The organism is Pseudomonas sp. P5_A2_2 (assembly GCF_054177685.1).
Genome location: NZ_JBGCUL010000006.1, coordinates 1 through 52,367 on the forward strand (window position 1 = coordinate 1; position 52,367 = coordinate 52,367).

Sequence of the window (52,367 nt, forward strand, 5' to 3'; positions counted from 1 at the left end):
ACCCACAACCCTGTGGGAGCGAGCTTGCTCGCGATGGCGTCCTAAATGACTCAACACCCAAGGCCTGGCCGCTCTGGCACGGGCCTTGCCTACCCATCATTCAGGATTTGCACCCAACCCGTCGCACCCGAAAGTCCAAAAGATCGAACAATAAAAAATAGAGAGGACTTATGACTACTTCTTCCACACAGCTCAAACCTACACTCGGCACCCTGCATCTATGGGGCATTGCCGTCGGCCTGGTGATTTCCGGCGAGTACTTCGGCTGGAGTTACGGCTGGGGCACCGCAGGCACACTGGGTTTTCTCGTCACCGCACTGATGGTGGCGACGATGTACACCTGCTTCATTTTCAGCTTCACCGAACTGACGACTGCGATTCCCCACGCTGGCGGGCCGTTTGCCTATAGCCGCCGGGCCTTTGGCGAAAAAGGCGGGTTGATCGCCGGCATCGCCACCCTGATCGAATTCGTCTTTGCACCACCGGCCATCGCCATGGCCATCGGCGCCTACCTCAACGTGCAATACCCGGAACTGGACCCGAAGATCGCCGCCGTTGGCGCCTATTTCGTGTTCATGGGCCTGAACATCCTCGGCGTCAGCATCGCCGCCACCTTCGAGTTGGTGGTCACTGTGCTGGCGGTCGCTGAACTGCTGGTGTTCATGGGCGTGGTCGCCCCGGGCTTCAGCTTCAGCAACTTTGTACTCAATGGCTGGTCGGGTGCCAATGAATTCACGATGGGCTCGATTCCCGGTATTTTCGCCGCCATTCCCTTCGCGATCTGGTTCTTTCTCGCGATCGAAGGTGCAGCCATGGCCGCCGAAGAAGCCAAGGACCCGAAACGCACCATCCCCAAAGCCTATGTCAGCGGCATTTTGACCCTGGTGTTCCTGGCCATCGGCGTGATGGTGATGGCCGGTGGTGTCGGCGACTGGCGTCAACTGTCGAACATCAACGATCCGTTGCCTCAGGCGATGAAAGCCGTGGTCGGCAACAATTCGTCCTGGATGCACATGCTGGTGTGGATCGGTTTGTTCGGCCTGGTGGCGAGCTTTCACGGGATCATTCTTGGCTATTCACGGCAGTTCTTCGCCCTGGCTCGCGCCGGTTACCTGCCCAAAGGCCTGGCCAAACTCTCGCGCTTCCAGACTCCGCACCGGGCAATTCTGGCCGGCGGTGTGATCGGCATCGCGGCGATCTACAGCGACGGTCTGGTCAACCTGCAAGGCATGACCCTGACGGCGGCAATGATCACCATGTCGGTATTCGGCGCCATCGTGATGTACATCATCAGTATGCTGAGCCTGTTCAAACTGCGTAAAACCGAACCGAACCTGGAACGCACCTTCCGCGCCCCGGGCTATCCGATCGTACCGGGGATCGCGCTGTTTCTGGCGGTGGTGTGCCTGGTGGCGATGGCCTGGTTCAACACCGTGATCGGCCTGGTTTTCCTCGGTTTCATGGTTGCCGGTTACCTGTACTTCCAGTTGACCGCCAAGCAACGTTCCGAGGCACCGGCAGACGCTATGCTCGAAGGTATCTAAATGCACCGGCACCGGGCCGCGAGCCTGGTGCCTGCATTATTGAAGTGCATGCAATTCCCTTGTGGGAGCGGGCTTGCTCGCGAAGGCGGTGTGTCAGTCAGCACATGTGGCGGATGCAAGACTGCTATCGCGAGCAAGCTCGCTCCCACAGAACAGCGCATCGAATTTTTGAATTGATCAGGAGGCCCCGCCCCATGGCCGTATATGCCCATACCGTCGGCGCCCAGACTTACCGCTTCGACAGCCTCAAGGATGTGATGGCCAAGGCCAGCCCGGCGCGCTCCGGGGATTTTCTGGCCGGCGTCGCGGCCCTCAATGACGGCGAGCGTGTCGCGGCACAGATGGCTTTGGCCGACACGCCGCTAAGCCACTTCCTGCAGGAAGCGCTGATCCCCTACGAATCCGATGAAGTCACCCGCCTGATCATCGACACCCATGACAAACAAGCCTTCGCGGTCGTCAGCCACCTCACCGTCGGCGGCTTTCGCGACTGGCTGCTCAGCGATGCCGCCGACGAACAGGTCCTGCGCGCCCTGGCCCCCGGCCTGACTCCGGAAATGGCCGCCGCCGTGTCGAAGATCATGCGTGTGCAGGATCTGGTACTGGTGGCGCAAAAAATCCGCGTGGTTACACAGTTTCGCGGCACCCTGGGCCTGCGCGGTCGACTGTCCACACGCCTGCAACCGAACCACCCCACCGACGAACCGGCCGGTATCGCCGCAAGCATTCTCGACGGTCTGCTGCACGGTAATGGCGACGCAATGATCGGCATCAACCCCGCCACCGACAGCATCGCTTCGATTTGCGCCATGCTGGAGATGCTCGACGCGATCATCCAGCGCTACGAAATCCCGACCCAGGCTTGTGTGCTGACCCATGTCACCACGTCGATCGAAGCGGTCAATCGCGGCGTCCCGCTGGATCTGGTGTTCCAGTCGATCGCCGGCACCGAAGCGGCCAACGCCAGTTTCGGCATTAACCTGAGTATATTGAGGGAGGGCCATGACGCCGGTTTGAGTCTGAATCGCGGTACGCTGGGCCAGAACCTGATGTACTTCGAAACCGGTCAGGGCAGCGCCCTGTCGGCCAACGCCCACCATGGCGTCGATCAACAAACCTGCGAAACCCGGGCCTACGCCGTCGCGCGTCATTTCAACCCGTTCCTGGTCAACACCGTCGTCGGTTTCATCGGCCCGGAATACCTGTACAACGGCAAACAGATCATCCRCGCCGGCCTGGAAGACCACTTCTGCGGCAAGCTTTTGGGCGTGCCCATGGGTTGCGACATCTGCTACACCAACCACGCCGAAGCCGACCAGGACGATATGGACACCCTGCTGACCCTGCTGGGCGTCGCCGRGATCAACTTCATCATGGGTATCCCCGGCTCCGACGACATCATGCTCAACTACCAGACCACCTCGTTCCACGATGCGCTCTACGCCCGGCAGACCCTGGGGTTGAAGCCCGCGCCGGAGTTCGAGCAGTGGCTGGCGAAAATGGGCATCTTCACCCAGGCGGACGGCCGGGTTCTGTTTGGCAACAGCCTGCCGCCGGCCTTTCGCCAGGCATTGGCGCAACTGGGATGAAAACTGACATGGATAAACTACCCTTCGATCCCCACAATCCATGGCTGGAACTGCGACGCCTGACACCGGCGCGAATTGCCCTGGGCCGAACCGGCACCAGCATTCCCACTCGCGCACAACTGGACTTCCAATACGCCCATGCTCAGGCGCGGGATGCGGTGCACTTGCCGTTCGATCATGCGGCACTCAGCTCACAACTGGCCGAACGCGGACACGAAAGCCTTGTACTGCACAGCGCAGCGATCGACCGCAACAGTTACCTGCAACGCCCGGACCTGGGACGAAAACTGAGTGACGCATCGGCAAAGACCTTGCGTGAATACGCTTCGGCGCATCCTGGCGGGGTCGATTTGGTGATAGTGATCGCTGACGGCCTGTCGGCACTGGCCGTTCATCGCCATACCCTGCCCTTTCTGGCGCGCCTCGAAGAACAGATTGCAGCGCAAGGCTGGACGGTAGCGCCGGTGATTTTGGTGGAACAGGGGCGCGTGGCGGTCGCTGACGAAATCGGTGAATTGCTCGGAGCGAAAATGACCGTGATCCTCATCGGCGAACGCCCTGGCCTGAGCTCCCCGGATAGCCTGGGTTTATATTTCACCTACAATCCCAAGATCGGCCTTACCGATGCCTACCGTAATTGCATCTCCAACGTGCGGCTTGAAGGCCTGAGTTACGGCATGGCGGCACACCGTTTGCTTTATTTGATGCGCGAAGCCTGCCGGCGGCAGTTGTCAGGGGTCAATCTGAAGGATGAAGCGCAGGTTCAGACACTGGAGTCGGACGCGCAAGCCGACATGAAAGGTAATTTCCTGCTTGGCCCGCCGAATGCCTGAACCGCTTGCGCGTTGCACATTCGTACCAGTTTCAGGCAGGATCGTGGCACGGCCGCCAAGGGTTTCCCATCGCCGTCAGAGACGTAAGACAGCCACTTGAAGACGAGACCTACCATGCGGATTATTCAAGCGACCCTCGAACACCTGGACCTGCTGACCCCGTTGTTCGTCAAATATCGCGAGTTTTATGGTTCCCTGCCGTATCCGGACTCGTCCCGGGCGTTCCTCGAAAAGCGCCTGCGCCGCAAGGAGTCGGTGATCTACCTGGCGCTGTCCGATGACGACAGCAACAGACTGATGGGTTTCTGCCAGCTATACCCGAGCTTCTCCTCGCTTTCGCTCAAACGCGWGTGGATCCTCAACGATATTTATGTCGCCGAGGATGCCCGCCGCCAGTTGGTGGCCGACAACCTGATCCGCACCGCAAAAAAAATGGCCAAGGAAACCAATGCCGTGCGCATGCGTGTTTCCACCAGCAGCAACAACGAAGTCGCGCAGAAAACCTATGAGTCCATCGGATTCAAGGAAGACACCGAATTCAAGAACTATGTGCTGCCGATCAGCGACGAACTCTGAATCACCTGCACCTGTGGGAGCGAGCCGGCTCGCTCCCACGGGTTCGGTATCAAGCCATCGGTCTTGTCATGACATTCCCCGCTACAATCTCGACGCGATTTTCACCTCTCGCCTCGTATAATCCCGAACTCCCCGGCTTGTAAGAAAAACTACCCTTATCCGTAGTCTTACGCGAAGTCATCCGCACAGGCCTGCTGAGTCGGGCCATTACCACAGGTGCTTTCCATGGATTTCAACCCGATCGACATCGTCCTGCATCTCGACGTCTACCTCGACATGCTTGTAACCAACTACGGGGCATGGATCTACGCCATCCTGTTTATGGTGATCTTCTGTGAAACCGGTCTGGTGGTCATGCCCTTCCTGCCGGGCGACTCCCTGCTGTTCATTGCCGGCGCCGTGGCGGCCGGTGGCGGCATGGACCCGGTACTGCTCGGCGGCCTGCTTATGCTCGCGGCGATTCTGGGTGACAGCACCAACTACATCATCGGACGAACGGCGGGTGAAAAACTGTTCAGCAATCCGAATTCGAAGATTTTCCGCCGCGATTACCTGCAACAAACCCACGATTTCTACGACAAACATGGCGGCAAAACCGTGACCCTGGCGCGTTTCCTGCCGATCATCCGCACCTTTGCACCGTTCGTCGCCGGTGTCGGGAAAATGCCTTATCCGCGTTTCTTCGCCTTCAGTGTCTTCGGCACTGTTTTGTGGGTCGGCGGGCTGGTGACCCTCGGTTACTTCTTCGGCAACGTGCCGTTCATCAAGAAGAACCTGTCGCTGCTGGTAGTCGGCATCATCCTGCTCTCGCTGGTGCCGATGATCATTGGCATGGTGCGTAACCGCCTTGCGGGTTCGAGCTCCAAAGCCGAATCGCGATGACACGATGTGGTCCCTGAGCGCCTGGCGTCGCCGGCGCACCCTGGCCAGGCACCCGATTGCCGATGACATGTGGCAACGGGTGCGCCATCACCTGAGTTTTCTCGATGGCATCAGTGCCGCCGAAGACCAATGGCTGCGCGAAGCCTGCGTGCTGTTCCTCGAAGACAAGCATCTGACCGCCCTGCCCGGTGTCGAACTGCATCAGGAGCAACGCTTGCTGCTCGCGGCCCAGGCGCAACTGCCGCTGCTGAACCTCGGCGACCTGAACTGGTATCAGGGCTTCCACGAAATCATTCTCTACCCCGACGACTTCCTCAGCCCCCAGCGCCATCGCGATGTCGGCGGCGTCGAGCACGAATGGGTGGGTGAGCACAGCGGTGAAGCGTGGCAGCAAGGCCCGATCATCCTTGCCTGGCCGGGCGTAATGGCCAGCGGAGGCTGGGAAGGCTACAACCTGGTCATCCACGAACTGGCGCACAAACTCGACATGCTCAATGGCGTCGCCAACGGCTTGCCGCCGTTGCACCCGGACATGCGGGTCAGCGACTGGGCCAGCGTCATGCAAAAGGCCTACGACGACCTCGACCGGCAACTGGAACGCAATCCCGATGCCAAAACTGCCATCGACCCGTATGCCGCCGAAAACCCTGCCGAGTTCTTCGCCGTCACCAGCGAATACTTCTTCAGCGCCCCGGATTTGCTGCACAAGGCTTATCCACAGGTGTACCAGCAGCTGAAGTTGTTCTATCGCCAGGACCCGCTGGCGAGGTTGAAGCAACTAAAGGCGCATGACCCTGTCTATCAGGCACACCAGTGAGCGCCATACGACTTCTGGTGCGTGGCGTCGATCCAGGAATATGCCTATAATCGCCGCCACTTTTTGGTCAATCCGGCCAAGTATTTCTGGTCAACTAACGGGGGCAACGCCCAATGAGCTACAGCAAGATTCCGGCTGGCAAAGACCTGCCGAACGACATCTACGTCGCGATCGAGATTCCGGCCAACCACGCGCCGATCAAATACGAAATCGACAAAGACAGCGATTGCCTGTTCGTTGACCGTTTCATGGCCACCCCAATGTTCTACCCGGCCAACTACGGTTACATCCCGAACACCCTGGCTGACGACGGTGATCCCCTCGACGTGCTGGTCGTAACCCCTTACCCGGTTGCTCCAGGTTCGGTGATCCGCGCGCGTCCGGTCGGCATCCTGAACATGACCGACGATGGCGGCGGCGATGCCAAGGTCATCGCAGTCCCACACGACAAGCTGTCCCAGCTGTACGTCGACGTGAAGGAATACACCGACCTGCCAGCGCTGCTGATCCAGCAGATCGAGCACTTCTTCGCGAACTACAAAGATCTCGAAAAAGGCAAATGGGTGAAGATCGAAGGCTGGGCCGGCGCAGACGCCGCCCGCGACGCGATCACCAAGTCGGTTGCTGCCTATAAAGGCTAAGTCCGGCTGCAGGCTTTCAGCTGCAAGCGCCCACAAAAAACCCCGGGAGATCCGGGTTTTTTTGTGGGCGCTTGATAAGCACGCCAAACACATCGTTTAAACAGACCGTCCAATGGTTTTTGCTTGTTTAACTCCCCCCAAGAATGTCTTACATCCGGTCGTAAATTACCCGCGAAATTTGAACGAGGTGTTTATTCAAACCCTGGTTAGCCGTCAGTAGACTCGCGTTCATGAAAAAGAACACTAGCGGCCCACGCTTTAAAGCGCTCCTTGCAGCAGCGAACATCACGACCACAGGATTTGCCGAATTCCTGGATACGGCTCCGCAAAATGTACATAACTGGTACACCCGCGGTGTGCCCGCCCATTGCATGGAAGAAGTCGCCAGAAAACTCTCCGTCAGCAGCGACTGGCTGAAAACCGGCGAAGGCTCGAAAGATGCCCAGCACCTGCGCCTGCTCGACGAATCCGGCAACACCTTCGATGCCCAAACCATCCGCGGTGTCTACACGGTCATCGAGCCTGTCGACGTCGAACTGCCATTCCTCAAGGAAGCTGTCACCGCCCCGGGTTCCAACAAAACCCACGTCATAGAAGACCCCGAGAAATCCATCCGCCTGCCCCGCAGCCACCTCGATTCCCTGGAAATCAACCACGCCGACGCTATCTGCGCCCTTATGAGCGGCAATAGCATGGGGGAAAAAATCGAAGACGGTTCGACCCTGGCGATTGACCGTGGCCTGACCCAGATTGTCGATGGCGAGATCTACGCCATCGAACATGACGGCATGCTGCGCATCAAGTACCTGYACCGTCTACCGGGCAATTCCCTGCGACTGCGCAGCCACAACCGCGCCGAATACCCGGACGAAATCTTCAGGGCCGCACAAATCGAAGAGCAGAACATCAGGGTGCTGGGTTGGGTGTTCTGGTGGTCGACCCTGAACAAACGACGGCCGGCGGTGCCATTTCTTTAAGGCATCCCAGAACAGCCATCGGCCACCCACCCGGGTGGCCGATGGCTCTGCCCGGCACTTCCCGCTGGGAATTTCCCTCAAACCTGCGTATGCTGCGCCCCACATTTACGCATCGACCCGCCCCGCGGCCCAGATGCACTGACCTGACAGATGACTTTCTCACCAGGTCCCACAGCCGGACGCAAGATCCGGGTGTACGTTTTGAAGGCTGGCGCGGTTTACCAAAAATGATCCAAGCCAGTCCCCGAGAAGCCGGCCACAAGCCGGCTTTTTAATGCCTGAAAGAAAATGATCAACGACAAAAATCACTCAACGCCTTCAATATTCAGCGCATAAAACTCCTGCAGTTTGGCTTGCAACAATTTCTTGTCTGGCAATTGGGTGTGGTACTCCGCGATCAAGGCAGGCGACAGTGAGCGGTTCAGGGCGTACTCGACGATTTCGTCCTCTTTGCTCGCGCACAGCAATACGCCGAGCGCCGGGTTTTCGTGTGGCTTGCGGACATTGCGGTCCAACGCTTCAAGATAAAAATCCATCTTCCCCAGGTATTCCGGTTCAAAGCGCCCGACCTTGAGTTCGATCGCCACCAGGCAGTTCAGCCCACGGTGGAAAAACAACAGATCCAGCGCAAAGTCACGCCCACCTACCTGCAACGGATATTGCGAACCCACAAAGCAGAAGTCCCTGCCCAGTTCGATCAGAAAATCCCTGAGCTTATGCAGCAGGCCTCCGTGCAAATCTGTCTCTGCATGACCACGCTCCAGAGCCAGAAACTCGACCACGTAGGCATCCTTGAACACCTCCAGGGCTTGGGGATGAATTTGTCTCAGCGGTGCTGAGACTTTTGCCGGGCTGACCACTGAACGTTCAAACAGAGCGGCCTTGAACTGCCGCTCCAGTTCGCGGCTCGACCACTTCTCCTGGATTGTCATGCGCAGGTAAAACTCACGCTCCTCCGGGTGTTTGCTCTGGTTGAGGATGATCAGATTCTGGGTCCAGGGTAATTGTGTCAGCAGTGCTGACACTTTTTCATCACCCCTGTACGCCTCATAGAACTGGCGCATTCGAAATAGATTTCGTCGCGTAAACCCACGCAGTCCAGGCTGTGTACGCTCAAGGTGCATAGCCAACTGGGCAACGACTCCATCACCCCACTCCGCCGCTTCAATTTTGCAACTGATGTAGGCCCCAACCTGCCAGTGCAGCTCAATCAGCTCTGTGTTGACCGCCTGCATAGCGCGTTGTCGCGCGGTCACAATCAGTTGGGTAATTTCGCTGAAAGCTGAATCGAGGGAGGTATTGCCAGGAAGGTCATTCACGTCAGGGCATTTCCATGTCAGTTGGAGGGCCCTTTCAATTACTCCTGATGCCGATGCAGGAACATTCACAATGTATTTCTGCATGAAACAACGCTAATAGGCCTCCACCTCGCCGTGTGCAAAGCCTGCGCAAGTTACACCTCAACCTCACGGATAGCTGAACCCCTTCACCAACGTCAACTCCCCCACCGCACGCATCGGCACCAGGAACGTCTCCATCTTCTCGCTCGGCGTTCCTTCCTCGGTAATCACCGTCACCTGCGCCGTGGTCAGCGCTTGCACCGCGTCTTCCTGCCCCTCTTCATCACTGCTGTACCCGCCGCCGAAGTAGTTCACGTAGACCAGATATTGGCCCTTGATCGGTGCGGGCATGGCGAAGATTTCCGGGCCGTAGCCAGTGGTGACGTCGACGTCGAGCGCAGCGCCGTTGGGGGCGACGCGGTCGCCGTACCAGATGTGCGCGCCGTCGGGGGTGATCAGGTGCAGGTCGAGGTCGGTGTTGTCGCTGTCCCAGGACAGCAAAACGCGCAATTTGGCCGGGGTCGCACCGCCGCTGCTGTTGAGAAACTGCGTGCGGTGACGTTGTTGGCCATCAGGGCTGCGAACCTCGACGCTGTTGCTGCCGTTGGGGAACGAGAACGGGCGATCGAAGCGGCCGGCCGGGTCGATTTTCAGCGGCATGCTCACCCCGTTGACGATCAGCCGGCCGGGCTCTGTGGATTTTGGCGTGGCTTTGATCTGCCCACTGATGCGAGCGGTGTTGGCCTGCCCTGCCGGGGTGTTCACCGACGAGGCCGGATAGTTGACGGTCTGCCTGAAGTTTTCCCCTTCGCCCTCAGGCGCGCCGGCGCGCCAACCGCCTGCGGGGGTATCGAGTCTGACGCTGTCCGCCGCCATCACCGATGGCAACGCCACCAGCGAACAGATAAACAGCAAGACCTGTGGATAACGGAGTTTCATGRCCTATTCCAGCAAGAGGTGGCGGGCGAGCCCTTCGATGTAGGTTTCATCCTGGCCGTTGGGGTGTGCTTCGAAGGCCAGGTGCAGGTATTCGTGGGTCAGGTCGAGACGGTCTTGTAGTGTCTGCGCGCCACGCACGTAGATGCGCTGGCGTTCGCGGTCGACATAGGGGCGGCCGAAGGCCAGACGGCATACGGCGAAGGTGCTGACTTCGCTGTAGCCGGTTTCGCTTTCAAGCCTTGGGCGCCAGCCGCGCCGTTGTTTCTGCAGCCATGTTTGTGCGGCGGGCAACGCTTCGCAGGACGCGACCGGGTTGTCCCAGCGACTGAGACTGGCGCGTGGGTAGGCGTGCAGCAGGATGGCGTCGTAGCGCTGGCCGGCACGGGCCTGTTCGACGGCTTGCTGCCAGGACAGTTTGTCCGGGCCGGGCTGGTCGGAATGGTAGGTGACGGTGCTGCCGGCCAGCACCAGGTCGCTGGTCCAGGCGGCGATGTCGCGTGACCCGGGCGACGCCGGACGCGGTGCGACCCGCTGACGGCTGCTGCTGTCGTCGATGCTCAGGCAGTCACCGCTGCGCGTAGCGTTTTGCAGCAGGTAGGTGCGGATGGCCACGGCCAGGGCTTTGGCGGCTTCGACCGGTTCGGCACTGGCTTCGCGCTGGAGAACACGGGCGACGTACTCTTCGCGATCCAGACGAGCCACGAGTTTGTCGTTCAGCAGAAACAGTTCGCCGTCGCTGTGAATATCCAGCGCATTCCCATTGGCGAATTCGACGCGGTAGTCACCCTGCAATGCCCCGGAAGTCAAAGCGGTGCCGCCTGACAGCACACGCCGAAGTGGATAGCGAGAGAACAGGTCGACCTCTACGCATCTCCCTGCATCCGCAGGCCATGAAACGGGAATCACCGTCGACATTGCCTGCGCGTAATCACGCAGTACCCGCTGACTGGTGCCCCGCCCTCCGGCCCAGACCGGTGTGCCATCCGCCATCCAACCGGCGAATCCACCCTGACGCGATATTGCGTCCTGATCCGCCAACCAGCTCCAGGTCTTCACCCGCAGACGACTGCCGAGTTCACCGACGACTTGGCCATCGGCGGCATTGAGCACTACATCGAGMAACACACGCCGGGCTTGATCCTGCGCCGGCAGCACGGCCAACACCTTCAACAGTTCCGCCACCGAAACCCGGGTAGCCGGTTGCAACGAAGGCAAATCCAGCAACCATTGCGGCGCCTGCCGCGCCTGCCAATAGGCTCGCCAGTCGGCATCGCCGATGCCCAACCGAGCGGGTTCGAAATACAGACCGCATGACTTCACCAACGCCTGATCTCGCTCGATCCTGCCGCCCGTCGTGCAGCAATAAACTTCTTCCTTCGACTGGCCGCGACATTCATACGCCGGCTCACGCGCGCCGGTGTCCACTAGCCAGGCGTAGACGAATAACTTCCACACACTGCCCAGCGGCGTCTGCAAGGTCTGCGGCAAGGGTTCGCGGGCGATCACCTGAGTTCGGTTCAGCGACAACAAATCGCCCTTGAAGGCCAGGCGCAGCGGTTCGTCCTGCGCCGTCGCCAGCGCAGGGATCAAACACAGCAAGCAACCTATCAGCAGCCTGTGCACGTCAGTGAACCGTGAGCTGGCCAAGAGCTGCTTTTTGCTCAAGCGCCTGATGCTGCGGCGCATAAACCTGGGTGAACCGCACCGGTGGCAAGTTGAACTGCCCCTTCTGCGAGAAACGCACCAAGTGCCGCAGGCGCAATTCGCCACTCAAGGCATCGACCGGAATGGCGTAGGCCATTTGTCCCGGTTCGAATCGCGCCTTTTCCAGTGACGTCGGCTCGGTGCCGGCCTTGCCCATGAGTTTGATGCCCCAGGTCGTGCGTTCGACATCAGCACCAGGCGGCAGCGGCACTTCCAGCATGCCGTAACGCAACGGTCTGGCGGCTTTGCTGGTGACGATCACTTCGTCGAGATAGAGGTTGTCGCTGGACAGCGGCGCGTTGCCGACCGCTTCAAGTTTGAAGGTGAAAGCCTCATCCCCCGGCACCAGTCGCGACAGGCGACGGGTGATGGTCACGGCCATCGGATCGACCACCGGCTGTTGGCTGCGGTAGCTCAATGCAGCGCGCAACGGACGCTCTTGCGCACCGGTCAGCGTCAATACCGCCGGCACGAGCGCAGCCCCCTGCCACGTCCAATACATCTCACCAGAAACTCCGTACTGCTTCTTCCAGCCTTCACCCGGCGCCAATGCAATGGTGGGAGATGCCTGCTCGATGCTGCGTTGCAGCCAGGTAAGTGCCAATGCACGTTCCAGGGTCGATTGCTGTGGCAATAGACGTTGCAACAACGCTTGAGCGTGAGCCTGATCGAAGGGTTGCAGCGACAGGTTCAGCGCTTCGGCAAACGGCTGGGAGCTGACCGCCAGACGCTGCTGCGCGTCGGCCAGTTGCCGATTGAACGCGTCCGGCAAAGCCACCTTCGCTTGCCTGGCCAGCGATGCCGTCAGCACCCGTGCGGCAGCCAGCCCCAACGCGGAATCCGGATCGCTCATGACGAGGCTGTCTTCGCCGTCTTCCATCAGATTCGCGGCAGTGCCCTCGCCCGCTTTCGCCAGGTCGTCCATCAAGCCACTGAGCAAGGTGTTGACCGGCAACTGCATCTGTCGGGCAAACGACAGGGTCAGCGCCCGCTGCAACAGCGGCGTGTTCTTCGCCTGCTTGGCGTAGACCTCCAGCACCCGCTGCCAATGCTCCGGCGGCAGGCTCAGTTCAAGCACCTGGCTGGCATGCCAGTCGGCGTAATAGGCGTAAGCGGTGAGGAACGCATCCGGCTCGCCGTCCATGCCCCACCAGGTGAAACACGCCGAAGGGCCGGCCATTTGCACCAGGCGCAAACGACTGTTTTGCATGATCAGGCGCAGGCGATCGCGGATCTGCGGATTCGCCGCCAGCGTCGGGTAGGCGATGCTCAACGGCAACAAGCGACTGGCGGTCTGCTCGACGCCACCGTAGGGGTAGCTCAGCAGGTCGTCGAGGGCAGAGCGGAACAACGCTTGCGGACTGTCATCCAGGCGCAGGCGAATATCACTGGCGTCTGCCGGCAACGTCAGCGGCGTATCACCCTCACCCACATCAAGGCTCTGGGTTTGAGTCACCTGCCAGCCTTCACCGGTCGCGCTCAGGCGCACCGCCAGGGCATCTGCGGTTTTGCCGTCCTGCACCAGCTCGGCGCTCCACTCGCCATTGGCCAGCTCAAAGGCCGGCAACGGGATGTAGTTGATGCCGCTGTTCAGGATTACAGGCAAGCGCTGTTCGTTGCCGACGTAACGGGTCACCAGTTCGGCCTTGACCGGTTTCTCGGCCTGACTGAAGGCGAACACGCCGAGGTCCGGTTTGTCGCCGGCGCGGAATCGAGTCGGGCCGCTCCACTTCAGGTACAGCGGTTTTTCCGAGCGCACGAATTGCTTCTTCTGCCCGACCTGCCCGCCATCGGCGATGGCCCTGGCGGTGATGCGCCAGCGGGTCAGGGAGTCGGGCATCTTGAAGGTGAAGCGGGTTTTGCCATTGGCATCGGTCAGCAACTCAGGTTGCCACGCCGCCGTGTCGACATCCTCGCGACGCGGTCGCTCCAGCACTTTCACGCCGCGCTCACTGCGATTGGCTTTGCCCGGTGCACCGGGGCTGCCCGGCAAGGCGACGTCATAACTGATGAACGACAAACTGGCGCTGGTGCGCACGTTGTTGCGCCGTGGGTGATAGAAGAACTGGTCGATGCTCGGCGCGACTTCCGGTTGCAGGGCGTAGACCATTTCATCGACCACGCTGACCGTCAGGTGCGCGGAAATCGCTTTGCCGGCGAACCGGGTGGTCAGGTCTACCGAGACGGTTTCACCTGGCTGATAGGTTTCCTTATCCGTGGCGATGGTCACGTCGATCTGTGGTGTCACCACCTTTATGCCGGCGTTCTGGAAACTGTACTGGCCGCCCTTGGTGTACAGCACCGAGAAGGTCAGGTTCGGCGCGAAACCRTCCTTCACCGGGATGCGTGCGCGATATTGGGTATCGCTGAGTTTTTCCAGTTTCAGCCAGTCACCGCCCCTGGACAGCAGCGCGGTCGCTTCGACCTTGTCCCGTTCCAGCGACAGCAGGGCATCGCTGACCGGTTCCGGGAAAGTGATCAACGCCAGCGCTTCATCGCCGGCGATGAACTCGGGCTTGTCGAGGATGATTTCCACGGTGCCGGGTACGGCTTTGACACCTTCGCCGGTAACCGAATGGCCGGTGGCGCCGACCACCCGACCATGATCATCCTTGAGCGTCAGGTTGTAGGTGCCCGGCCGGTCGAAGGCCAGGGTGAAACCTTTGTCGGTTGCCGCGAGTTTGCCTTCGCCGGTGCTCTGGTCCTCCAAACGCACCCAGCCATAGCTGCCCGGTGTAACGGCATCGGCCTGCTCGCCTTCGCGGGCGTAGCTGAAGGCAACCTTGTCACCCACTGCGCTGAAGCGTTGAGGCGCGCTCAAGCGGAAATTCGCCGCGCCACGGTCGATCAGGATTTCCTTGGTGGCCTTGACCCGATACGCCGCACCGTCGCTGGCAAATACAGTCAGCATGTAGCGACTCGGTTTGTCCGCTGCCGGCAAATCGAGGGACGCATTGCCCCTGGCGTCGGTGGTCAATTCGGTGCTGGTCAGCTCCACCGGAAATTGCCCGAGGTATTGCAGTTCGTTGTCGACCATCGACAGCTGTTGGGCGCGCAGGCTCAGGCTCAATTTCGCATTGGCCACCGGCTTGCCGTCCGGGTACAGCAGCACCAGGTTGCCCTTGACCGGCTCGCCAGTACGGTAATCCTGCTTGGCCAGATTGAGCGAAATCTCGAAATGCGGCTTGATGTATTCAGCGACGCGAAAGGCGCTGCTGTAGGCCTGATCCTTGTAGTTGAAACGCAGTTCATAACCACCGGCCACGGCATTGTCCGGTAACTGGAAACGGCCCTGGGTGCCGGCCCTGGAATCGAGCGTCAAGTCGAGGGATTGCAGCGCTGTGCCGGTCGCATCGAGCACGGTCACGTTGACGTCGGCCGCGGTGGGCTGCACCGAATCCCGGGCATTCTTGAACTCCCGTCCGACGATTTTCAGCGACACCCAGTCCCCCGGCCGATACAGCGGCCGGTCGGTGAAGGCATAGAGTTTGGTGTCGTAGATTTCGCTGTCGTAGTAGAAGTTTTCCGAGACGAACACCCCGCCCTCTTCGTCTTCACCGATCACGAACGAGCGCTCGGGGCTGACGTGTTTCAGGCGCAGCAAGCCATCAGTATCCGTAGCGCCGCTGCTCATAACGCCGAGGCCATCGGTCCACAGCACATTGACCTTCGGCACCGAACTCCCTTCGTGTTTGCGTGCGGCCCACACCAGCAGTTCGTCACCGGCAATCTTGCTCACCGCTACTGTGTTGGAGACGAACACCATGGTGGTCGCGCGGTACTTGCCGATCAGCGCTTCCACCAGATAAAGACCCGGTTTGAGATTGCCCAACGGGATGTACACGTTGCCCGGCGCGACACTGACGAACTCGCTGGAAGAACCGGCCAGGTTCACCCCTGCAGGTGGCTGAATCGGCTTGGCCTGCCACAACGGATAACGGAACTGGCTGACCACCGGCAACCCCGGTATCAGCGCGAATTGCGGCTGCGCATCGTAGGGCGTTGGCGCAGCCATCGCGTTGCCCATCTTCAGTTCCGGCACTTGCTCGGTGACTTGTTTACGCGACTCGTAGGAAAACGCCCGCTGCATCACCCGACGGGATTTGCGATACCAGTTGTCCCACAGGTAAGCGAGGGTGTTGGACAGGCCTTCACCCTTGAACTGGCCATCGCTGACCACCCGATGCAGGTTCTTCTGGCGCTTGAGGAAATCCAGCGGTTTGTCGATGCGATACACCCGAATGTCGGCGCCGCCGTAGGGCTCCATGCGAAACCGACGATAGTCGCGACCCGGTGCTTCGAGGCGCACCATCGCCTGTTCATCGCTGGCAAAGCTGCTGTCGGCCAGCAGGAAAAAACTCTCGCCGGCCACCGGCGCATAGCCGCTGGCCGGGACCGAATCGTCGGCGTTTACCGCCGTGAAAGGCAGCACCAATACCCACATCAGAGACAGAAAACGCAGCATGCGGGCACCGGTCATTGGGAAAGAAAATTCAGTCGATAGACGCCGATGAAGTTGGGGTTGGCTGCGTCGGGTATCCATCGGGTGTCCTTCCATGTCATGAGTTGCTGCAGGCTTGCCGAACGCATGCCGTTGTCGGTGGGTGTGCTGGTGCCGGTGTGATAGGCGATGTAACGGCCCATCCAGATCATCAGGTGCTGGTCGTCGCCCTGATCGAAAAACATCAGGTCGCCAGGTCGCGCCTGAGCCACATCGCGACTGACCAGACGGCTGTTGAACTGGATCAATTTGATTGCATTGACGTATGGCCCGACCTTGCCGCCGCCCTGCTGCCATTGCTGGGCAAGACCGCGCTGGGCATCGCTCAGTTGCAGCTCCGGCGGCAGGTAGCGATTGGACAGTCCATTGCTGCGCAGCCATTTGTCGTCATGGACTTTCAACGCTTCATTGGCAGCGAAGCGCACCAGCCCGGCGCAGTCCTGTTGATACCAGCGCGGGCTCGGGCCCTGGCTCAATTGCTCCTGGGCGATACGCACGAACCAGGCGCGGAACACCTGGGATTGCTGTGGGTCGAGTGACAGTGCCTCGACAGCGCGGGCACTCGCGCTCAGCAACAGCGCAAGCAGGCCGAGACTCCGCATCAATGCCGTCACAGGGCTTTCCACTCCAGCGGCAGCCACTGCCAGTGGCCGTCTGGCTCGCTGCCTTCGGGCAAGGTCAGGGCGTACTTGCCGTAGCCGCCGAGCTTGCGCAGTTTCGGGATCAGGTAGGTTTGCGCGGCGTTGTAGAACACCGGTTCCATGTCCTGGGGCAGGCTGTCGAGGGTTTCCTGCTGCATCAGTTGCGCCATGGAATCCGGGCCGAAATAGACCGGCATCAACAGGTCTTTCGGCACCACGTCGGCCATCGGCGGGAAGCGTTTGTCGAGGGTGCCGAGGGCCTTGTCCACCAGCTTGTCATCGAGGGAGAACAGCAGCGTTGAACCGTGCCGCGCCAGGCTGACTTTCATGAATGCCTTGCCGGTGATGGCGTCGGGGTCTTCAGCGTCCTTGGCCGCATAGGGGCCGAAACTGGAGCTGACCTGGCGTTGCCATTGATGGCTCTGGCCTTCTTGTTTTTCCACCACCGGGAAGGCGCCTGCTTCGACATTGGGCTCAAAGGCACCGACCATCGAGCCAAACAGGCTGCCCAGATCTCCATCCAGTTTGCCGCTGTCGTCATCAATGAGGCTGGCCACCAGCAAGGGCGTGTACAACCGCGAATCGGCATACCAGCACAGGCCCGCCGCGCCGGTCATGTGTTTGGTCAATGCCTGGGCCACCGTATCCTGCGCACCGAGTTTCACCAGCAGCGGTTTCTGTTGTTCGGCAGCCAGCGGCAACGCCACGCAAGCGCTGGCGCCCATGGGCATGGCTTGCCAGATCGGTTTGAAATCGAAGTCCGGCTGATTCTCCAGTTCGTCCATGGCCAGAAAGCTGTGCCAGCCCTTGTCGTCCATGTCGAAACGCAGGCCGGCGAAGTTCGGGATGAAACGCTGGTAACCCATGGCCAGCACGCTGGCATTCACCGACAGGCGTTGTTTCACCTGCGGCGTACGAGGTGGCAGGCCGAAGGCTTCGGGGAACAGTTTGTCGCCATTGAGCAACGCGGCAATGGCCGTGGTCGACACGCTGCCCGGTTCTTCCGTTGCACCGCTTTGCGGATCGTAGAGTTTCGCCGGGTTGGACAGCACCACCAGTTTGTCGCCATGGGACGCAAACAGCAGCGCCTTGCTCGCGTTGTAGTTGAGTTGATAGAGCGCCACGTCGTCGGTGCCGACCTTCACGTCAGCGACCTTGCTCAGCTGCGAGTCGTCCAGCGCCACTTTGGCCAACGGCTCCAGCACCTTGGCCAACCCGCCGCGATCCATCACCAGCAGGAAATCCTTCAGCCGCCCATCCGCCCCGCGCCACAACGCTACGTCGGCAGGCTGATCGAACAGCTGCTCGATCAAGGTGTCCTGCAGTTTCAGGTCGTGCTCGTAGATGATCCGCCGCAGACTGCCGATCAAGCCCAGGCGATCGGCGTGGCTTTCGTAATAGAAGACGAAATCTTCGGTCAGGGTTTCCTTGAGAAACGGTACCGCCAGCAAGTCCTTGGGCAACTGGCTCAGGGAATGGGTTTCCAGCAGGCCATCCGGGCGACTCATGCCCAGTTTGTCACTGGCCAACGCAGGCGCCGGGGCCTTGGGCTTGTGCATGAACCACCACAACCCACCGGCCACGACAACGACCAGGCATAACCCGATCAGCAGCGTCGGCCAATGCAGGGAAGGTTTGGCCGCGGGTGCGCCAGCGGCCGGAGTAACAGTGCTATCACTCATGTTCACAAAACCCGATGTTCATCCGTGGAGCGGGGATGCTTAGTAGTTGAAAGTCTTGACCAGCAGCAGGTCGCCGATTGCGCGTAGGGGCACGACGAACGTCTCGCGTTTTTCATCGACGGTGTTTTCGTTGAGCACCAGGTTGATCTGCGAGGTAATCACCTCGTTCTGGTTGCCGGACTCATCGAAGTTATAGCCGTCGCTGCCGAAGTTGCCCCAATAGTTCACGTAAACCAGATAGGTGCCATGCAGCGGTGCGGTCATGGTGAACATTTCCGGGCCCGGGCCATCGACGCCATCAGGGTCGAGGCCGCCGCCGTTGCTCATCGCCGGGCGCGCCCAGAAGGCATGCTGGCCGTCGGGGGTAATGATGTGCAGGTCGAGTTCGGCCTTCGGATCGTCCCAACCCAGCACCACGCGAATCCGCGCCGGGGTGCGCAGGTTGTTGGCTTCATAGAATTGAACACGCTTGAGGGACTGGCTTTCGGCGCTGCGCACTTCGACGCTGTTGGAGCCGGCGCCAAACGCATAGGGTCGGGCGAAACGCCCTTGCTCGTCGGTGTAGAGGTTCAGCGGATTGCCGTTGACCGCCAACGTGTGCGGCCCGCGCTGGGYGCCGATGGCCTTGAGCCGGCCTTCGATCATCGTGCGATTGCGCTGCACACCCCGGTCGATGGGTGGCGTGGGATAGGCGACTTGCGGGTTTTCGCTACGGTCCAGCAGACCGTTGTAACGCCAGCCACCCACCGGTTCCGATAACTCGGCATTCGGCGCAGCCAGAATCACGGGCGCGATAGTCAACCCGATCAGCAGCAAAAGAAATGAGCGCATGCGACGCCTCCTGCCATGCATGACGAAACCTTGCGCCCGATCCTCGGCGCGTTACAGATGTGGATACTGTGTTTCGTCTGAAAGACCCGTGACTATTGGGCCGTAGATGGCGCAAAGGTTAGCCAGTTGGTTGTTTTTTAACAATCGGATGGCTCCGAAATTGCGGCGGGAGTCACGGTAATGGGTGGACGGTGAGCCGAATACGCGTCATATTCGGCTCATTATGTGAGCCGAATAGCCCATCTAATCGGCTCACCCCTACTTAGAGCATCAAGTTCATGACACCTCAATGGATATGGCAGCAACCTGATTGGCCGGGTTTCACCTGGAGCGCCGAACGCTTGGCGCCCTTGTTACGCGAGTGCGTTCAAGCACAAGGTCGGCTAATGGGCATGGCCAGTTCCGTGGGCAGTTCGCTGAGCGCACAAAGTGAACTGGATGCATTGCTGCAGAACATCGTCACCTCGTCGGCGATAGAAGGCGAACAGCTGAATGTCGGTTCAGTTCGTTCTTCATTGGCGCGGCGATTGGGGTTGGAGCTCAATGATGGCGACAACGTCAGCAAGCGCAGTGAAGGACTCGCGCAATTAATGCTCGATGCGACGCAGCGTTTTGCCGAGCCGCTGACACTTGAACGATTGCTGGATTGGCATGAGTGGCTGTTTCCAGAACAGGAAATCGGCTTGGCCGCGCAAAGCATTCGTGTAGGTGCTTTGCGCGGCGATGATCCAATGCAAGTGGTTTCCGGTCGTCTCGACAGACCGACCGTGCACTTCGAAGCACCGCCTCGCCTGGGCCTTGAGCGCCAACTCGATGCTTTCCTCGAATGGTTTGAAACCAGCCGAAATCAGTCCGAGCTCGACCCTTTGCTGCGAGCTGGCATCGCACACTTCTGGTTTGTCACACTCCACCCGTTTGACGACGGCAACGGTCGCCTGACCAGGACGATCACCGACCTTGCATTGGCTCAAGGCGAGGCTCAGGCGATCCGTTTTTATGCCATGTCGGCGAGTATTCTCGAGGATCGATCTGGCTATTACCGGGTGCTGGAAACCTGCCAGAAATCCAACACGGACGTTACTGTTTGGCTCGAATGGTTCCTGCAAACTCTATTGCGCAGCCTGCAACAGGCCATGGCACGGATCGAATCCGTGCTGGGCAAAGCGCGCTTCTGGCAGGCGCACCGGGAGTCCGAGCTGTCGACCGAGCAGACCAAAGTACTGAATCGTTTGCTGGACGCAGGGGAGCGTGGATTCGAAGGCGGGATCAGTGCGGCGCAGTATCAAGCCGTTGCGAAAGTCTCCAAAGCGACCGCGACCCGGCATCTGGCCGAACTGCTGGAAAAGGAATGCCTGCAACGCCTGCCGGGTGGCGGGCGCAGTACTCGCTACCAGATCAAATATCCCGACCAAGCGCATCCTGAGCGCTGAAACCCTTGCACCAACCACCCCGCTCATTTGCCCATAACCCCCCTATCTGCTAGTGTCGCGCCGGTTTAACGTCAACCGGAAATCGCCGCCATGGCCCGCAAAAAAGCTGCACTGGATTTCGAACAGTCCCTCGCCGACCTGCAAACGCTGGTGGAGCATCTGGAGAATGGCGAATTGTCGCTGGAGGAGTCGCTGGCCGCTTTCGAGCAAGGCATCGGTCTGACCCGCGATTGCCAGGCGGCGCTGGCCCAGGCCGAGCAAAAGGTTCAGGTGCTGCTCGAGCGTGATGGCGAGTTGGCCGAGGAACCCTTCGACGCGGATCAGCCAGAATGATTGCAGCGTACTCGGCCACCAGCCAGGCCCGCGTCAATGCGGCTCTGGAAACCCTGTTCATCGCGCCGAGCCCTGAGCTGACGCGGCTGTATGAGGCCATGCGCTACAGCGTGATGAACGGCGGCAAACGCGTGCGTCCCCTGCTGGCCTACGCCGCGTGTGAAGCGTTGGGCGGCAAGCCCGAGCAAGCCAACGGTGCGGCCTGCGCCGTGGAACTGATCCACGCCTATTCGCTAGTGCATGACGATTTGCCGGCGATGGACGATGACGATCTGCGTCGCGGCCAGCCCACTACCCACAAGAAATTCGATGAAGCCTGTGCGATCCTCGCCGGCGACGGCTTGCAGAGCCTGGCCTTCAGCGCCCTGCTCGATCCACGCCTGAGCACGTCGGATGCCGAAATCCGCCTGCAAATGGTCAGCGCCCTGGCACTGGCCGCAGGCCCGGCGGGCATGGTCGGTGGTCAGGCCATCGACCTCGGCTCGGTCGGTCTGAAGCTTGACCAGAAAGCCCTGGAGTACATGCACCGGCACAAGACCGGCGCGCTGATCGAAGTCAGCGTCAAGCTCGGTGCACTGGCCAGCGGCCGTGCCGAGAAAGACGAACTCAAGTCCCTGCAGACTTATGCACAGGCCATCGGCCTGGCATTCCAGGTGCAGGACGACATTCTCGACGTCGAAAGCGATACCGAAACCCTCGGCAAACGCCAGGGCGCCGACATTGCCCGGGACAAACCGACCTATCCGGCCCTGCTCGGCCTCGACGCCGCCAAGGCTTATGCCCTGGAGCTGCGCGACCAGGCTCTGCACGCACTGCGACCGTTTGACGCGGCGGCCGAGCCGTTGCGCGATCTGGCCCGGTATATCGTCGATCGCCGCAGCTGACGGCGAATCCGCCAAAAAAAACCAACGCGTGGGCAGGGACCGATGCATCAGGTAAACTGCCGCATCTTTTATACCTATAACGATTCGCCTGATGCCCACGACGTTTCATGAGATTCCCCGCAAACGCCCAACCACGCCCCTGCTCGACCGCGCGAATACGCCGGACGGCCTGCGCCGGTTAGGCGAAGCCGAGCTGGAAACCCTGGCCGATGAGTTGCGCCTGGAATTGCTCTACACGGTCGGCCAGACCGGTGGGCATTTCGGTGCCGGGCTGGGCGTGATCGAGCTGACCATCGCGCTGCATTACGTCTTCGACACTCCGGACGACCGTCTGGTGTGGGACGTGGGTCATCAGGCTTATCCGCACAAGATCCTCACCGGTCGTCGCGAGCGCATGGGCACCCTGCGCCAGAAGGACGGCGTCGCTGCGTTCCCACGCCGCTCCGAAAGCGAGTACGACACCTTTGGCGTCGGCCACTCCAGCACCTCGATCAGTGCCGCGCTGGGCATGGCGATTGCCGCCCGCCTGCAAAACAGCGAGCGCAAGGCCATCGCGGTGATCGGCGACGGCGCGTTGACCGCGGGCATGGCGTTCGAGGCGCTGAACCATGCGCCGGAAGTGGACGCCAACATGCTGGTGATCCTCAACGACAACGACATGTCGATCTCGCGCAACGTCGGTGGTTTGTCGAACTATCTGGCGAAGATCCTTTCCAGCCGCACCTACGCCAGCATGCGCGAGGGCAGTAAAAAGGTCCTGTCGCGCCTGCCCGGTGCCTGGGAAATCGCCCGCCGTACCGAAGAATATGCCAAAGGCATGCTGGTTCCCGGCACGCTGTTCGAAGAGCTGGGCTGGAACTACATCGGCCCGATCGATGGCCACGACCTGCCGACCCTGATCGCTACCTTGCGCAACATGCGCGACCTGAAAGGTCCGCAGTTCCTGCACGTCGTCACCAAGAAAGGCAAAGGCTTCGCCCCGGCGGAAGTCGACCCGATCGGTTACCACGCCATTACCAAACTCGAACCGCTGGACGCCCCGGCCGTTGCGCCGAAAAAGGCCAGTGGACCGAAATATTCCGGTGTGTTCGGCGAATGGCTGTGTGACATGGCGGCTGCCGATCCGCGCCTGGTCGGGATTACCCCGGCGATGAAGGAAGGCTCGGATCTGGTCGCTTTCAGCGAACGATTCCCGCTGCGCTACTTCGACGTGGCCATTGCCGAGCAGCACGCCGTCACCTTCGCGGCCGGCATGGCCTGCGAAGGCGCCAAACCTGTGGTAGCCATTTATTCGACCTTCCTGCAGCGCGGCTACGACCAGTTGGTGCATGACGTCGCCGTGCAGAACCTCGACGTACTGTTCGCCATCGACCGCGCAGGACTGGTGGGCGAAGACGGTCCGACCCACGCCGGCAGTTTCGACCTTTCGTACCTGCGCTGCATCCCCGGCATGCTGGTGATGACTCCGAGCGATGAAAACGAGCTGCGCAAAATGCTCACCACCGGTCACCTGTATGAAGGCCCGGCGGCCGTGCGTTATCCACGCGGTAATGGTCCGAACGCGACCATCGAGAAAGACCTGGAGCCGATCGAGATCGGCAAGGGAGTGATTCGCCGCCATGGCAGCAAAGTCGCCCTGCTGGTGTTCGGCGTGCAACTGGCCGAAGCCCTGAAAGTCGCCGAGACGCTGGACGCGACCGTGGTCGACATGCGTTTCGTCAAGCCCCTGGATGAAGCGCTGGTTCGCGAAATCGCCGGCAGCCATGAACTGCTGGTGACCGTCGAAGAAAACGCAATCATGGGCGGCGCCGGTGGCGCGGTCAGCGAATTCCTCGCCCGCGAAAACATCCTCAAGTCGATGCTGCACCTGGGCTTGCCCGACATCTACGTCGAACACGCCAAGCCTGCGCAAATGCTGGCCGAGTGTGGTTTGGATGAAGCGGGAATCGAAGCGTCCATTCGCGAGCGCCTGCAACTGCTCAACATCTAAACGCAAAACCCTGTGGGAGCGAGCTTGCTCGCGATAGCGGTCTGTCAGTCGACTCRGATGTTGACTGATACACCGCTATCGCGAGCAAGCTCGCTCCCACAGTGGTTTTCAGCGTCTATCAAAACTGTATTCGCCTCAAAGCACCAACGGACTGCCAATGAAACTCTCCCCCTTCGCCCTGACGCTGACCCTGCTGCCGGCCGGTCAACTGCTGGCCGACACCTTCGAACGCGATCAGGCCCTGAAGCTGCCCGATGTGTTGATCAGTGCCAACCGCCAGGTCGAAGCGCGCAATGACAGCAGTGCAGCCAACAGCGTCTTTACCCGCGAAGACATCGATCGCCTGCAACCCAATAGCGTCACCGACCTGCTGCGTCGCGTACCGGGCGTGCAAGTCGTGCAAACCGGCGGGCGCGGCAGCCTTCCGGGTGTCTACATTCGCGGCACCCAGTCGGCCCAGAGCCTGGTACTGGTGGACGGCCAGCGTATCGGCAGCTCGAGCTCCGGCGACAGCAACCTGCAACACATCAACATCGAACAAGTCGAGCGCGTGGAAGTGCTGCGCGGCTCCCGCTCGGTGATTTATGGCAGCGATGCGATTGGCGGGGTGATCCAGATCTTCACCCGTCGTAGTGGCGAACAGGGCCTGCAACCTCGACTGCATATGGGCTTTGGCAGCAACCAGACTTGGGAGCGCAGCCTCGGTTTGTCCGGTGGCGATGCACACACCCGCTTCAACCTCGGCGCCAGCCTCGACGAAACCGCCGGGATCAATCGCACCCACGAGTCGTATCCCAGCGACGGCGACCATGACGAATACCGCAACAAATCCGTCAGCCTGAGCCTCAGCCATGCGCTGACCGATGACATCGAAGTCGGTGCCAACCTGCTGGATAACCGCGGCAAAAGCGAGTTCGACAACCCGTTCGGGCGCTTCGACATGAATACGTTCAAGTCGGTCCAACAACAGCCCTACAACGAATTCGATGTGAGCAGTGTCAGCAGTTACATCGACGCGCGCATCAATGATCTGTGGAAAACCCGCATCGAGTTCGGCCATAGCGAAAACCGCGAGAAGACCCTGGACAAGCTCAGCGATGAGCGCAGCGTGTTCAACACCTACCGCGATTCGGTGAACTGGCAGAACGACCTGACGCTCAACGAGCGCAATAGCTTGCTGCTCGGAGGTGACTGGTATGAAGACCGCATCAACAGCAGCACCGCGTTCGATGAGGACAGTCGCTGGAACCGAGCGGCGTACATCCAGCACCGCTATCAGGCCGACAGTTTCTCCACGGAGCTGGGCCTGCGTCATGACGATAACCAGCAGTTTGGCAGCCAGAATACCTGGAGCGGCACCCTCACTCTGCCGCTGAACCCGGACAACGAAATGCTACTGACCTACAGCGAAGGCTTCCGCGCGCCGACGTTCAACGATCTGTACTACCCCGACTTCAGTAACCCGGACCTGAAGCCGGAGACGTCGAAAAGCTATGAGCTGCAATGGCGCAGTCAATTGACCGAGAGCAGTCGCCTGGAGGCGTCGCTGTATCGTACCGACCTCGAAGACGCAATCATCGCCGGCAGCAACTCGCCCCCCCAGAACGTCGCCTCGGCGCGAATCAACGGCTTCGAAGCCGCACTGAAGCAGGACCTGTTCGGCTGGCAGAGCAACCTCGGCGTGGCGATCATCGACCCGCGCGACCGTGACACGGGCCGCACCCTGGCCCGTCGTGCGCGGCGCACCTTGAGCTGGGATCTGGACCGTCAGTTCGATCGCCTTGGCCTCGGTGCCAGTTGGCAAGCGGTCAGCAGCAGCTATGACGACTTGAACAATCAACAGCCGCTGGGTGGTTATGCTCTGTTGGGATTGCGCAGCAGCTGGGAGCTCAATCGTGAAATCAGTCTGGAGCTGAAGGTCGACAACCTGCTGGACAAGGGTTACAGCCGGGCGCTGTACAGCTTCCAAGGTAGCCAGTACGGGTATCGCGAAGAGGGTCGGGCGTGGATGTTCGGGGTGACGTGGACGCCGGAGATCTGATCTGAAGTTTTCGGCACATGGAATGGCCTCATCGCGAGCAAGCTCGCTCCCACAGGTTTTGGATTGGATTACAGATTTGCAATCAAACCGAATCCCTGTGGGAGCGAGCTTGCTCGCGATGAAGGCACCTCGGTCTCAGCGATCCGGCGCGATCAAGCTACACAGCTTTGCAGTCGCCTCGATCATCTGCCCACTCGGCCGCTCCAGGCCCTTGTCTGTCACCAATCGCAACTGCCCCTGTGCCACGGCCGCCACCTGCGGCCAGGCTTTCCACGCATCGAGTTGCGCCTGATCGCTGGCCAGAATCACCTCGGGATTACGCTGCAATACGGCTTCCACACTGACCTGCGGTGCCGGCAGTTTCAGGTCACCAAATACGTTTTGCGCACCGCAGACCTGTAGCGCATCGCTGATGATCTGCTCGCCGCCAACCGTATACAGCGGCCGGTCCCAGACCTGATAGAACACTCGTAACGGCTTGTCCCGGCGATAGCGTTGGCGCAATTCATCCAGCCGCTGGCGTAAGTCGTTGGCCAATGAAGTTCCGCGTTCAGGCCGACCAAGCCGAGCGGCAATGGTCTCGATCTGTGCGGCGAGCTGGTTCAGGCTGTGGGGTTCGGCGACGTAGGTGGGAATATTCAGGCGCTTGAGCTGGTCACGCTGGGCCGGGCCGACGCTACCGGGCCATAGCAGCAACAGATCGGGATTCAGGCTGAGTAACCGCTCCATGTCCAGCTGGCCATAGCGGCCAACGGAGGGCAGGTTCTTGAGTTCGGCAGGTCGTTCACCAGCGTCAAGTACACCGACCAGGAGGTCGGCGGAGCCCAGTTCAACGACGATTTCAGAGAGCGACGGTGCAAGGCTGACAACCCGCTCGACCGCGATGGCCGAGCTGCTGGCGGCCAGCAGCAACACCGCCAGCCAGAGCGCGCGCATCAACCGAGTTGACGCGGAATACGGTAGAGGTAGAACAGCACGACGGTCGACAGCGCCAGCAGCATCAGCGGCACCGCTTCAAGACCGACGAACACCGCCAGGGCAGCGATCCAGGCCGGCAGGCCGGCGGCAAGGAATGCCGTGCGCCGCTTGGYCGCCAGACTGATCCAGGCAGCAGGCTCATCCGGGGTATCGAGGGCTTTCTGGGTGGCGATCAGCGCGTGTTTGTAGGCACCGAAAAACCTCAGGCTGACAAACATCGAGGCGACTCCAGCGATGAACAACGGCATCGCCAGTACAGGCAGGATGGCTTCGCTCTGGCCGAACACCGCGTTGATCACAAACAGCGGCAACAAGGCCAGTGCCAGGTACTGCCACCAGTTGACGGACAGTCGCCGCCGCACCTGACCGCGGGTCACGCCCGGTCTACCTCGCCCTGATGCTCATTGCCCATCATGTGATCGAGCTTGCTGGCCTTGGTCGCCAGGTAGAGTCGGTTATGCGGGTTGTGGCCGGTGTGCAGCGGCACGCGTTCGGCGACCACGATACCCATGTCGGTCAGGGCCTTGACCTTGCGTGGGTTGTTGGTCATCAGGCGCAATGACTTCACGCCCAGGTGCTCCAGCATCGGCAGGCACATGGCGTAGTCACGCTGGTCGGCGGCAAAGCCCAGGCGTTCGTTGGCTTCGACGGTGTCGGCACCACCGTCCTGCAGCTCATAGGCGCGGATCTTGTTCAGCAGGCCAATGCCCCGACCTTCCTGACGCAGGTAGAGCAAAACGCCGCGACCTTCGCGGGCAATGGCCTGCAAGGCGGCCTCCAGTTGCGAGCCGCAGTCGCAACGCTGGCTGAACAAGGCATCGCCCGTCAGGCATTCGGAGTGCAACCGGCCGAGTACCGGGGCACCGTCGGCGAATTCACCCAGGCTCAGCACAACGTGCTCGCGGCCGGTGGCTTCATCGAGAAAGCCGTGCATGGTGAATTGCGCAAAAGGCGTTGGCAGCTTGGAAGCGGCGACAAAAACGACAGGCACCGGTGTGCTCCTGATCTAAAGAGTCTGAAGATTCGCAGAGCCGGCATTGTAACAGCAGGTTCCGGGCGACGCTTAGGCTGAATTATCGGCGATAACTATCAAAAAGTTTGATATTCGCCCGCAAGACACTACCCCTGTGGGAGCGAGCTTGCTCGCGATAGCGGTGTATCAGCAGCGTATTCGTCAACTGAAAGTCCGCCATCGCGAGCAAGCTCGCTCCCACAGGGTGACGGCGGTGTCCCCCCCGGTCAGGCGAAAAACCACACCAGTCCCTGCATCGCCAACCAGGCGAACACCCCGGCCAGGACATCATCGAGCATGATGCCGACGCCGCCATGTACGTGCCGGTCAATCCAGCGAATCGGCCACGGTTTGAGGATGTCGAAGAAGCGGAATATCAAGAAACCCGCGAGCAACCATTGCCAACCTTCCGGCACCAGCCACAGGGTGATCCACATCCCGACCATTTCGTCCCAGACGATGCCTTCATGGTCGTGTACCCGTAAATCGTCGGCCACTTTGCCGCACAGCCAGAAGCCGAACAACATGGTGATGCCCAGCATCAGCCAGTAACCCCAGTCGGGAAGCATTTGCCACAACGGGATAAAAGGCAGCGCAACTAACGACCCCCAAGTGCCCGGCGCCTTTGGCAAGGTGCCCGAGCCGAAGCCGAACGCCAAAAAATGCCACGGATTACGCCAGACCGACGGCGGTACGTTTTCCGCCGGGACCTGCTTGGGATGATCTGTCACGGTGACTCCCGAAAATGTTGATAACCCCGGGTTTGCGGGGTGATGTCTTTGCCATCGGCGTCCAGCAGTGTCACGCCCTGCCCCGTTACCACCCGCCCAATCACATGGATCGGCCAACCGTCGGCCAGCAATAGCGGCAACTCGACGGACGGTAAGGTGAAGACCAGGACGTAATCGTCGCCGCCGCTCAGGGCCGCAGCTTGTGCGCCCGCTTGACCGAGAAAGTCGAGCAGCGCTTTGGAGAGCGGCAGGCGATCTCGCTCGACTTGAATACCGACCTTCGAAGCCAGCGCGATATGCCCGCAATCAGCGAGTAGACCGTCGGAGATATCCATTGCCGAAGTGGCCTTGCCCCGCAGCGCCTGACCCAAGCCGAGCTGCGGTTGCGGCGACCAGTAATGCGCCAGCAACGGCTCGGCGATGCTCGCTGGGGCCGTGCGCTGGCCGAGCACCAATGGCAAGGCACCCGCTGCATTGCCCAGGTCGCCGCCGACACACAACAGGTCGCCCGGTTGTGCGCCGCTGCGGGTCAACGCCAGGCCATCCGGTACGCGACCGAATACGGTCATGGTCATGCTTAACGGCCCACGGGTGGTATCGCCACCTACCAACGCCACACCGCAGCTTTGCGCCATGGTGTTCAAACCACGGGCATAGTCCTGCAACCATTCGGCAGTCACCGTCGGCAAGGTCAGGGCAAGGGTAAAGGCAACCGGGGTGGCGCCCATGGCAGCCAGGTCGCTGACGGCCACGGCCAACGAGCGCTGACCGAGCAGAAACGGATCGCAGGGATCGGCGAAGTGCACGCCGGCCACCAACGTATCGGTAGAGATCGCCATCTGTTCCCCCGGGGGAACAGTCAGCAAGGCGCAGTCATCGCCAATCCCGAGGGCAACGCCTTCGCCGCCCTGCGCACAAGGCGCGGCAGCGAAGAAATTGCGGATCAGCTCAAACTCGCCCATGGCTTCGTGTCGACATTCCAAGCGCCAATCAGCGCTTGAACGCCTTCACTTCAGCTTCACGCAGACGCGGGGCCAGCTTGTCGAGCACACCGTTGACGAACTTGTGGCCGTCGGTGGAACCGAAGACCTTGGCCAGTTCGATACCCTCGTTGATCACAACGCGGTACGGCACGTCGACGCGCTTGAGCAGTTCCCAGGTGGACAGGCGCAGAACCGCCAGTTCAACCGGGTCGAGCTCTTCGATGGTCAAGTCCAGGCATGGCGTGAGTGCGGTGTCGATTTCGGTCTTGAACTGCGGAACCCCGTGCAGGATTTCGCGGAAGTACGCGCCGTCGACATCGGTGAAATCGTTATCGACCCGGAACTGCGCTTCGATCTCGTTCAGCGACTGCTTGGCCATGTGCCATTGGTACAGCGCCTGAGTCGCGAGCTGACGGGCTTCGCGACGCTTGACGCTTTTCGATGGCTTGCCGGCATCCGCAGGCTTTGGGTCGCGTGGGTTGAATCGATCGCTTTCGTCGCTAATCACTTGGCCTCCAACTGCGCCAGCAGGCTGACCATTTCCAGAGCGGACAGGGCAGCTTCAGCACCTTTGTTACCGGCCTTGGTGCCGGAACGTTCAATGGCTTGCTCGATGGAATCAACGGTCAGCACGCCGAATGCGACCGGAACGCCGAACTCCATGGACACCTGGGCCAGGCCCTTGGTGCATTCGCCAGCCACGTATTCGAAGTGCGGAGTGCCGCCACGAATGACCGCGCCCAAGGCGATGATTGCCGCGAATTCGCCTTTTTGGGCGACTTTCTGCGCAACCAGCGGAATTTCGAAGGCGCCAGGCGCGCGGATGATGGTGATGTCGCTTTCGCTCACGCCGTGGCGAACCAGGGCATCAACTGCACCGCTGACCAGGCTTTCAACGACGAAGCTGTTGAAACGGCCCACTACCAGAGCGTAGCGGCCTTTAGGGGCGATGAAGGTACCTTCGATGGTCTTCAGGGTCATTCGATAGATCTCTTAAAGAGCCGGGACGCGTCTCGTACGCGTCCCTCGGTGATATTTGAACCGCGAATTCAGGGCCGGAAACAACCGGTCATTATTCGGAGGGCACGTATTCTACAACTTCCAGATCGAAACCGGATATCGCATTAAATTTCATGGGTGCCGACATCAGGCGCATTTTGCGCACACCGAGGTCACGCAGGATCTGCGAACCGGCACCGACAATGCTGTAGGTGGTCGGTTTTTTCACGGCCGCGTGGTCGGCGGTTTCGCGGATGTGCGCCAGCAACACGTCGCCATCGAGCGGGTGACCCAGCAACAACACCACGCCACTGCCCGCCTCGGCGACCGCAGCCATGGCGGCGCGCAGGCTCCAGCGGCCCGGTTGCTTGACCATCAGCAGGTCACGCAGCGGGTCCATGTTGTGCACGCGAACCAGGGTCGGTTCTTCGGCACACACGTTGCCCAGGGTCAGGGCCATGTGCACGTCGCCTTCCACCGAATCACGGTAGGTCACCAGGTTGAATTGGCCCAGTTCGCTGTCCAGTGGCTGCTCGGCAATCCGCTGAACGGTACGTTCGTGGATCATCCGGTAGTGAATCAGGTCGGCGATGGTGCCGATCTTGATGTCGTGTTCGGCGGCAAAAGCTTCCAGCTCGGCGCGACGGGACATGGTGCCGTCGTCGTTCATCACTTCACAGATCACACCGCTCGGCTCGAAACCGGCCATGCGCGCCAGGTCGCAGGCGGCTTCGGTGTGGCCGGCGCGGGCCAGGGTACCGCCGGCCTGGGCCATCAGCGGGAAGATGTGACCGGGGCTGACGATGTCTTCAGCCTTGGCATCACGGGCGGCGGCGGCCTGCACGGTGCGCGCACGGTCGGCGGCGGAAATGCCGGTGGTCACGCCGGTGGCCGCTTCGATCGATACGGTGAACTTGGTGCCGAAACCGGAACCGTTGCGCGGCGCCATCAACGGCAGCTTGAGCAGTTCGCAGCGCTCGCGGCTCATCGGCATGCAGATCAGGCCACGGGCGTGCTTGGCCATGAAGTTGATGTGCTCGGGCTTGCAGCACTCGGCGGCCATGATCAGGTCGCCTTCGTTCTCGCGGTCTTCGTCATCCATGAGGATGACCATCTTGCCTTGGCGGATGTCTTCAACCAGTTCTTCGATGCTATTGAGCGCCACAAGGCACCCCCTTGAGTCAGGATTTGAGGTAGCCGTTGGCGGCCAGAAAGCTTTCGGTAATGGTGCTGCCGGCGGTCGGCTCTGCAGCCTTGTCGCCCAAAAGCAGACGTTCCAGGTAACGGGCCAGCAAGTCCACTTCCAGGTTCACCCGGCGACCTGGCTGGTACGACGCCATGATGGTTTCGCTCAGGGTGTGCGGAATGATGGTCAGCAGGAACTCGGCGCCATCGACTGCGTTCACGGTCAGGCTGGTGCCGTCGACGGTGATCGAGCCTTTATGGGCGATGTACTTGGCCAGGTCCTTCGGCGCGCGGATGCGGAATTCCACGGCCCGCGCGTTCTCGGTACGGGCAACCACTTCGCCCACGCCGTCGACGTGACCGCTGACCAGATGCCCGCCGAGGCGAGTGGTCGGGGTCAGGGCTTTTTCCAGGTTGACCGGGCTGCCGCTTTTCAGGTCGTTCATGGCGGTGCAGTCGAGGGTTTCGCGACTGACGTCGGCGGCAAAGCCGTTGCCCGGCAACTCAACGGCGGTCAGGCACACGCCGTTGACCGCGATGCTGTCGCCCAGTTTGACGTCGCTCAGATCGAGCTTGCCGGTTTCGACGTGTACCCGTACATCACCGCCCTTTGGGGTCAATGCACGAATACTGCCGATGGATTCGATGATGCCGGTAAACATGAGGTTCTCCTCGAGAACAAAGCCCGCGCTTGCGCGATGGCCGGAAATTATACGCTTGCTGCTGGCAAAGGAATGGCAGTGACTCGCCAGTCATCGCCAACCGCACGAATTTCGGTGATTTTGAGTTCCGGCGCATCCTTCATTTGCGCGAGCGGCCAGTCCAGCAGCGGCCGCGCCGAGGAACCCAAAAACTTGCCGGCGATGAAAATCTGGAACTCGTCCACCAAACCGAGTTGGGCAAAGGCACCTGCCAGACGCGGGCCGGCCTCGACCAACACTTCGTTGACGCCACGGGCGGCGAGCTCGACCAGCAGCTGACGCAGGTCGACCTGACCATCGTAGCCGGGCACGATCAGGCATTCCGGACCGTTGGCATACTGCTCTTCCACCGCCACGCAGGTGGCGACCAGCGCCGGACCAGCCTTGAAGAACGGTGCATCCAGCGGCACCCGCAGGCGACCGTCGACCAGCACCCGCAGCGGTGGACGGCTCATGGCCAAGGCCGTTTGCTCGGCGTCCAAACCCAGCTCATCGGCGCGCACGGTCAAACGAGCGTTGTCCGCCAGCACCGTATCGGCACCGGTCAGCACCACGCTGGCCTGGGCACGCAGGCGTTGTACTGCCGAACGTGCGGCCGGACCGGTAATCCATTGGCTTTCGCCGCTTTCCATTGCCGTGCGACCGTCGAGGCTCATCGCCAATTTGACCCGCACGAACGGTAAGCCATGTTCCATGCGTTTCAGGAAACCTTGATTGAGTTTTCGCGCTTCACCCTCCAGCACACCACTTTCGGTGGCAATACCGGCCTGAGCCAGACGCTCCAGACCACGACCGGCGACTTCCGGGTTCGGGTCCTGCATCGCCGCGACCACCCGCGCCACACCGGCATTCACCAGCGCATCGGCACACGGCGGCGTACGGCCGTGATGGCTGCACGGTTCAAGCGTGACATAGGCAGTAGCGCCACGGGCCAACTCACCGGCCGCGCGCAGGGCGTGGACTTCGGCATGGGGTTCACCGGCGCGCTCGTGCCAGCCTTCGCCGACAATCTGCCCTCCTTGCACGATCACGCAGCCGACCCGTGGATTGGGGTGCGTCGTGTAATGGCCCTTGCGCGCCAGTTCCAGGGCACGGGCCATGTAGTGGGCATCGAGGATGGCAAGTTCTGCGGGCGTGTTCATTCTTTCACCGGTTCACGGGCCAGGCGATCGATCTCTTCGCGGAACTCGTTGAGGTCCTGGAAGCGGCGATATACCGAAGCGAAGCGGATGTAGGCGACTTCGTCGAGTTTCTGCAACTCGGCCATCACCAGTTCGCCGACCACGAGGGATTTGACCTCCCGTTCGCCGGTGGCACGCAGTTTGTGTTTGATGTGCACCAACGACGATTCGAGGCGCTCGACGCTCACCGGGCGCTTTTCCAGCGCACGCTGCATGCCGGCGCGGAGTTTTTCTTCATCGAACGGCTGGCGACTGCCGTCGGTTTTAATCAGGCGCGGCAACACCAGTTCAGCCGTCTCGAACGTCGTGAAACGCTCGCCGCAGGCCAGGCATTCACGCCGGCGGCGCACCTGTTCGCCCTCGGCGACCAGACGCGAGTCGATGACCTTGGTGTCGTTGGCACCGCAGAAGGGACAGTGCATGGTGGCAGGCAACAAAAAAAGGGAGGGCCATGGTAGCGCATCCCGGTGGCAAGACAAGCCATAGGGTTTGCGGTATACAGACGGGATGATCACTTGATCCATGGAATTCAGCTTTATGGAGCCACCAATGTCGTTACGTCCGCTCATTTTGCTCAGTGTTTTCAGCCTGCTGGTGGCTTGCGGCAGCGACGCACCCAAGCCCCAGCCGCCAACGCCTGGCCCGGCGCCGCAGCAAGCGCAGAAGAAAGCCCGGGAGGCCGCCGAACTTGGCCCGCTACCCGCGTATCAGCGTGAATTGAGCGGCACCTTGCAAGGTGTGCCGGCCGGCGCCGAAGTCGAGCTGGCGCTGTTGGTGATCGACGATAAAGACCGTCCGCAGCAATTGCTCGCCAGTTCCAGCCTGATCGGCAACAACCAGGTGTTGCCGTTTCACCTGCGCTTCAACCCGGATGCCTTTCCGGTCGGCGCCCGCGTTGAACTGCGAGGCCGCGCCAGCCAGTCCGGGCAGTTGATCCTGCACTTGCCGTCGCAGCTGATTACCCAGCCGACCACCCAGGCCTTGGGCCAACTGCAATTCGTCAAAGCCCCATGAGTGCACCGCTCGACCTGCAAATGGCCTTGGGGGATCTGCTCGGTGACGCGCGATTGGTGGACTGTGATTTACCCGGAACCGATTTGAAACTGTGGCTGATCGACGGCGACAACATGGACCGCGCTTTCAGCCCGGAAGAAACCCGGCGCATTCTGCATGAGCCGCCGTACTGGAGTTTCTGCTGGGCCAGCGGCCTCGCCGTAGCCCGTTATCTGGCCGCAAACCCGCATTGGGTCGAAGGCAAGCGGGTACTGGATTTCGGTGCCGGTTCCGGGGTGGCAGGGATTGCCGCGGCCAAGGCCGGAGCGCTCGAAGTATTGGCCTGCGACCTCGACCCGCTGGCGATTGCCGCGTGCCGGGCCAATGCCGAGCTCAATGACGTGCAGCTCAATTACTCCACGGATTTTTTCGCCGAGGCCGATCGCTTCGATCTGATCCTGGTGGCGGATGTGCTGTACGACCGGGCGAACCTGCCACTGCTCGACCAGTTCCTCAGTCGCGGCCGAGAAGCGCTGGTGGCGGATTCCCGAGTGCGGGACTTTCGCCATCCGTTGTACCGGCGCATAGAGATGCTGGAGGCGATGACCCTGCCGGACCTGGCCGAGCCCCGCGAGTTTCGGCATGTGAGCCTCTACCACGCGCAGCGTTAGCCAAGAGCTTCGCGAGCAGGCTCACTCCTACAGGGATTGGTGTGAACCACAAATCTTGTGGCCGACTTCAATCCCTGTGGGAGCGAGCTTGCTCGCGATGACGGTTTGTCAGGCAACAGAAGACTAGCGGCCAACAGCTTCCGGCCGCCCCCCACCAAGCCGTATAGTTGCCCCATTCACGCTTCCAAGAGATTGCCCATGAGTCAGGAAACGCCGTACATCTTCGACGCCACGACTGCCGATTTCGACCAGTCGGTGATCGAGAACTCTTTCCACAAGCCGGTGCTGGTGGATTTCTGGGCCGAATGGTGCGCGCCCTGCAAAGTGCTGATGCCGATGTTGCAGAGCATTACCGAGAGTTATCAGGGTGAATTGCTGCTGGCCAAGGTCAACTGTGACATCGAGCAAGACATCGTCGCCCGCTTCGGCATCCGCAGCCTGCCGACCGTGGTGCTGTTCAAGGACGGCCAGCCTGTCGACGGCTTTGCCGGTGCGCAGCCGGAATCCGCCATCCGCGCCCTGCTCGAACCCCATGTGCAAATGCCGCCACCGGCCGCCGCCGATCCGTTCGAACAGGCCCAGGCACTATTCGATGACAGCCGCTTTGCCGATGCCGAAGCCCAGCTCAAAGTACTGCTGGGTGAAGACAACACCAACGCCAAGGCACTGATCCTGTACGCCCGCTGCCTGACCGAGCGCGGTGAACTGGGCGAAGCGCAAACCGTGCTGGATGCGGTCAAGAGCGACGAGCACAAGGCTGCGCTGGCCGGCGCCAAGGCACAGATCAAGTTTCTCGGTTTGGCCAAGGACTTGCCGGATGCCGCCGACCTGAAGGCCCGACTGGCGAAAGACCCGCTGGACGATGAGGCGGTCTATCAACTGGCGATCCAGCAACTGGCCCGTCAGCAGTACGACGCCGCGCTGGACGCATTGCTCAAGTTGTTCATCCGCAACCGCAGCTACAGCGAAGGCTTGCCGCACAAGACCTTGCTGCAGGTGTTCGAGTTGCTGGGCAACGATCATCCGTTGGTGAGCACCTACCGCCGCAAGTTGTTCGCCGCGCTGTACTGATCACGACCTTGTAGGAGCGAGCTTGCTCGCTCCTACAACAACCAGCGGTAGAGCGGCGTATCTCCGCCGCTCTCCACCTTCACATCCGGACTGTGGCGCAGGCGCACCAGCAGGCGCTTGCCCGCCGCCGCACTGCCGGTCAACCCTTCCAACTGATCGAGCAAATCCGGTCCGCTGAGCTGCCCGGCCTTGCGCAGCAAATCCCTGGCGATCTGCCACAGCGCATCATCCTGATTCAGAGGTTTGGCCGCTGGCGCGCTGACGGTGGATTTTTCCACCTGCAACTGCGCTCCTAGTCGCGCCCAGTCCGCGTCGTCCATCTCCAGGGTCAAATCCACCGGCCAGTCGCCGATGCTTCCGCGAATTCGCAACATAGGTCTGCTCCCGCACTTTTCTTCCCGGCATGCTCCCATGGGACTTGTGCAACGCCAAGCAGGCAGTCAAACTCTCCGCACATACGTTATAAGATTACATAACATTTTCTTCATTTTACTTTTCGGAGACTCGCCATGCGTCGTCTGCTTCTCGCCCTGCCGTTTGCCATATTGCCGCTGGCTATCGCCCATGCTGCGGACGAACACGATCATGAGCATGGCAGCCTGGGTGCCCACGAACATGGCGTTGGACGCCTGAACGCCGGGCTGGACGGGCAGACCCTGGAGCTGGAGCTGGAAAGCCCGGCCATGAACCTGGTGGGTTTCGAGCACGTCGCCACCAGCGATGCAGACAAGGCCAAAGTCGCCGCCGCCCGCGCCCGGCTTGAACAGCCACTGGCCTTGTTCAACCTGCCAAAAGCCGCCGGTTGCGTGGTGGAAAACCAGGAACTGGAAAGCCCGCTGTTCGGCGACCAGCCCGATGCTGACAATGATCACGATGAAGACGCCAAGGACGAAGACGGCCACGAACATCACCATGATCACAGCGAAATCCACGCTCATTATCAGCTCACCTGCGCCACGCCGGCGGCCCTGAAGACGCTGGACCTGGCGAATATCTTCACCAGTTTCCCGGCCACCCGGACAATTCAGGTACAACTGATCGGCCCGAGCGGGCAGCAGGGGGTTGATGTGACGGCCAAGGCTGCCAGCCTTAAATTCTGAATTCACTGAAGACCCCCTGTAGGAGCGAGCCTGCTCGCGATGGTGTGCCAGTCGACATCAACATGGCTGACACTCCTTCGCGAGCAGGCTCGCTCCTACAGGAGTTCACCACCAACCAGACCGGTTTCACATGACCCAAGCACTCATCGAACTGTCCGACCTGGGCTTCAGCTGGCCCGGTCACCCGCCACTGCTGGACATCCCGGCGTTTCGCCTGGAGCGCGGGGAAACCCTGTTCCTCAAAGGCCCCAGCGGCAGCGGCAAGACCACCCTGCTCGGCCTGCTCGGCGGCGTGCAAAAGCCTGATCGCGGCAGCATCCGCCTGCTCGGCCAGGAACTGACGCAACTCTCGGCCGGCGCCCGTGACCACTTTCGCGTCGATCACACCGGCTACATCTTTCAGCAGTTCAACCTGCTGCCGTTTCTGTCGGTGCGTGAAAACGTCGAACTTCCCTGCCACTTCTCCAGACTGCGCGCCGAACGGGCGAAACAACGTCACGGCAGCGTCGACAAAGCCGCCGCCACGCTGCTCGCCCACCTGGGTTTGAAAGATGAAAACATCCTCGGTCGCCGCGCCGACTCGCTGTCCATCGGCCAGCAGCAACGGGTCGCCGCCGCCCGCGCGCTGATCGGTCAACCGGAATTGGTGATCGCCGACGAGCCGACCTCGGCCCTCGATTACGACGCCCGCGAGAACTTCATTCGCCTGTTGTTCGCCGAATGCCGCGAAGCCGGCTCGAGCCTGTTGTTTGTCAGCCACGACCAGAGCCTGGCGCCGCTGTTCGATCACAACCTGTCGCTGGCCGAACTCAATCGCGCCGCTACCCCGTCCGAGGTCTGAGATGTATCTGTTTCGTCTAGCCATGGCCAGCCTGGTTAATCGCCGCTTCACCGCGATCCTCACCGCGTTCGCCATCGCCTTGTCGGTGTGCCTGTTGCTGGCGGTGGAGCGTGTGCGCACCGAAGCCAAGGCCAGTTTCGCCAGCACCATCAGCGGCACCGACCTGATCGTCGGCGCCCGCTCCGGCTCGGTGAACCTGTTGCTGTACTCGGTGTTCCGCATCGGCAATGCCACCAACAACATTCGTTGGGATAGCTTCGAACACTTCGCCAGCAACCCAAAAGTGAAGTGGGCAATCCCGATGTCCCTCGGTGACTCCCATCGTGGCTACCGAGTGATGGGCACCACGGAAGCCTACTTCGAGCATTACCAGTACGGACGCCAGCAACACCTGGAACTGACCGATGGCCGGGCGTTTGCAACCGACCCGTTCGAAGTGGTGCTCGGTGCCGAAGTGGCCCAGGCACTGCACTACAAACTGGGCGATAAACTGGTGCTGGCCCACGGCGTGGCGGCGATCAGCCTGGTCAAGCACGACGACAAGCCGTTCACCGTGGTCGGCATTCTCAAACGCACCGGCACACCGGTGGACCGCACACTGCACATCAGCCTCGGCGGCATGGAAGCGATTCACATCGACTGGCATAACGGCGTGCCGGCCCGGGGCGAGGGTCGCATCACCGCCGATCAGGCGCGCAACATGGACCTCACGCCGCAAGCGATCACCGCGTTCATGCTCGGTCTCAACAACAAGATTTCGACCTTTGCCCTGCAACGGGAAATCAACGAATTCCGTGGTGAGCCGATGCTGGCGATCCTGCCGGGCGTGGCGTTGCAAGAGCTGTGGAGTCTGATGGGCACTGCGGAAAAAGCCTTGTTCGTGGTCTCGCTGTTTGTGGTGCTGACCGGATTGATCGGCATGCTCACGGCCATTCTCACCAGCCTCAACGAACGCCGCCGGGAAATGGCGATCCTGCGCTCGGTGGGTGCTCGGCCATGGCATATCGCGACGTTGTTGGTGCTCGAAGCCTTTGCCCTGGCGTTGTCGGGCGTGATCGCCGGCGTAGCGTTGCTGTATGTGTGTATCGCGGCGGCCCAGGGTTATGTGCAAGCCAACTACGGCCTGTTCCTGCCGCTGTCCTGGCCGAGCGAGTATGAATGGACGCTGCTCGGTGGCATCCAGATCGCCGCGCTGCTGATGGGCAGCGTGCCGGCCTGGCGCGCCTATCGCCAATCCCTGGCCGATGGCCTGTCGATCCGTTTATGAGGACGTTGAAAATGCCCCGCGCTGTACTTGCGCTATTGATGCTGGTCGCCCTGCCCCTGTGGGCGGCCCAGCCAAAAGACCTGACCTGGTCGGAGATGATCCCGCCCGACGCGCCGAAAGAAGTGCCGAACATGACGCCGCTGCACGATCTGTCGCAGATGAGCAGCATGCTCTCGGCAGAGTCGGCGCCAGCAGCCAAACAGGACATGCCCAACGCACCGGTGGTCAAGGCCCTCGATGGCCAGAACATTCGCCTGCCGGGTTACATCGTGCCGCTGGAAGTGAGCGAGGAAGGACGCACCACGGATTTCCTGCTGGTGCCGTATTTTGGCGCCTGCATCCATGTGCCGCCACCGCCGTCGAACCAGATCGTGCACGTCAAAAGCGAAGTCGGCGTGAAACTCGACGAGTTGTATCAGCCGTACTGGATCGAAGGCGCGTTGCAGGTCAAGGCGTCCAGCAGTGAGCTGGCGGATGCGGGGTATCAGATGGAGGCGGACAAGATTTACTTGTATGAACTGCCGGAGTGAAAACCAGCCAGCCTGAAGTTGCAGGGTTGCCCTGCAACATGGAACCTCCCGCCTGGCTAGTGATTATCTGAAAGGTATTGGGCACACTGACGGTCTGTTTATTTACAACCCAACCTGACTGAGAGGACTGATCATGGTTCTGCGCTCGGAAATCCTGGTGAACAAAAACGTGCTCCCGACTAAAGAACAAGCTCTGCCCGGCCGCGAAACCGCGATGACCCTGCCTGAAAAGCACTTTGTGTTTAAAGACACCCCCTTGCTTGGCCCATTCTTCGAAGATGTCGACTTCGCGATCTTCGGCCTCGGCTGCTTCTGGGGCGCGGAACGTCGCTTCTGGCAGCGTGAAGGCGTGGTCAGCACCGTGGTCGGCTACGCCGGCGGTTTCACGCCGAACCCGACCTACGAAGAAGTCTGCTCGGGCCTGACCGGCCACGCCGAAGTGGTGCTGGTGGTGTATGACAAGGCCAGGGTCAGCTACGAAGAACTGCTGGCGATGTTCTGGGAACTGCACAACCCGACGCAGGGCATGCGCCAGGGCAATGACATCGGCACCCAGTACCGTTCGGTGATCTACGCCACTAGCCAGGAACAACTGGACGCGGCGCTCAAGAGCAAGGAAATCTACCAGGCCGAGCTGACCAAGGCCGGTCTCGGTGAAATCAGCACTGAAATCGACCAGGCCCCAACCGTCTACTTTGCCGAGGCTTATCACCAGCAGTACCTGGCGAAAAATCCGGAAGGCTATTGCGGGATTGGCGGTACCGGCGTGTGCATGCCACCGAGCCTGGCGGGCAACTAACCCTGAACGGTGGCGAGGGAGCTTGCTCCCTCGCCACCGTTTGTTGATTGCTGATCAACTCTCGGCAATCAACCAATCCATCCGCCACCCACCCTGGGTCTGCCCCAGCTTCTGGGACAACCACGGCAGCAACTCACGCAACTCTTCCTCCAGCCCCCACGGCGGATTGGCAATCGCCAGCCCTGAACCGTTCAAACTGTTCGGCGTATCCAGCGGATGCACCAGCAACTCCACCCGCAACAACTTCGGCGCACCGGTACCAGCCAGATCCTGATAGAAACGACGCAGCGCACGCTGATCCTTCACCGGGTACCAGATCGCCGCCACGGTCTGACGCATCCGGCCAATCGCTTCCTTCAACGACGCGGCACAACGCTGCATTTCGTCGAGCTTCTCGAACGGCGGATCGATCAACATCACCGCACGCTTTTCCGGCACCGGCAGCAAGGCCCGGGGCACATGCCAGCCTTCGCCCAGGTGTACCTTGACCCGGCGATCACCGGCCATGTTGTCCTTGAGCAGCACGCCGTCTTCCGGGTGTTTCTCGTTAAGCAACACACGGTCCTGCGGGCGAGTCAGGCGTCGCGCCAACTCCGGCGACCCCGGGTAATAGCGCAACTGGCCATCCGGGTTCATCTCGTGCAGCACCTGCATGTAATCGGCGGTCAGGATCGGCAGATCCGGCTGATCCCACAAACGCGCAATGCCTTCCAGGTACTCACCGGTACGGTTGGCCTGATCGCCTTGAAGGTCATACAGACCGATGCCGGCGTGGGTGTCGAGATAGGCAAACGGCTGCTCCTTGCGCGACATCAGGGCGATGAGGCGGGTCAAGGTCAGGTGTTTGAACACATCGGCGTGATTGCCGGCATGGAAGGCGTGACGATAATTCATGGCTGCTCCTGCGAAGGCCGGGGAGTTTACCTTTTACCGGCCGGCAAGTCAGGACCTGGCGGCCGAGCGGACACTCCGAGCATTCATAGCGGCAACAAACATGCACAATCACTCGACAAATTCAGAAACGCCTCACAACAGGAAGATTCCCGAACCTGCAAACCGGCGTGATAGCGTTCTTTGTCGAAAAAAGCAAAGGACGCACCAATGACCATTCGCTACGCAAAGATTGCAATGACCCTGGCGCTCGCCGCATTCGCCTTCATGACCGTGTTCAACAACATCACCGACTACGGTTCCAACTTCAACTTCGTCCGGCACGTGCTGAGCATGGACACCACCTTCCCTGACAACGCCGCCCGGTATCGCGCAATTGATCTGCCTTGGGTGTGGCATGGGGCCTACTGGCTGATCATCCTTGGCGAAGCCATTACCTGCGGACTTCTTGGCTACGGCGCACTACAGCTCTKGCGTTCACGGTCAGCCGGTGGGCATGAATTCAGACAGGCCAGGAAGTGGGCCGTAGCGGGTTTGACGACTGGGTTTTTCGTGTGGTTTTTCGGCTTCATGGTTGTTGGAGGCGAGTGGTTTCTGATGTGGCAATCCGACATCTGGAATGGCCAGGACGCAGCCTTCAGGTTCTACATGGCAATACTGGGCGTGCTGATCTTTCTGAATCAGCCCGATGCCGATCTTGACTGATCCCCAATAAAAGACGGCCCGCATCCATCGGATGCGGGCCGTCTTCTTCAATCAGGAAGCTAAAAGCCTCGCTGAAAGCCTCATCTGTTCAGCATGAAGCCCGGGATCTCTTGATCTTGTGGCGACGCCTACGCCGCAGCGGTAGGCCGCCCCCGCAACCGCCGCCCAACCACATCCAGCACATCACAGCCATCGCGCAACGTAATAGCGCAGAGCAAGGCGAAATCGCTGAGGATGAACGACTCACACTCGATCGAACCGCGCATCGACAGGTTCTCAAGCACTTGGGTAACTGCGCGGATTCTGTAGTTGGCGGCGTCGGTGAGGATGTCGAGTGGCGCGTGGGTGTCGACGAATAGGGTGGGCATGTCGGAGCAGTTGCTGGTCAATGMCATGAAGCGGTTGTCGGGATGGGGGGTTGGTTTTTCGTAGGGTGGATCGGGATGTATTGATTTCATTTTTAACGCTCTAAGGAAGAAATGGACCTGCCATTAGCCTTCCTACGGGCCAGGGTGGCAGCTATGCACGGGGTAGGAATATCGAGACCCTTAGAGCAAAACTCGACCACGCCGAAGCGTGCCCGCGCATAGCCACCGCAACTGATCTTACGGCCGCATGCAAACGGCCGCAAACCAAGCAGTGACGCCAAAGTAGCTCTAACGGTCTTGAGAGGTTCCTACACCCCACCACTGAATTGTCAGTGACCGCCAAAGACTAACGACGGAACTCACATCGCACCAGTTCATGAAAACCGCTAGGGTTTGAAGGAAACGTCCTAGGACCTCACCCGAAAAAGCTGTAACAGCTACAATTTATCAAATTAATTTGAGGCTGAATGKCGCAAAGGGAGAACCTTATCGACCGACTTACGATGCGCTTGTCAATTGCCAACTGTTAGCTGCCTGGTTATTTCCGAAAAAAAGAATATAGAAATCAAGTACAAAATCCAACCAGCGTGAAAGCTGTACCTTATTACCTTTTTATAAGTATGATCGCTAGAATGCCGATGACAATTGGAAATAATTAACGACAAAAAGCTTATTGAAAACACCGGCATCAGCACTCCAAGCCCTGAAAACTCTACCAGAAATGGTTGACCGCGAGCGCCTCCAGGCAATAGGAGATATTGATAATATATTGCATAAATTGAAAGCGTTATAAAAATCAACGAAGCCCCACCAAGTAGAACTTTCAACCGGAGTGGTGCTTCCTTCAAAATATTAAAGTTTCCCATCTCGTACTTTTTTAATCGACATGAAAGACAGCACTCACCTTCTATTAGCGACAAGCCGTCTCTATCCAGCACTCCACATTTCTTGCATTTCTTGCATTTCTTTACTCTAGACTTCATTTATGCACGATCCACCTGTTCAAGCCGGGCAAGTCATTGAAGGACAGCGTTAATCCGTAAGTCGTCCTCCAAGCCCAAGTAGCGGGTAGGGGGATGGAGTGAAAAATGGGCACACCAACCAAGTTTGGGGCCCATTATCTTGAGTTACTTGAGTATCCCTGACTTTCCTATTGCGACAAGCAATACCATTGCAACCACAAGCCAAATAAAACCCCATTGCAACATTACAAGTTGTCGTTTAAGTGGGATGGGGAAGCTGTCTATGTCCTCGGCATTGGCTAGACCTCGTTTAAGGAAGAACCCTGGAAATGCAAGAATGCTAGAAATGCTTCCTACCAACTTTAACCTTCCATAGAGGCTTGTACGTCTATATATTCCGAAAGTCAGTAGAGACGAACTATTTTTGAAGTGCGACAACATCAAGTCACCTTTCGCATAGCTCAGATACAAGGCTATTCCAATGCAGATGAATTGGCAGATAATTACCACGCCACCCAAACCGCCAATGATTAGTTTAGCTGTAGTCACTTCACCGCCTCGTAAATTTGCTCTCCAACCATTTCGCCGAGTGCGCCACCAAATTCTCCTCCTGCATAAGAACTAATTCCAACGACCAAAATGCTACATGCCAATGGCGCAACTCCGGCAGTAGGTACAGTTAATGCCACACAGAGTCCACCCACTAAGGGAGCAGTCAAACCGCCAGTCAATGCGCCGCCCCCAATCCCGCCAGCAAAGCTCCCTGCCTCAGTGAATTTAACTCGCTTGCAGGCCTCGGCATTGCCCGCCGTGCACACATCCTGAACCTTCATGGCCGAGGCCCCTCCACCAATGGCCGTGCCAACCCAGCCCCCGTACTGGAGGTACTTGGAGGCTTTGGCCACCCCCTCAAGATGAGTCGCATACCCCGGTATCTGCCCCACGCCACCGGCTTCGGTCCAGCGGTGAACCAGACTGGGAGGCGAGAGGAACAGCGCCCGATTCAAGTTGGGGTGGTCCGGGAAACCGATGCCTTTGCGCGTCAGGCTGGTCAGGTGGCTATCGAGTTGTGCCAGCAGCTTTTGCCGTTCTGCCACGAATGTCGGCGAGCTCAGGTGGCCATCGCGCAGAAATGACTGTTGATGCAACGCTTCGATTTTTTTCAGGGTGTCGCTGACGTTATCCAGATTGTTTTTGAAAATACTCGCGCCGACACCTATTGCGCCCGAGCCATAGGTCAGAAAGGTCTGGATGACATCACGGTGCTGCACCATGAAATCCGCCTCTTCCGGGCTGAGCGTTGCAAGTACCTGGTTGGTCTTGGCTGCCACGTCCATGAGCAGGGCTTCTTCACGGGTGCATTGGTAGTTATTGGGGTCGCTCAGCACGATCATCGAGCCGGCTTTAATGTCGCCCGGGTCGGGATTGAGCAACTTGAATTTGCCCATCACCGCCGGGTCGCGCAGGGTGAACAGCGAGGCCTCGAGTTGTTCGCGGGTGGTGCTCTTCGGGACGATGAAAAAGCCTGGCTCTACCGCCTCCGTGCCGTTGTCACGCACCGGCATGGGAGGGGTTGGCGCAGGCGCGAAGCTGGTTGATCGCGACGTTACTGGAGCGCTGGTAGCGGCGGGCGCAACCTGCGCAGTGGCGGTTCGCGTGGCGTGAGGTGCAGCACTGCGCTCGGACTGGTAGCCCGCCGTGTCCTGCGATGGGATCAGCCCGGCTTTGCAAGGACAACTACTGAAACTATCCAGCGATCCCGCTACCATCCTGCCATTGCTTGTGAAGTAGGAAACACCGCCAGCGATCACGTAAATTTTATTGTCTTTGCCGCAGGAAACCGGGTCACCGTCGCGCGCATGGGCGAAGCCAAACATCATGATATGAGTATCGCACTCCAGAACTTTGCCACCGCAAGTGGTCTCGTCACCTTCGCGAATGAAGTACCCCTTGGCCATTGCTGTTCTCCCTTTCTACGGCGCCTCAGTTATGAGAGCGCACCACTGACTCGCGATGAGCTGGCTAACGCAAAGTACGTGGACAGAGAGGAAACTCAAGATGGCCGAGAAAATCAGGAAATGTCTTACGACCAGCACTGAAAAGGACCACGGATATTGGAGGGCCAATGCCTGTTTTCGGAGCTGGCTTGCAAAAAAAACGGCCCGCACCATATAGCTGCGAGCCGTTCTTTTATCAGGGACGGGAAGAGTTCAACCCATCACTTATCACTTGTTCAAACGATAATCACTCTCTGCAGCCGCAAAACGCTGGAACATGCCAGCAGTCGGCGTGCCCATTTTGCTGACGAAGTAGATCGCCAGGCTGGCGAAGATGAAGCCTGGGATGATTTCGTACAGGCCCAGCAGCTCGTAGTGTTTCCAGACGATCACGGTGATCGCGCCGACCAGGATACCGGCCAGTGCGCCGTTGCGGGTCATGTCTTTCCAGATCACGGAGATCAGTACGACCGGACCGAATGCGGCACCGAAACCGGCCCAGGCGTAGCTCACCAGACCCAGTACACGGTTTTCCGGGTTGGCCGCCAGCGCGATAGCAATCAGGGCAACCAACAGCACCATGGCACGGCCGACCCAGACCAGTTCAACCTGGGAAGCGGATTTACGCAGGAAGGTTTTGTAGAAGTCTTCGGTCAGGGCGCTCGAGCACACCAGCAACTGGCAGCTCAGGGTGCTCATCACCGCAGCCAGAATGGCCGACAACAGGATACCGGCGATCCATGGGTTGAAGAGGATCTTGGCCAGTTCGATGAACACACGCTCGTGGTTTTCACTCACTGGCATGGCCACGGCCGGGTTGGCCGAGAAGTAGGCGATACCGAAGAAGCCGACTGCCACGGTGCCGCCCAGGCACAGGATCATCCAGGTCATGGAAATGCGACGGGCCTTGGCGATCGATTTAACCGAATCGGCAGCCATGAAACGCGCCAGGATGTGCGGCTGGCCGAAGTAGCCCAGACCCCAGCCCATCAGCGAGATGATGCCGATGAAAGTGGTGCCCTTGAGCATGTCGAAGTTGCCTGGATCTTGCGCTTCGATGGCCAGGAAGGTGGTGTCGACGCCGCCAGTGGCCAGCAGCACGATAACCGGTGTCAGGATCAACGCGAAGATCATCAGGGTGGCTTGTACGGTATCGGTCCAGCTCACGGCCAGGAATCCGCCGACAAAGGTGTAGGCAATCGTCGCCGCAGCACCGGCCCACAGCGCCGTCTCGTAGGACATGCCGAAGGTGCTTTCGAACAGACGGGCGCCAGCCACGATGCCGGAAGCGCAGTAGATGGTGAAGAACACCAGGATCACGACCGCGGAGATGATCCGCAGCAGGCCGCTCTTGTCTTCGAAGCGACTGGAGAAGTAGTCCGGCAGGGTCAGTGCATCGCCGTTGTGCTCGGTCTGCACACGCAGACGGCCGGCGACGAACAGCCAGTTCAGGTAGGCGCCGACGATCAGGCCAATGGCGATCCAGCTTTCGGAAAGACCGGACATGTAGATCGCGCCGGGCAAGCCCATCAACAACCAGCCACTCATGTCGGAGGCGCCGGCGGACAGTGCGGTCACGACGCTGCCCAGGCTACGGCCGCCCAGGATGTAATCGGAAAGGTTGTTGGTGGAGCGATAGGCCATCAAGCCGATCAGCACCATTGCTGCGATGTAGATCACGAACGTGATCAAGGTTGGATTGCTTACGCTCATTAAGTTACGCCCTGGCTTTGTTTTTATGTAGCGGCGGCTGGTGAACCGCTCGCAAACGCATAGGTTTGACAGACGATCCGGATTCCCGCGCATTTATGACTGATGTTTCCCCAGGAAAGCCATCAGCCGGAGCACCCGGCTTTTGTCCGGGTTGCACCTTGGGCGCGAATGCTATTCAACAAAGCAAATAAGGTGCAACCAGTTTCTTGGGAATAAGTTGCACCTAGTCGGAAATAAACGTTAAAAAACGTTTTTTGCTCCTTTTCGGAGCAAAAACGAGTGTTAACTCGCTGGAAAAGCACCAGGCAAATGCAGCACAGCCGTACGAGAATTTATTTCCTGACGAGCTGCGTAATATTCCGACAAAAAAAGGGTTGCACCCGGTTGCACCTCAACAGCTGCACGGCTAATCTTGCCGCCAGCTGATGCCACGCAGTCGTGGCAAACATGAGGATAAAAACATGGCTACCACCACCCTTGGGGTCAAACTTGACGACCCGACCCGCGAACGCCTCAAGGCCGCCGCGACCTCGATTGATCGCACGCCGCACTGGCTGATCAAGCAGGCAATCTTCAATTACCTGGAAAAACTCGAGGGTGGTGCAACCCTGACCGAGCTGAGCGGTTTGACCAAGGATTCCGACGACAGCGTCGACGCGCCTCTGGATCACGCCCACCAGTGCTTCCTTGAATTCGCCGAAAGCATCCTGCCGCAATCGGTACTGCGCGCCTCGATCACCGCCGCCTACCGTCGCCCTGAGCCGGAAGTGGTGCCGATGCTGATCGAGCAGGCGCGTCTGCCGGCACCGATGGCCGAAGCCACCAACAAACTCGCTGCCTCGATTGCGGAAAAACTGCGCAACCAGAAGAGCGCCGGCGGCCGTGCCGGCATCGTCCAGGGCCTGCTACAGGAGTTCTCCCTGTCGTCCCAGGAAGGCGTGGCGCTGATGTGCCTGGCCGAAGCGCTGCTGCGCATCCCGGACAAAGGCACCCGCGACGCCCTGATCCGCGACAAGATCAGCACCGGCAACTGGCAGCCGCACCTGGGCAACAGCCCGTCGTTGTTCGTCAACGCCGCCACCTGGGGCTTGCTGCTGACCGGCAAGCTGGTGTCCACGCACAACGAAGCCGGCCTGACATCGTCCCTGAGCCGCATCATCGGCAAGAGCGGCGAGCCGATGATCCGCAAGGGCGTCGACATGGCCATGCGCCTGATGGGCGAGCAGTTCGTGACCGGCGAAACCATCGCCGAAGCCCTGGCCAACGCGAGCAAGTTCGAAGCCAAGGGCTTCCGTTATTCCTACGACATGCTGGGTGAAGCCGCACTCACCGAGCACGACGCGCAGAAGTACCTGGCCTCGTACGAACAAGCCATCCACTCGATCGGCAAAGCCTCCCACGGTCGCGGGATTTATGAAGGCCCGGGCATTTCGATCAAGCTGTCGGCCCTGCACCCACGCTACAGCCGCGCCCAGTACGAGCGCGTGATGGACGAGCTGTACCCGCGCCTGCTGTCGCTGACCCTGCTGGCCAAGCACTACGACATCGGCCTGAACATCGATGCCGAAGAAGCCGACCGCCTCGAGCTGTCGCTGGATCTGCTCGAACGCCTGTGCTTCGAGCCGCAACTGACTGGCTGGAACGGCATCGGTTTCGTGATCCAGGCTTATCAGAAGCGTTGCCCGTACGTGATCGACTACGTGATCGACCTGGCTCGTCGCAGCCGTCATCGCCTGATGATCCGCCTGGTGAAAGGGGCGTACTGGGACAGCGAAATCAAGCGCGCCCAGGTCGAAGGCCTGGAAGGCTACCCGGTGTACACCCGCAAGGTGTACACCGACGTGTCCTACATCGCTTGCGCCCGCAAACTGCTGTCGGTGCCGGAAGTCATCTACCCGCAGTTCGCCACGCACAACGCCCACACCCTGTCGGCCATTTATCACATCGCTGGTCAGAACTATTACCCGGGCCAGTACGAGTTCCAGTGCCTGCACGGCATGGGTGAACCGCTGTACGAACAAGTTGTAGGCAAAGTTTCCGAAGGCAAGCTGAACCGTCCGTGCCGCGTGTACGCACCGGTCGGAACCCACGAAACACTGCTGGCCTACCTTGTGCGTCGCCTGCTGGAAAACGGCGCGAACACCTCGTTCGTCAACCGTATCGCCGACCAGTCGATCTCCATCCAGGAACTGGTGGCCGATCCGGTAGCCAGCATCGAGCAGATGGCGACCGTGGAAGGTGGTTTCGGCCTGCCGCACCCGCGCATTCCGCTGCCGCGTGACCTGTATGGCTCCGAACGCGCCAACTCCAGCGGCATCGACATGGCCAACGAACATCGTCTGGCGTCGCTGTCTTGCGCCCTGCTGGCTACCGCGCACAACCACTGGAAAGCGGCGCCGATGCTCGGTTGCGCTTCCAGCAACGAAGCTCCAACCCCTGTGCTGAACCCGTCCGATCTGCGTGACGTGGTCGGCCATGTACAGGAAGCGACCGTCGAAGACGTCGACAACGCCATCCAGTGCGCCCTGAACGCTGCACCGATCTGGCAGGCCACGCCGCCCGCCGAACGCGCTGCGATCCTGGAACGCGCCGCCGATCTGATGGAAGCCGAGATCCAGCCGCTGATGGGCCTGCTGGCCCGCGAAGCTGGCAAGACCTTCGCCAACGCCATCGCCGAAGTGCGTGAAGCCGTGGACTTCCTGCGTTATTACGCAGTGCAGGCACGCAACGATTTCACCAATGACGCTCACCGTCCGTTGGGTCCAGTGGTGTGCATCAGCCCGTGGAACTTCCCGCTGGCGATCTTCAGTGGTCAAGTGGCTGCCGCACTGGCTGCCGGTAACCCGGTATTGGCCAAGCCTGCGGAACAGACTCCGCTGGTCGCCGCTCAAGCCGTGCGCCTGCTGCTCGAAGCAGGGATTCCGCAAGGCGTGCTGCAATTGCTGCCGGGTCGCGGTGAAACCGTCGGTGCCGGCCTGGTCGGCGACGAACGCGTCAAAGGCGTGATGTTCACCGGCTCCACCGAAGTCGCGCGCTTGCTGCAACGCAACATCGCCGGCCGCCTGGACAGTCAGGGCCGTCCGATCCCGCTGATCGCCGAAACCGGTGGCCAGAACGCAATGATCGTCGACTCCTCGGCACTGACCGAACAGGTTGTGATCGACGTGGTTTCGTCGGCCTTCGACAGCGCCGGCCAGCGCTGCTCGGCCCTGCGCGTCCTGTGCTTGCAGGAAGACTCCGCCGACCGCGTCATCGAAATGCTCAAAGGTGCCATGGCCGAAAGCCGTCTCGGCAACCCTGAGCGCCTGTCCGTGGACATCGGCCCGGTGATCGACGCCGAAGCCAAGGCGGGTATCGAGAAGCACATCCAGGCCATGCGCGACAAAGGTCGCAGCGTGTACCAGGTGGCCATCGCCGATGCCGAAGAAGTCAAACGCGGCACCTTCGTGATGCCGACGCTGATCGAACTGGAAAGCTTCGACGAGTTGCAGCGGGAGATCTTCGGCCCGGTGCTGCACGTGGTTCGCTACAAGCGCAAAGACATCGATCAACTGATCGGCCAGATCAACGCTTCGGGTTACGGCCTGACGCTGGGCGTTCACACCCGCATCGACGAGACCATCGCCAAGGTGATCGACAACGTCAACGCCGGTAACGTCTACGTCAACCGCAACATCGTTGGTGCAGTAGTAGGCGTGCAGCCGTTCGGCGGCGAAGGCCTGTCGGGCACCGGCCCGAAAGCCGGCGGCCCGCTGTACCTGTACCGTCTGTTGTCGACCCGCCCTGCGGATGCGATCGAACAATCCTTCGCTCGTGGCGATGCTGCCGCAGCACCGGACGTTCGTCTGCGCGACGCCATGAGCAAACCGCTGACCGCCCTGAAAGCCTGGGCCGACAGCCACAAGTTCGCCGACCTGAGCACCCTGTGCGTGCAGTTCGCCGCACAATCGCAAAGCGGCATCACCCGCGTTCTGGCTGGCCCGACCGGCGAGCGCAACAGCTACGCGATCCTGCCACGTGAGCACGTGTTGTGCCTGGCGGAAGTCGAAGGCGACTTGCTGACTCAACTGGCGGCAGTACTGGCTGTCGGTGGTTCGGCGGTCTGGCCGGAAGCTGAACTGACCAAGGCATTGTTCGCACGTCTGCCGAAGGATATTCAGGCGCGCATCAAGCTGGTTTCCGACTGGAACAAGGACGAAGTGGTGATTGATGCGGTTGTGCATCACGGCCATTCCGACCAGTTGCGTGCGGTGTGCCAGCAGGTTGCCAAGCGTGCCGGCGCCATCGTCGGTGTGCAGGGTCTGTCGCAAGGCGAAACCAATATTGCGCTGGAGCGTTTGGTGATCGAGCGGGCATTGAGTGTTAACACTGCGGCGGCGGGTGGTAATGCCAGTTTGATGACCATCGGCTAAACCCGATACGCCAGGCAGCTGCAATGGCTGCCTGGCAATCAAATCCCTGTAGGAGTGAGCCTGCTCGCGATAGCGGTCTGTCGGTCACATCTGTTTCGGATG

46 protein-coding genes are annotated in these 52,367 nt (G+C 60.2%); 23 read left to right on the plus strand and 23 right to left on the minus strand.

Annotation, left to right across the window (positions count from 1 at the left end; translation table 11 throughout):
* The first annotated feature begins 170 nt into the window (after positions 1-170).
* The 8 genes from eat (at position 171) to ACXRVY_RS01830 (ending at position 7,859) form a co-directional block, all read left to right on the plus strand.
* On the plus strand, positions 171-1,544 hold the full coding sequence (gene eat, locus ACXRVY_RS01795) for an ethanolamine permease (protein WP_223460858.1): 1,374 nt from the start codon (positions 171-173) through the stop codon (positions 1,542-1,544).
* Positions 1,545-1,738: 194 nt separating this feature from the next.
* Positions 1,739-3,133 carry an ethanolamine ammonia-lyase subunit EutB gene (locus tag ACXRVY_RS01800; RefSeq protein ID WP_458236978.1) on the plus strand — a complete coding sequence of 465 codons (1,395 nt, stop codon included), beginning with the start codon at positions 1,739-1,741 and terminating at the stop codon, positions 3,131-3,133.
* Between the two features lie 8 nt (positions 3,134-3,141).
* Positions 3,142-3,966: an ethanolamine ammonia-lyase subunit EutC gene (eutC, locus tag ACXRVY_RS01805; RefSeq protein WP_223460854.1), complete on the plus strand. Its 825-nt coding sequence runs from the start codon at positions 3,142-3,144 to the stop codon at positions 3,964-3,966.
* A 114-nt stretch (positions 3,967-4,080) separates the two neighbouring features.
* Positions 4,081-4,542 carry a GNAT family N-acetyltransferase gene (locus ACXRVY_RS01810; RefSeq protein WP_458236979.1) on the plus strand — a complete coding sequence of 154 codons (462 nt, stop codon included), beginning with the start codon at positions 4,081-4,083 and terminating at the stop codon, positions 4,540-4,542.
* A gap of 225 nt (positions 4,543-4,767) precedes the next feature.
* Positions 4,768-5,424: a DedA family protein gene (locus ACXRVY_RS01815; protein ID WP_046041661.1), complete on the plus strand. Its 657-nt coding sequence runs from the start codon at positions 4,768-4,770 to the stop codon at positions 5,422-5,424.
* Between the two features lie 4 nt (positions 5,425-5,428).
* Positions 5,429-6,241, plus strand: a complete 813-nt coding sequence (locus tag ACXRVY_RS01820; protein ID WP_223460849.1) for a M90 family metallopeptidase — start codon at positions 5,429-5,431, stop codon at positions 6,239-6,241.
* Positions 6,242-6,354: 113 nt separating this feature from the next.
* Complete coding sequence (ppa, locus tag ACXRVY_RS01825) at positions 6,355-6,882, plus strand: inorganic diphosphatase (protein ID WP_007894323.1); 528 nt, start codon at positions 6,355-6,357, stop codon at positions 6,880-6,882.
* Positions 6,883-7,112: 230 nt separating this feature from the next.
* Positions 7,113-7,859 (plus strand): S24 family peptidase, encoded by a 747-nt coding sequence (locus ACXRVY_RS01830; RefSeq protein WP_458236980.1) that lies wholly within the window; start codon positions 7,113-7,115, stop codon positions 7,857-7,859.
* A gap of 305 nt (positions 7,860-8,164) precedes the next feature.
* Here ACXRVY_RS01830 and ACXRVY_RS01835 read toward each other — a convergent pair whose 3' ends face one another.
* The 7 genes from ACXRVY_RS01835 to ACXRVY_RS01865 form a co-directional block, all read right to left on the minus strand.
* Positions 8,165-9,178 carry a PDDEXK nuclease domain-containing protein gene (locus ACXRVY_RS01835; RefSeq protein ID WP_223460845.1) on the minus strand — a complete coding sequence of 338 codons (1,014 nt, stop codon included), beginning with the start codon at positions 9,176-9,178 and terminating at the stop codon, positions 8,165-8,167.
* A 147-nt stretch (positions 9,179-9,325) separates the two neighbouring features.
* Positions 9,326-10,138: a YfaP family protein gene (locus ACXRVY_RS01840; RefSeq protein WP_223460842.1), complete on the minus strand. Its 813-nt coding sequence runs from the start codon at positions 10,136-10,138 to the stop codon at positions 9,326-9,328.
* Positions 10,139-10,141: 3 nt separating this feature from the next.
* Complete coding sequence (locus ACXRVY_RS01845; protein WP_458236981.1) at positions 10,142-11,785, minus strand: DUF2300 domain-containing protein; 1,644 nt, start codon at positions 11,783-11,785, stop codon at positions 10,142-10,144.
* Complete coding sequence (locus ACXRVY_RS01850) at positions 11,763-16,322, minus strand: alpha-2-macroglobulin family protein (protein ID WP_223460837.1); 4,560 nt, start codon at positions 16,320-16,322, stop codon at positions 11,763-11,765. Before ACXRVY_RS01850 ends, ACXRVY_RS01845 begins: the two co-directional genes overlap by 23 nt.
* Positions 16,319-16,945: a DUF1175 domain-containing protein gene (locus ACXRVY_RS01855; protein WP_223461060.1), complete on the minus strand. Its 627-nt coding sequence runs from the start codon at positions 16,943-16,945 to the stop codon at positions 16,319-16,321. Before ACXRVY_RS01855 ends, ACXRVY_RS01850 begins: the two co-directional genes overlap by 4 nt.
* Before the next feature lie 8 nt (positions 16,946-16,953).
* Positions 16,954-18,666 carry a DUF2138 domain-containing protein gene (locus tag ACXRVY_RS01860; protein ID WP_223460834.1) on the minus strand — a complete coding sequence of 571 codons (1,713 nt, stop codon included), beginning with the start codon at positions 18,664-18,666 and terminating at the stop codon, positions 16,954-16,956.
* Between the two features lie 39 nt (positions 18,667-18,705).
* A complete protein-coding gene (locus ACXRVY_RS01865; RefSeq protein ID WP_458236982.1) occupies positions 18,706-19,497 on the minus strand; it encodes a YfaP family protein in 792 nt (263 codons plus the stop codon).
* 278 nt (positions 19,498-19,775) lie between these two features.
* Between ACXRVY_RS01865 and ACXRVY_RS01870 the strand changes: the two genes are divergently transcribed.
* From ACXRVY_RS01870 to ACXRVY_RS01890, 5 genes are all read left to right on the plus strand, one after another.
* Positions 19,776-20,927, plus strand: coding sequence for a Fic family protein (locus ACXRVY_RS01870; RefSeq protein ID WP_223460829.1), 1,152 nt, complete (start codon positions 19,776-19,778; stop codon positions 20,925-20,927).
* 90 nt (positions 20,928-21,017) lie between these two features.
* Positions 21,018-21,260 carry an exodeoxyribonuclease VII small subunit gene (locus tag ACXRVY_RS01875; RefSeq protein ID WP_223460827.1) on the plus strand — a complete coding sequence of 81 codons (243 nt, stop codon included), beginning with the start codon at positions 21,018-21,020 and terminating at the stop codon, positions 21,258-21,260.
* Positions 21,257-22,144 carry a (2E,6E)-farnesyl diphosphate synthase gene (ispA, locus tag ACXRVY_RS01880; RefSeq protein ID WP_223460825.1) on the plus strand — a complete coding sequence of 296 codons (888 nt, stop codon included), beginning with the start codon at positions 21,257-21,259 and terminating at the stop codon, positions 22,142-22,144. The genes ACXRVY_RS01875 and ispA overlap by 4 nt, the downstream gene beginning before the upstream one ends.
* Positions 22,145-22,235: 91 nt before the next feature.
* Positions 22,236-24,134: a 1-deoxy-D-xylulose-5-phosphate synthase gene (dxs, locus tag ACXRVY_RS01885; RefSeq protein WP_223460823.1), complete on the plus strand. Its 1,899-nt coding sequence runs from the start codon at positions 22,236-22,238 to the stop codon at positions 24,132-24,134.
* A gap of 157 nt (positions 24,135-24,291) precedes the next feature.
* A complete protein-coding gene (locus ACXRVY_RS01890) occupies positions 24,292-26,175 on the plus strand; it encodes a TonB-dependent receptor domain-containing protein (protein ID WP_223457665.1) in 1,884 nt (627 codons plus the stop codon).
* 135 nt (positions 26,176-26,310) lie between these two features.
* Here the strand turns inward: ACXRVY_RS01890 and ACXRVY_RS01895 are convergent, their stop codons facing one another.
* The 11 genes from ACXRVY_RS01895 to nrdR form a co-directional block, all read right to left on the minus strand.
* Positions 26,311-27,111 carry a cobalamin-binding protein gene (locus tag ACXRVY_RS01895; RefSeq protein WP_223457666.1) on the minus strand — a complete coding sequence of 267 codons (801 nt, stop codon included), beginning with the start codon at positions 27,109-27,111 and terminating at the stop codon, positions 26,311-26,313.
* Positions 27,111-27,530, minus strand: a complete 420-nt coding sequence (locus tag ACXRVY_RS01900) for an MFS transporter (RefSeq protein WP_458236983.1) — start codon at positions 27,528-27,530, stop codon at positions 27,111-27,113. The genes ACXRVY_RS01895 and ACXRVY_RS01900 overlap by 1 nt, the downstream gene beginning before the upstream one ends.
* Positions 27,527-28,144: a GTP cyclohydrolase II gene (ribA, locus tag ACXRVY_RS01905; protein ID WP_150726901.1), complete on the minus strand. Its 618-nt coding sequence runs from the start codon at positions 28,142-28,144 to the stop codon at positions 27,527-27,529. The genes ACXRVY_RS01900 and ribA overlap by 4 nt, the downstream gene beginning before the upstream one ends.
* Positions 28,145-28,392: 248 nt before the next feature.
* Positions 28,393-28,896, minus strand: a complete 504-nt coding sequence (locus tag ACXRVY_RS01910) for a phosphatidylglycerophosphatase A family protein (protein WP_223457668.1) — start codon at positions 28,894-28,896, stop codon at positions 28,393-28,395.
* On the minus strand, positions 28,893-29,858 hold the full coding sequence (thiL, locus tag ACXRVY_RS01915; protein ID WP_223457670.1) for a thiamine-phosphate kinase: 966 nt from the start codon (positions 29,856-29,858) through the stop codon (positions 28,893-28,895). The genes ACXRVY_RS01910 and thiL overlap by 4 nt, the downstream gene beginning before the upstream one ends.
* Positions 29,859-29,886: 28 nt before the next feature.
* Positions 29,887-30,387, minus strand: a complete 501-nt coding sequence (nusB, locus tag ACXRVY_RS01920) for a transcription antitermination factor NusB (protein WP_008053839.1) — start codon at positions 30,385-30,387, stop codon at positions 29,887-29,889.
* Positions 30,384-30,860 carry a 6,7-dimethyl-8-ribityllumazine synthase gene (gene ribH / locus ACXRVY_RS01925; RefSeq protein WP_003228649.1) on the minus strand — a complete coding sequence of 159 codons (477 nt, stop codon included), beginning with the start codon at positions 30,858-30,860 and terminating at the stop codon, positions 30,384-30,386. The genes nusB and ribH overlap by 4 nt, the downstream gene beginning before the upstream one ends.
* A gap of 91 nt (positions 30,861-30,951) precedes the next feature.
* Positions 30,952-32,043 carry a bifunctional 3,4-dihydroxy-2-butanone-4-phosphate synthase/GTP cyclohydrolase II gene (ribBA, locus tag ACXRVY_RS01930; RefSeq protein WP_090325554.1) on the minus strand — a complete coding sequence of 364 codons (1,092 nt, stop codon included), beginning with the start codon at positions 32,041-32,043 and terminating at the stop codon, positions 30,952-30,954.
* 16 nt (positions 32,044-32,059) lie between these two features.
* The gene (locus tag ACXRVY_RS01935; protein ID WP_008018158.1) at positions 32,060-32,725 is read right to left on the minus strand and encodes a riboflavin synthase; all 666 of its coding nucleotides are present in this window, start codon (positions 32,723-32,725) and stop codon (positions 32,060-32,062) included.
* 47 nt (positions 32,726-32,772) lie between these two features.
* Entirely contained in the window at positions 32,773-33,906 is a 1,134-nt protein-coding gene (gene ribD / locus ACXRVY_RS01940; RefSeq protein ID WP_223457672.1) for a bifunctional diaminohydroxyphosphoribosylaminopyrimidine deaminase/5-amino-6-(5-phosphoribosylamino)uracil reductase RibD, read from the minus strand.
* A complete protein-coding gene (nrdR, locus tag ACXRVY_RS01945) occupies positions 33,903-34,367 on the minus strand; it encodes a transcriptional regulator NrdR (RefSeq protein ID WP_003228656.1) in 465 nt (154 codons plus the stop codon). The genes ribD and nrdR overlap by 4 nt, the downstream gene beginning before the upstream one ends.
* Positions 34,368-34,494: 127 nt before the next feature.
* On the opposite strand from nrdR, the gene ACXRVY_RS01950 reads away from it, so the two are divergent.
* The 3 genes from ACXRVY_RS01950 (at position 34,495) to trxA (ending at position 36,680) form a co-directional block, all read left to right on the plus strand.
* A complete protein-coding gene (locus tag ACXRVY_RS01950; protein ID WP_108216297.1) occupies positions 34,495-34,959 on the plus strand; it encodes a YbaY family lipoprotein in 465 nt (154 codons plus the stop codon).
* The gene (locus ACXRVY_RS01955) at positions 34,956-35,609 is read left to right on the plus strand and encodes a class I SAM-dependent methyltransferase (RefSeq protein ID WP_223457674.1); all 654 of its coding nucleotides are present in this window, start codon (positions 34,956-34,958) and stop codon (positions 35,607-35,609) included. The genes ACXRVY_RS01950 and ACXRVY_RS01955 overlap by 4 nt, the downstream gene beginning before the upstream one ends.
* A gap of 198 nt (positions 35,610-35,807) precedes the next feature.
* Positions 35,808-36,680: a thioredoxin gene (gene trxA / locus ACXRVY_RS01960; RefSeq protein WP_223457676.1), complete on the plus strand. Its 873-nt coding sequence runs from the start codon at positions 35,808-35,810 to the stop codon at positions 36,678-36,680.
* Positions 36,681-36,712: 32 nt separating this feature from the next.
* On the opposite strand, the gene ACXRVY_RS01965 is transcribed toward trxA, so the two are convergent.
* Positions 36,713-37,054, minus strand: a complete 342-nt coding sequence (locus ACXRVY_RS01965; protein WP_223457677.1) for a hypothetical protein — start codon at positions 37,052-37,054, stop codon at positions 36,713-36,715.
* 135 nt (positions 37,055-37,189) lie between these two features.
* Here ACXRVY_RS01965 and ACXRVY_RS01970 point away from each other — a divergent pair, with 135 nt between their 5' ends.
* The 5 genes from ACXRVY_RS01970 (at position 37,190) to msrA (ending at position 41,217) form a co-directional block, all read left to right on the plus strand.
* The gene (locus ACXRVY_RS01970; RefSeq protein ID WP_223457678.1) at positions 37,190-37,780 is read left to right on the plus strand and encodes a DUF2796 domain-containing protein; all 591 of its coding nucleotides are present in this window, start codon (positions 37,190-37,192) and stop codon (positions 37,778-37,780) included.
* A gap of 130 nt (positions 37,781-37,910) precedes the next feature.
* Entirely contained in the window at positions 37,911-38,621 is a 711-nt protein-coding gene (locus tag ACXRVY_RS01975) for an ABC transporter ATP-binding protein (protein WP_223457679.1), read from the plus strand.
* A gap of 1 nt (position 38,622) precedes the next feature.
* Positions 38,623-39,888, plus strand: a complete 1,266-nt coding sequence (locus tag ACXRVY_RS01980) for an ABC transporter permease (protein WP_223457680.1) — start codon at positions 38,623-38,625, stop codon at positions 39,886-39,888.
* Positions 39,889-39,899: 11 nt separating this feature from the next.
* Positions 39,900-40,418: a DUF3299 domain-containing protein gene (locus tag ACXRVY_RS01985; RefSeq protein ID WP_223457681.1), complete on the plus strand. Its 519-nt coding sequence runs from the start codon at positions 39,900-39,902 to the stop codon at positions 40,416-40,418.
* A 133-nt stretch (positions 40,419-40,551) separates the two neighbouring features.
* Positions 40,552-41,217 (plus strand): peptide-methionine (S)-S-oxide reductase MsrA, encoded by a 666-nt coding sequence (gene msrA / locus ACXRVY_RS01990; RefSeq protein ID WP_223457682.1) that lies wholly within the window; start codon positions 40,552-40,554, stop codon positions 41,215-41,217.
* A gap of 54 nt (positions 41,218-41,271) precedes the next feature.
* On the opposite strand, the gene ACXRVY_RS01995 is transcribed toward msrA, so the two are convergent.
* Positions 41,272-42,111, minus strand: a complete 840-nt coding sequence (locus ACXRVY_RS01995; protein WP_223457684.1) for a 23S rRNA (adenine(2030)-N(6))-methyltransferase RlmJ — start codon at positions 42,109-42,111, stop codon at positions 41,272-41,274.
* Positions 42,112-42,318: 207 nt separating this feature from the next.
* On the opposite strand from ACXRVY_RS01995, the gene ACXRVY_RS02000 reads away from it, so the two are divergent.
* Positions 42,319-42,813, plus strand: a complete 495-nt coding sequence (locus ACXRVY_RS02000) for a DUF2165 family protein (protein WP_458236984.1) — start codon at positions 42,319-42,321, stop codon at positions 42,811-42,813.
* Positions 42,814-42,941: 128 nt separating this feature from the next.
* Here the strand turns inward: ACXRVY_RS02000 and ACXRVY_RS02005 are convergent, their stop codons facing one another.
* From ACXRVY_RS02005 to putP, 3 genes are all read right to left on the minus strand, one after another.
* Entirely contained in the window at positions 42,942-43,271 is a 330-nt protein-coding gene (locus tag ACXRVY_RS02005) for a hypothetical protein (protein WP_458236985.1), read from the minus strand.
* A 1,417-nt stretch (positions 43,272-44,688) separates the two neighbouring features.
* A complete protein-coding gene (locus ACXRVY_RS02010; protein ID WP_223457689.1) occupies positions 44,689-46,101 on the minus strand; it encodes a PAAR domain-containing protein in 1,413 nt (470 codons plus the stop codon).
* A gap of 267 nt (positions 46,102-46,368) precedes the next feature.
* Positions 46,369-47,853: a sodium/proline symporter PutP gene (putP, locus tag ACXRVY_RS02015; protein ID WP_223457691.1), complete on the minus strand. Its 1,485-nt coding sequence runs from the start codon at positions 47,851-47,853 to the stop codon at positions 46,369-46,371.
* 461 nt (positions 47,854-48,314) lie between these two features.
* On the opposite strand from putP, the gene putA reads away from it, so the two are divergent.
* Positions 48,315-52,265: a trifunctional transcriptional regulator/proline dehydrogenase/L-glutamate gamma-semialdehyde dehydrogenase gene (gene putA, locus ACXRVY_RS02020; protein WP_223457693.1), complete on the plus strand. Its 3,951-nt coding sequence runs from the start codon at positions 48,315-48,317 to the stop codon at positions 52,263-52,265.
* Positions 52,266-52,367: the final 102 nt, after the last annotated feature.

Excerpts from the sequence above, each read along its gene's own strand:
- putA (WP_223457693.1), top strand. The coding sequence starts at position 48,315 with ATGGCTACCACCACCCTTGGGGTCAAACTTGACGACCCGACCCGCGAA.
- ACXRVY_RS01985 (WP_223457681.1), top strand. The coding sequence starts at position 39,900 with ATGCCCCGCGCTGTACTTGCGCTATTGATGCTGGTCGCCCTGCCCCTG.
- ACXRVY_RS01965 (WP_223457677.1), bottom strand. The coding sequence starts at position 37,054 with ATGTTGCGAATTCGCGGAAGCATCGGCGACTGGCCGGTGGATTTGACC.
- ACXRVY_RS01975 (WP_223457679.1), top strand. The coding sequence starts at position 37,911 with ATGACCCAAGCACTCATCGAACTGTCCGACCTGGGCTTCAGCTGGCCC.
- ACXRVY_RS01895 (WP_223457666.1), bottom strand. The coding sequence starts at position 27,111 with ATGCGCGCGCTCTGGCTGGCGGTGTTGCTGCTGGCCGCCAGCAGCTCG.
- ACXRVY_RS01890 (WP_223457665.1), top strand. The coding sequence starts at position 24,292 with ATGAAACTCTCCCCCTTCGCCCTGACGCTGACCCTGCTGCCGGCCGGT.
- ribH (WP_003228649.1), bottom strand. The coding sequence starts at position 30,860 with ATGACCCTGAAGACCATCGAAGGTACCTTCATCGCCCCTAAAGGCCGC.
- ACXRVY_RS01970 (WP_223457678.1), top strand. The coding sequence starts at position 37,190 with ATGCGTCGTCTGCTTCTCGCCCTGCCGTTTGCCATATTGCCGCTGGCT.
- ACXRVY_RS01855 (WP_223461060.1), bottom strand. The coding sequence starts at position 16,945 with ATGCGGAGTCTCGGCCTGCTTGCGCTGTTGCTGAGCGCGAGTGCCCGC.
- thiL (WP_223457670.1), bottom strand. The coding sequence starts at position 29,858 with ATGGGCGAGTTTGAGCTGATCCGCAATTTCTTCGCTGCCGCGCCTTGT.
- putP (WP_223457691.1), bottom strand. The coding sequence starts at position 47,853 with ATGAGCGTAAGCAATCCAACCTTGATCACGTTCGTGATCTACATCGCA.
- msrA (WP_223457682.1), top strand. The coding sequence starts at position 40,552 with ATGGTTCTGCGCTCGGAAATCCTGGTGAACAAAAACGTGCTCCCGACT.
- ACXRVY_RS01815 (WP_046041661.1), top strand. The coding sequence starts at position 4,768 with ATGGATTTCAACCCGATCGACATCGTCCTGCATCTCGACGTCTACCTC.
- ACXRVY_RS01935 (WP_008018158.1), bottom strand. The coding sequence starts at position 32,725 with ATGTTTACCGGCATCATCGAATCCATCGGCAGTATTCGTGCATTGACC.
- eat (WP_223460858.1), top strand. The coding sequence starts at position 171 with ATGACTACTTCTTCCACACAGCTCAAACCTACACTCGGCACCCTGCAT.
- eutC (WP_223460854.1), top strand. The coding sequence starts at position 3,142 with ATGGATAAACTACCCTTCGATCCCCACAATCCATGGCTGGAACTGCGA.
- nrdR (WP_003228656.1), bottom strand. The coding sequence starts at position 34,367 with ATGCACTGTCCCTTCTGCGGTGCCAACGACACCAAGGTCATCGACTCG.
- ispA (WP_223460825.1), top strand. The coding sequence starts at position 21,257 with ATGATTGCAGCGTACTCGGCCACCAGCCAGGCCCGCGTCAATGCGGCT.
- ACXRVY_RS01955 (WP_223457674.1), top strand. The coding sequence starts at position 34,956 with ATGAGTGCACCGCTCGACCTGCAAATGGCCTTGGGGGATCTGCTCGGT.
- ACXRVY_RS02010 (WP_223457689.1), bottom strand. The coding sequence starts at position 46,101 with ATGGCCAAGGGGTACTTCATTCGCGAAGGTGACGAGACCACTTGCGGT.
- ACXRVY_RS01950 (WP_108216297.1), top strand. The coding sequence starts at position 34,495 with ATGTCGTTACGTCCGCTCATTTTGCTCAGTGTTTTCAGCCTGCTGGTG.
- ACXRVY_RS01860 (WP_223460834.1), bottom strand. The coding sequence starts at position 18,666 with ATGAGTGATAGCACTGTTACTCCGGCCGCTGGCGCACCCGCGGCCAAA.
- ACXRVY_RS01995 (WP_223457684.1), bottom strand. The coding sequence starts at position 42,111 with ATGAATTATCGTCACGCCTTCCATGCCGGCAATCACGCCGATGTGTTC.
- ppa (WP_007894323.1), top strand. The coding sequence starts at position 6,355 with ATGAGCTACAGCAAGATTCCGGCTGGCAAAGACCTGCCGAACGACATC.
- ACXRVY_RS01980 (WP_223457680.1), top strand. The coding sequence starts at position 38,623 with ATGTATCTGTTTCGTCTAGCCATGGCCAGCCTGGTTAATCGCCGCTTC.
- dxs (WP_223460823.1), top strand. The coding sequence starts at position 22,236 with ATGCCCACGACGTTTCATGAGATTCCCCGCAAACGCCCAACCACGCCC.
- ACXRVY_RS01820 (WP_223460849.1), top strand. The coding sequence starts at position 5,429 with ATGTGGTCCCTGAGCGCCTGGCGTCGCCGGCGCACCCTGGCCAGGCAC.
- ribD (WP_223457672.1), bottom strand. The coding sequence starts at position 33,906 with ATGAACACGCCCGCAGAACTTGCCATCCTCGATGCCCACTACATGGCC.
- ACXRVY_RS01875 (WP_223460827.1), top strand. The coding sequence starts at position 21,018 with ATGGCCCGCAAAAAAGCTGCACTGGATTTCGAACAGTCCCTCGCCGAC.
- ACXRVY_RS01870 (WP_223460829.1), top strand. The coding sequence starts at position 19,776 with ATGACACCTCAATGGATATGGCAGCAACCTGATTGGCCGGGTTTCACC.
- trxA (WP_223457676.1), top strand. The coding sequence starts at position 35,808 with ATGAGTCAGGAAACGCCGTACATCTTCGACGCCACGACTGCCGATTTC.
- ACXRVY_RS01840 (WP_223460842.1), bottom strand. The coding sequence starts at position 10,138 with ATGAAACTCCGTTATCCACAGGTCTTGCTGTTTATCTGTTCGCTGGTG.